The following is a 57,430-nucleotide window of genomic DNA, read 5'->3' as shown; positions in this document are numbered from 1 at the left end:
TGCGCTGTTCGCGCACTGCTTCACCTGCTCGAAAGACATTGCCGCCGCCCGCCATATTGCCAGTGCTCTTTCGCAAGAAGGCATCGCCGTGCTCCGGTTCGATTTCACGGGCCTTGGCGGCAGCGGCGGAGATTTCGCCTCGACCGGCTTTTCCTCCAATGTCGAAGACCTGAAACGGGCAGCGGACTACCTGCGCCGGAACTATCAGGCCCCCCAGTTGCTGATTGGCCATTCGCTCGGTGGAGCCGCCGTTCTGTCCGTTGCTGCCGACATTCCCGAAGTGCGGGCCGTCGTGACCATTGGAGCTCCCTCCGATGCGGATCATGTCATCCACAGCTTCAACGGCGCGGAAGAGACGATCCGCCGACAGGGCGAAGGCGAAGTCAGTCTCGAAGGGCGCAACTTCACCATCCGCAAGGAGTTTCTGGAAGATCTGGAAGCCCAGTCCGTTCAGGACAAGGTCGCCGGTCTCGGCAAGGCGCTTCTGGTGATGCATGCCCCGCTTGATGAAGTTGTCGGCATCGACAACGCCACCAGCATTTTCGTCGCCGCAAAGCATTCCAAAAGCTTCGTCTCCCTCGATACTGCAGACCATCTTCTGTCCAACAGCAAGGACGCCGCGTATGCTGCCCGGGTGATTGCCAGCTGGGCTGGACGCTATCTCGATCCCGTTGAGAACACCGCCGACGACGAGGTGAAAGATGGCGTTGAGGTGGTGGAGACCGGGCAGGGCAAGTTTCAGGTCATGGTGACCAGTGGCGAGCACCGGATGATTGCCGACGAACCCAAGGACGTCGGCGGCTTCGACAGCGGCCCTTCGCCCTATGGATATCTGTCCGCCGCGCTTGGCGCCTGCACGGTGATGACATTGCGCATGTACGCCGAGCGCAAGGGGCTCGACATCGACCGGATCGGCACGCGCGTTCTGCACGGCAAGGTGCATGCGGCCGATTGCGAAGAGTGTTCTGAAAGCGTGAAGTCGCGGGACGGCAAGATCGACCGTTTCGAGCGTTTGATCACGCTGGAAGGAAACCTGGACGAAGCAACGCGGGCGCGGATGCTGGAAATCGCCGACAAGTGCCCGGTCCATCGCACCCTGGAAGCAGGCGCTGCGGTGGTGACGCGGGAAGTACCGTCAGGCACATCGCAAGCGTGATCTGACGGGAACTTGCGGGAAGCGGGGAGGCGGCCTCAGGCCGCCTGGCCTTCCAGGGTCTGCAAGCGGATTTTCATGAAGGACAGAAGCCGGCGCGCGTCACGATCTGACAGCGACTGATAGTCGTTGGCCCAGTTTTCCGCGGTCGACTGCGTCTGCTTGTTGTGCATCGCCCGGGCCTTGCACAGCGCTGCGTAATCCGCGTTTTCCACGCCCATGGCACGGCACAGAACCGCGACCCCGGTGGAATCGTAGCGCACCATGACGTTGGTGACGTATTTCTGCTCCAGACCTGCCATTTCCGCCAGCAGGAAGCAGATGTCGAACAGGTTGTTCGACAGCGAAAGCTGGGTGATGGCCTTGCTGAGTGTGCGTTGCCCGGCCCGGATTTCCTTCAACGTAACCTTGGCGTTGATGCGGGTTGCCTTGCGTTCGAGCTTCGAACTGGCAACAACCTTGCTGGCCTTGTGGAAGAGATCCTGGATCAGGGTCTCGTTTTCCTCGCGCAGCTTGCGGATCTTTGCCTGCTGGGCTTCCGGCATCTGATTGATCAGTTTGTCGTAATCGGACTCGGTGATGTCCGTCCGTTCCATCATCGCGTTGCGGATTTTCTCATCCTGCTCCGCCAGCTTGATCAGCAAGCGGGAGCCCCATTCGGAAAATTCCGCGCCGGAGTTGGCTGCGACCGATTGCTTGACCGGGCTTTCGCCGCGTTCCAGCAGGACATCGGTAACATTGGCTTCAAGGTGCTCACGTTTGGAGATTGCCAAAAGGTGGCCCTGACCCATGGTCTTGGCCAGCCGGAGAATATCCTCGGCCTTGAGCGCATTGGAGGACGTCAGCATCGGCCGCGCAATGTCGATCTCTTCCCGGGCAAGCTCATAGGCCACCTTGTGGGAAGTGTCGTCTATCGGCGCCAGTTGTTCGGAAATGGCCTTCTTCTGTTCAGGCTCCATGGTGGGAAGCATGCTTTCCAGCACCGTGTTGAACAGGGCGATTTCTTCGGTTTGGTAACTGTTCGCACCGCGTACAAAAAGGTCCGTAACGTGTTCCACCAGTTGGTGGCGTTTTTCCGGAGTGCTTTCCTGAGCGAGATTGAGAAGGTCGTTGAGCATCTTTAAGCTGTCCGTTTTTCTGACAGTACACCTAACTCACAGACAGTTTACAACTGTCTAAAGCACAGGATAAAAAAACGATAAATCTCTGAGGTCGTCCGTATTACTGACAATGTATGCTGTGCGCTTCAACTGCAGATGTCTGGTTCCCGTCACATACTTTATTTGGCAAGCCATCTCATCTCTCAAGGTTAGGTTGCTTCAAGGAGCCAATGTTGGAGACAAAGCCGGGTGCTCCGCTCCCTACGTCTCCTCGCCGGTATCGAGGACAACCTTGTCCATCCGCACGTCCCAGGGCATCGGAAAGATCGACGGCAGCCGGCAGAAGGCAAATCCGACGCCGATCGTCAGCGGTTTGGCCGGCAGGGATGCCAGAGTGCGGTCGTAATAACCGCCACCATTGCCCAGCCGATAAAAACCAGCGTCGACGCCAACCAGCGGAGCAATCACGACCTCAGGCACCAGCGACGGGCCTTCTTCGGGAACGGGAATGTTCCAGACACCTCGCGTCATCGCGCACCCGGGCTGCCACGGACGGAAGGCCAGCGGCGCCTGTTTTTCCAGAACGACCGGCAGAAGAACGGTTTTTCCCACCTTGCTCAGGTCTGCCATCAAGGCGCGTAAATCGGGCTCGCCGCGGATCGGCCAATAAAAGGAGATGGTCTGAAAGTCCGTTGCTTCCAGAACCGTGCGAAGCTGGTCGATCAAGGCAGCGGTCTTTTCCGTCCGCTCCGTGCTGGTCAGTCCCTTTCGCTTCTCATAGAGGCGGACGCGTTCAGATTTGCGGAACCGGCTGACATCGCGAAATGTCTCCTGGTCAACGACATAACCACCCACCAGCATGTCGGCATAGCAGACAGGATCTCCCGGCAGGTCGTCGTCATGACTCATTCAGGTCAGTTCCTTTCACGTCCTTGTATTAGTGCCGCGTCAGGCCGCCTTCCTGTTGGTGGACGGCCAAACCAGAGCTTCAAGCAGAAGAGACCTGGTCAGAAATCCTTCGAACACGTCCCCCGGCAAACCGGAACATGATCGAGATTATCGCGCACCAGGAGATGCAGGGCATCGCGAAGCGGCAGGGCGCTGTCCAAAGACGTCAACGGAGCCCGCATGAGGTTCCGGGCGAAGGGGGGGAGGCCCTTCAACGGCGTTTCTGGACAACACGTGTAATACGCAGTGCTGGTTGAAGAAGCCTCAAGACGGCCATTCCTATTGGCGGCTGCCACGAGACGGGCGGGATCGACCGCACCGAGGTTGCACGATTGGAGAAATTTCGACAGCAGGGCCTACAGATTTTCCGCAGTCAGGCAGCTTGCTCGTGCTTGATGGCTTTGAGCTTGATTTTCATCAGTGACAGAAGACGGCGGGCATCGGTGTCGTCGAGCATGTGATAGTTTGTCAGCCACTTGCTGCCGGTGCTTTCAGGAAACTTCAGGTGCTTGCAGCGTTCCTTGCACACCGCCTGAAACTCCATCGCGCCGATGCCTGCGGCGCGGCAGACCGTGGCGATACCGGTGGAGTCGAACCGGACCATGAGATTGTGGACATATTTCATGTCGAGGCCGGAGAAGAAAGAGAGCAGGGCAACCGCGTCCAGAAGGTTGTGTTCCTGGGCCAGCTGGTAGACGGCCTTGTTCAGGGTCGTCTTGCCGAGCCGGATGCCCGTCAGCCAGGCTTTCGGGCTGATCTTGGATTGTTTCTTCACCAGTTCCACACCCGACGCTACGTCACCGTCGTCGCGGAACAGATCTTCCAGCAACTCTTCATTTGACTTGCGCAAGTGCCGGATGCGGTCGCCAAGCTGCTTGGGCATGTCCTTCACCAGGCTCTCGAACACCGGCATGGTGATCTCTGCACCGAGGTTGGCTGCCAGCGTTTGTTTGACTTCCTTGCTGCCACGCTTGATCAGAACATCGCTGACGTCCTTGCTGACGTGATCGCGTTTTGCAAGGCCGAGAAGGTAGCCCTGGTCCTTGGTTTCCGCGATTTTGCGCTGGTCTTCTTCCCGCAGAGACGTGGATCGTTCCAGAATGGCCTGGGCAACCGGCAACTCGTCGCTGGCCATGGCGGCGGCAAGATTGGAGGACATGGCACGAACGTCCGCAAGTCGTTCTGCCATCTTGCGCTTGGCGTCGAGTTCCAGGGCATCGTAGACGCCCTCCAGCATGTTGTTCAGAAGATGGGTCTCGTCAGAACCTGTATCGTCCGCGCGGGCAACAAGAAGGCCTGTCACGTGCTCGGCAAGCTCGTGTTTTTTCTCCGAAGAACTTTCCCTGGCAAGCTTAAGAAGCGAGTCACTCATGTCCGTACCCTATCGGCATAAGTTTCGCTGAATATTCTTTATAACGTGTGAAAAACACTGCTCGGCTCATTGCAACATGGTGCCATTAGCAGTGTTGACCTGACTACGCCAATGCGTCATTTCACGCCCATGAGCGCAACTTCGATGCCGATCCTCTATTCCTTCCGCCGCTGTCCCTATGCCATCAGGGCGAGGCTCTCGATTGCCGCGAGCGGCGAAAAGGTCGAACTGCGGGAAATCGTTTTACGGGACAAGGCACCCGAGTTTCTGGAAACCTCGCCTTCGGCAACCGTTCCGTGCCTGAAGGTCGATGAAACCGTGATCGACGAAAGTCTGGACATCATGCTCTGGGCCCTGCAACGCGCCGATCCGGAAAACTGGCTCAGACCCGAGAAGGGCGATCTTGATGAAATACTGGCGCTGATCGCTGACTGTGACGGCCCGTTCAAGCGCCATCTCGACCGCTACAAATACGATACGAGATATCCGGATGCGGACAGGGAAACGGAGCGAGCGGGAGCGGCAGACTATCTCTGGCGTCTGGACAGCCGTCTGACCGGGACACCCAGGCTTTTCGGCGGCAAGGCCTCGCTTGCCGATTATGCAATCCTGCCGTTCGTTCGTCAGTTCGCCAACTCGGACCGAAGCTGGTTCGACAGCCAGGACTGGACATCCTTGAAGGTCTGGCTGAAAGCCTTCGAAACGTCTCCCCGGTTTCAATCCGTGATGCCGAAATGGAGCCCGTGGCGGGCGGGAGACACCCCGGTCTTCTTTCCCGCTGAGGCAAATTCCGCCCCTTGATTCCCGTGTCCTGATTCTCTGGTCCGGGACCCGTCTTCTTGTGAGATTGCCCGACTGTTTCTTGCCTCCGACCCCTTTTTCCTGCCCGCCGATGGTGCGACGGACAAAAAAATTTCAGCTTCAGGCCATGAGCTGTTTGCGATTTTCCGATTTGGTTCCCAACGTTACAAAACTGTAATGCCGCCGACAGGCGCCTGTAAGACTGGTTCACATACCTTCACTTTCGAACCTTGAGGGCTTTCCCCGCCAGCGTTCCAGGAATTGGCCTTCAAACCGAATCTCGAAAGAGGAAGACAACATGCAAAACAGTCGCTCAGTTTCTCCCCTGCGCTCCCGCCGCGCCAAGCTGCTCGCAGGCGTCGTCGCGCTCGGCGCAGCCGGACTTCTGACGGCACAGACCATCGTTCCGGGCCAACTGGCTCTGGCTGATCCGGTTAGTGTCGATACCGCGGCTCCGCTGGACTTTTCCCACGTCGTCAGTGCTGTCAGCCCAGCGGTCGTCAGTGTTCAGGTCAAACAGGCCGCAGAGCCGCGCATGATGAACTTCGACGGTGGCAACGACGACCCCGAAGGTTTCTTCAAGGGTCTGCCAGACGGCCACCCGTTCAAGCGCTTTTTCCGCGAATTTGGCGGCAAGGGCGGTGAGCAGCAGCATAACCAGCGCCGCGCGCCGCGCCAGTATGGCATTTCCCAGGGCTCCGGCTTTTTCATCTCCGATGACGGTTACCTCGTGACCAATCATCACGTGATTGAAAACGGCACCGAGTTCACGGTCATCGACCGGGATGGCAAGGAATACAACGCCAAGCTCATCGGCGCCGACAAGCGGACCGACCTTGCGCTCCTGAAGGTCGATAGCGACGACAAGTTCACCTATGTCGACTTTGCCAAGGAAGCACCGCAGGTGGGTGAATGGACCGTCGCCATCGGCAACCCGTTCGGTCTCGGCGGATCCGTGACGGCCGGTATCGTCTCGGCGCGTGGCCGTGACATCGGCGCAGGCCCCTACGACGACTTCATCCAGATCGATGCCCCGGTCAACCGCGGCAACTCCGGCGGCCCGGCCTTCAACATGCATGGTGAAGTGATCGGTGTGAACGCGGCGATCTTCTCGCCGTCCGGTGGCAACGTCGGCATCGCCTTCGCCATTCCGGCCTCAACCGCGCAGGATGTCATCATGGAGCTGAAGGACGACGGTACAGTCATTCGTGGCTGGCTGGGCGTTCAGATCCAGAACGTAACCGATGACATTGCGGAAAGCCTTGGCCTCGATGAGGCCCGCGGCGCCATCGTCGCGGAAGCGCAGGAAAACAGCCCGGCTCAGAAGGCTGGACTGCGCTCGGGCGACACCATCCTTGCTGTTGATGGCACCGAGGTGAAAGGCCCGCGCGAACTGTCCAAGATCATTGCGGCTTACGAGCCGGACAGCAATGTGGACATCACGGTCTGGCGTGACGGTCAGAAAGAAGACATCACCGTGACGCTGGGTCGCCTGCAGGAACCGGATCAGGTTGCCGCCCTTCAGACGGAAGCCGAGGAAAGCAAGACCAGCCTCGACGACCTCGGCCTGATCGTGATGACGAAAGCCGAAGCAGGCATGGAAGGTGACGGCGTGGTTATCGCCGAAATCGATCCGGACAGCCCGGCTGCCGAAAAACGCCTCAACACCGGTGACGTGATCCTGGAAGTCGCCGGCATGAAGGTCAACAGCCCGTCCGATGTCCTGAAGGCACTGGACAAGGCGGAAAAGGATGGCCGCAAGGCGGTTCTCTTCCGGGTTGAAACCAACAATACGACCCGGTTCGTGGCCCTGCCCATGAACCTCGCCTGATCAGGGACCGGTTCTGCCCCGGACCGGACCTGAGAAGCAAGACCGGCCTGCCCTCTGCCCCCAAACCCCGACCGGCCGGTCTTTGCCCAGGGTTTATCTGCTAGACCCTGACTGACTGGCGGCGGCGATACTCACATCCATCGCCGCCGCCAGCCATTTTCTTTAGGGGCAACTCAAGCTAAAAGGATGGGATGTTGAGGATTCTTGTCATAGAAGACGACCCGGAAGCTGCAAGCTACCTCGTCAAGGGTTTGAGTGAACTGGGCCACACCGCTGACCAGGCTGCCGATGGGCCGGCCGGTCTGGATATGGCGCACGACAGAGACTACGACATCCTCATCGTTGACCGCATGCTGCCGAAGATGGATGGCCTTTCTGTCATTCAGGAACTGCGCAAGCAAGGCAATCACACTCCGGTGCTGATCCTGTCCGCCCTCGGCCAGGTCGATGACCGCGTCAAGGGCCTCAAGGCCGGCGGCGATGACTATCTGCCCAAACCTTACGCCTTTACCGAATTGCTGGCCCGCATCGAAGCTTTGGCCCGGCGTCCCAAGTCGGCCAGCCAGATTGAAACCACTTACAGCGTCGGTGACCTGACACTTGACCGCATGGCACATTCCTGCCGCCGCGGCGAAACGGAAATCCCCTTGCAGCCGCGCGAATTCCGCCTTCTGGAATATCTCATGCAGAACGCTGGTCAGGTGGTGACCCGTACGATGCTGCTCGAAAATGTCTGGGAGTACCATTTCGATCCGCAGACCAACGTGATCGATGTTCACATCTCCCGTTTGAGAGGCAAGATCGACAAGGGTTTCGACACACCTCTGCTGCACACCATCCGGGGTGCCGGATACACGATCCGTGACGCGGCTCACTAGGTTTACAAGAACCACAGCCTTCAAGCTGTCGCTGCTTTATATTGCCGTCTTCACGGTGATGTCCGGGGTGCTGCTGTTCTACATTGCGGACAACACGGACAACCTGATGTCCGAACAGGTGGTTCAGACCGTCGATTCGGAACTGAAAACGCTTGCCGATGTCTATGTGCGTGGCGGCGTGCGGGACCTGGTCGAAACCATCGACACGCGCTCCCGCCATCCCGATGCCAGCCTCTATCTCCTGGTCGATTTCGCGGGCAATGCCCTCGTTGGCAACATCGCCCGCCTGCCTACCACCGTTCTGGAAGAAGCCGATGGCGGTTTGCGCCGGGTTCGCTATACGCGGCTCGGTCAGGATTCGGAAGACGTCGAACGCCAGGCCATGGTGCGTACCTTCGAGCTGCGCGGCGGCTTCCGTCTTCTGGTTGGGCGAGACCTGGGCGAGCAGCTCCGGTTTGCAAACCTTCTGGCCAACGCCTTTCGGCTGTGGCTGGTCGTCGTCGTGGTTATGGCAGCGATCACCTGGCTGTTTGTCAGCCGAAGGGTGATGAAGCGTATCGACGAGATCTCAGCCACCAGCCGCACGATCATGCAGGGTGAGCTTTCCGGACGTTTGCCCGTGGCCGGAAACGACGACGAATTCGACCGTCTGGCAGTCAATCTCAATACCATGCTCGACCGGATCGAAGTTCTGATGCAGTCGATGAAGGATGTCACGGACAACATCGCCCATGATTTGAAAACACCGCTGACTCGCCTGCAAACCCGGACTGAAAACGCCTTGCGCGAAGCAAAAGGCGAGGAGGGATATCGCGGCGCCCTGGAAGCAACGCTTCAGGAATCCGATCAGCTCCTGAGGATCTTCAACGCGCTGCTGGGCATCGCGCGTGTTGAATCCATGGCTCCGGCCTCCGTCATGGAGCAGGCCGACGTCAACAAGCTGGTCGAGCAAGTTGCCGAACTTTATGAACCGCTGGTGGAAGACGAAGGCGGCAAGCTTGAAACAGATCTGCCCGAAGACCTGATGGCGGAGTGCAACCGCGATCTGATCAGCCAGGTGCTGGTGAACCTGATTGAAAATGCGCTGAAATACGGCCGGCCGGAAACCGGCGACTTGCGTATTCGCCTCGGGGCCCGCGAAGAGAATGGCCGTGTGGTTCTCAGCGTCACTGACAATGGCCCCGGCATTCCGGAAAAGGACCAGGACAGGGTGAAGGAGCGTTTCGTCCGGCTGGAAGAAAGCCGTTCGGAACCAGGAACCGGCCTTGGATTGAGTCTGGTCAAGGCAGTTGCCCGCTTGCATGGTGGAGACTTGCGCTTCATGAATGAGGACCCGGGTCTAAGTGCCCGGATCGATCTCAAGCCGGTGAAACCGGACAGCAGCAGGAGCGGGCATGAACAAGGCGGCACAGCCGGGCAATCGGGGGAAGGGGACTAACCAGGACGGTGGCGCAGGTATTCTGGCCGACCGGATCGCGGTGGTGCCCAAAGCGCTCGATCCCGCTCATGCAGCCCTCTTCCTGAAAGATCTCCTTTCTGATGCAGAGTCCGGCGAGGCGCTGAAGTCGCTTTTGCAGGAAAAGCCGGATCTGGAAGGGTTCCTGCTCGGGGTTATCGGCAATTCCCCCTATCTGCGCGATCTGATGCTCGCTGATCCCACGGGCCTTCTTCGCCTCCTGCAGGAAGCGCCGGAAACCCGTCTGGAAAACCTGCTGTCGGATGCCCGCGGAGCGCGGGCGGAAGACGAAGCCGGCATCATGCGCACCTTGCGCCTTTTCAAGCACGATCTTGCGTTGACACTCGGCCTTGCCGATATTGCCGGCGCAATCGGCCTGACCCGCGTGACCGGTGCCCTGGCCGGATTTGCGGACGCAGCGCTGACGGCTGCCATCAGGTTCTGTCTTGGCGATCTTGCGCGCCGGAACAAGTTCACACCTCATGATCCGGAAAAGCCGGAAGTCGACAGCGGTCTCATCGTTCTTGCCATGGGCAAGCACGGCGCAAATGAGCTGAACTATTCGTCCGACATCGATCTGATCGTTCTTTACGATCCGGCCAAGGCCCCCATGGCGGGATCGGCGGAAGCTCCGGTGGAATTCGTCCGGCTGACGCGCCGTCTGGTCAAGATCATGCAGGACCGGACCGCGGATGGTTATGTCTTCCGCACCGATTTGCGCCTGCGCCCCGACCCGGGAGCAACGCCGCTTGCCATGTCGGTTCCTGCCGCGCTGGTCTACTATGAGTCTCTCGGCCAGAACTGGGAGCGCGCGGCGCTGATCAAGGCGCGGCCCTGCGCGGGCGACATTCCGGCTGGTGAAGCTTTCCTCCATGAAATCGTGCCGTTCATCTGGCGCAAGTATCTGGACTTCGCGGCAATTGCCGACGTGCAGTCGATCAAGCGCCAGATCCACATGCACAAGGGCCATGGCGCCATTGCGGTTGCCGGGCACAACGTGAAGCTCGGCCGCGGCGGCATCCGTGAAGTGGAGTTCTTCGTCCAGACCCAGCAGTTGATCGCCGGAGGCCGCAACCCGGCGCTTCGCGGACGGCGCACGCTCGACATGCTGGATGCGCTGGTCGATGCCGACTGGATCAAAGACAAGACACGCGACGAGATGGCGTCTGCCTATCAGTTCCTGCGCAATGTCGAACATCGCATTCAGATGCTCAACGACGAGCAAACACAGCTTCTGCCCAAGGATGAGGAGGGAATGAAAAGGGTGTCCGCGCTGATGGGCTATGACACGCTCTCCGACTTCGAGGACGCACTTCTCCATCATTTGCGGACGGTGCAGCACCACTACGCCGAACTCTTCGAAGATGAGCCCGCGCTCTCGTCGGAACTGGGCAATCTGGTTTTCACCGGTGACGATCATGATCCAGGGACGTTGGAAACGCTCGCGAGCCTTGGTTTCAAGCAGCCGGCGGAAGCGGCGGCCATCGTCAAATCGTGGCATTTCGGCCGTTACCCCTGCACCCGCTCAACCAAGGCACGCGAGCGGTTGACCGAAATGCATCCGGCGCTCCTCAGCGCGCTGGCAGCAACGGACAACGCGGATGCCGCGCTGCGGGCGTTTGACAGCTTCCTGGCCAAGCTGCCGGCAGGCGTACAGCTGTTCTCTCTGCTCAGGTCCAATCCGCAACTTCTGACGCTTCTGGCAACCACCATGGGCGCTGCACCGCGCATGGCCGAGACGGTTTCCAAGCGCGTGCATGTCCTGGACGCGGTTCTCGATCCCGCCTTCTTCGGTGCCATGCCGAGCGTCGAGGAGTTTCGCACCGGGCTGGACAGGACACTGTCCCAGGCCCGCTTTTACGAGGAGGCACTGGACCGGGCACGGATCTTTACCCAGGAACAGCAGTTCCTGATCGGCCTGCGGATGATTTCCGACACGCTGTCCGCCGACCGGGTGGGGTTTGCACTAGCACGGCTGGCGGAAGTGGTGGTCGACCGGATACTGAAACAGGTGATCGTTCATGTCGGCGAAAGCCACGGCACGGTACCGGGCGGCAATGTCGCCGTCCTGGCCATGGGCAAGCTGGGTGGGCGCGAAATGACGGCGGCGTCCGATCTGGACCTCATCCTGCTTTATGAAGCTCCGGAGGACGTCAAGCAATCCGACGGCAAGAGGCCCCTGGCGATCACCCAATATTATACGCGCCTGACCCAGCGACTGGTAACGGCCATCAGCGCACCGACGGCAGAGGGCTCGCTTTATGAAGTCGATTTCCGGCTCCGTCCCTCAGGCAACGCAGGCCCGCTGGCGACCAATCTCGACGGTTTCATAGCCTACCAGCAGAAGGAAGCCTGGACCTGGGAGCATATGGCGCTGACGCGCGGGCGGGTGATTGCTTCCACGACGCCGGAGTTCAAGCAGAAGATCGTCAACAGCATCAGCGGCACGCTTGTTCAGTCGCGTGATCTGACGAAACTCGCTGACGATGTCCGCACCATGCGCGCCCGGATCGAGAAGGAAAAAGGTACCAAGGACGTCTGGGACCTGAAACAGGTGGCCGGTGGTCTGGTCGATATCGAGTTTCTAGCCCAGTTTCTGCAGCTCGCACACGCTCAGGAAAATCCGGAAATCCTGGCTCAAAGCACGGAGCAGGCGTTGGAGCTGGCTCGCGACGCAGGCTTTTTGAGCTTGGGGGATGCAGGCCTGTTGCTGGAAGCCCTCAGGCTCTACCACCGTCTGACCCAGGTGCTGCGTCTGGCCCTTTCCGGCAAGTTCGTGCCGGCGGAGGCGCCGCGTGGTGTTCTGGACCTTCTGGTGCAGGCCTCCGGCAGCCCGACCTTCAGTCGGCTGGAAGGGGAACTTGCAGAACTTCAGGGGAAGGTGCGCGATACGTTCGTGCGCCTGATCGGAGAGGTGGAAACGGTCAGCAGTTAGCGGCGGATTGCAAAGCCGTTATCATTGGGCTAGGGAAGGGCCGCGCCGGCGGACGATTTCAAATCATTTTGCGCTCCCTTGAGCGACCCCTTTCCCATTTCTTGAGAAACGTCATGACTCATTCATTTGATGAAGCGGTCCGTCGCCCGGACCGCGGCGGCAACCTCACGCTTGCCGATAGCCGTGTGCTTGCCTGGTCCGAATGGGGACCGCCAACCGGTGACCCGGTTCTGTTTCTGACAGGTGCCGGAATGGCCGGCACGCTTGGGTTCGGGCTGGACCATCTCGAAGCTCTCGATATCCGTTTGATCGCACCGGACAGGCCGGGGCTCGGCGCATCTTCTGCTGATCCCGGAAAGACACTTGTCAGCGTCGCAGGTGATATTGCCAACCTTGCTTCCAGCCTGGGAAGAACCACGCTCCCGGTGGTCGCCTTTTCGCAAGGGGCCCCTTTCGCCTTTGCTGTTGCGGCATCCGGCACGGCAAGTTCCCTGTCGATTGTCTCCGGTCAGGATGAACTTTACCTTGCGGAATTCGCAGACCGGTTGCCGGAACAGGTGACGCAGATGATCCTGCACGCACAGGAAGATCCGTCGGGGTTTTCTGCGATGCTGGAGGGCTTTGCCGAACCCGATGGCTTTTATGATCTTGTCCTGTCGATGAGTTCGCCGGAGGACCAGGCGGTCTATGGCATCGCCCCCTTTGCCTCGGCCTACAGGCAGGCGCTTCGTGAGGGCTTCAGGCAGGGGCCGAAGGGATATGTTCTTGATACCCTTGCAGCGCTCATGCCCTGGGGGATCGACCTTGGCCGGATCAACTGCCCGGTGACGCTCTGGTACGGCGGCAAGGATGGCAGCCCGGTCCATTCACCCGATTTCGGTCAATCACTCGCAGAGAGACTACCAAACGCAAGCCACCGGTTCTTTCCTGAAGAAGGGGGCGCATTGCTGTGGACCCGTGCGCGCGACATCCTGCACGAACTGACGGCGGCAGGCAGCAAGGAGTGATCTTTGCTGCCTTGCTGCGGCAAGGAAACCGGCGAATTTCGAGAAAGCCCGACTTTTTCAGGCAGCTTCGTTGTCGGCAAGCGGCAGCGTGAAGCTGACGGTCGTGCCTTTCTTGACTTCCGACTTGATCACCAGCGAACCGCCATGCAACTCGACCAGCGAACGGGCGATGGCAAGTCCAAGCCCCGACCCCTGGTGGGTCTTGGTGAACTGGTTTTCCACCTGAACGAACGGCTGGGCAAGCCGTTCGATATCGCGCTCGGAAATGCCGATGCCGGTGTCGATCACTTCAAAGTGCAGCTTGTCGCCACGTGGCCGGGCCTTGAGCGTGACAGTGCCATTGTCCGGCGTGAACTTCACCGCATTTGCCAGAAGGTTCAGCAGAATCTGTTTCAGCGCCCGCTTGTCCGCATGAACCGAGACGTTTTCAACGACGTCGGTGGTGACGGTAATGTTCTTTTCGGTTGCCGCTCCAGTGACTATGCGGCTGGCATCTTCGGCAGACTCCGACGCATTGACGGTTTCCGTCTCGATGGTCATGCGGCCAGCTTCAATCTTGGACATGTCGAGAATGTCGTTGATCACATTCAGAAGATAGGTGCCGGAGGAGTAGATGTCCTTGCAGTAGTCCGAATAGCGGTCCGTGCCGACCGGGCCGAACATTTCCTGTGTCATGATGTCGGAGAACCCGATGATGGCGTTGAGCGGCGTTCTCAGTTCATGGGAGATATTGGCCAGGAATTCGGACTTCGCCTTGTTGGCAGCTTCCGCACGGGTCTTTTCTTCCTGGTACTTCTCCGCCATTTCAACAAGCTGGCGGGCCTGCACTTCAAGCGTCTGGCGAGACTTTTGAAGGTCGGTCACGGTCGCCTTCAGACGCTTTTCGGAATCGACCAGCTTTTCTTCGTTTTTCTTCAGCGCGGTAATATCCGTGCCGACAGACACGAAGCCGCCGTCCTTCGTGCGCCTTTCGGAAATCTGCAGCCAGCGGCCGTCTTCCAGCTGCGCTTCGTAAGAGCCTTCCGGCTCGCCGCCGCGCTGGCGCAAGGTGACCGGCTGTGGCGCCACTTCCGCGTTGGAGGCGGCCGCCATCACGTCCTTGTAGGGCGTGCCCTGCTTGATCACGGCATTCGGCAGGCTGTGCAGCGACTGGTAGTTTGAATTGCAGATGACAAGCTCGTTGCGCGCATTCCACAGAACGAATGCCTCCGAGATTGTCTCGATTGCATCCCGCAGGCGCAGATCGGCCATGCGGCTTTGTTCGGCAAGCTCGTGCTGTTCGGTGATGTCGAGACAGATCCCGATGAGATGCGGTTCTGCCCGCCCGGGCTCGGACTGGATCTCGCCGCGGGCGCGCAGCCAGATCCAGCTGCCGTCCGCGTGGCGCATGCGGAAAGTTTCGTCGACCAGTGTCTCGCCGCTTTCCAGAAGATGTTCGGCAAGGCCCAGAAGGTCGATGTCATCAGGATGGGTGATGTCGGAGACATCGGCGAAGCTGAGAATGTCGTCCTTCGGTTCGCGGCCCAGCAACTCGTAGAGCGAGGATGACCAGAACATTCTGCCACGCGACAGATCCCAGTCGAACAGTCCGCAGCGGCCATGGGTGAGGGCGGTGTCGATGCGGGCGCGGGTTGCCGCGTACATGTCGTCAGCTGCTTCCGCACGGGTCGCCTGGCTGAAAAAGCCGTAGATGACGGCCAGCAGAACCAGAGACGTGCCGACGAACAGCGTCACATTTGCAGACAGGTCGTCCCGCCACTGGCGGAAGATTGCATTTTCGGGCTGCAGAACCGCCACCATGCCGAGACGCCCATCAAGATGATGGACGGTGGCCAAAACCTTTTCCTTGCCCTTGCTTCCGCCCAGGTCGGTGTCCACAGGCATCACGCCGGCGCGGTCGCCGAACACCATGAGAGGCTGCGACGGGCCGAGCAGGTCGCTGATCGGACGGCTTTCGAGAGCAGGCTGGAGAGGGGCGGACGCCACGATGGTGCCGGACTGGTCGGTGACGAGATAGATACGGCCCTTGCTGGTCGCCCCGGAAGGCATGCTGTCGGCAAGGATGCGTTTCAGGGTTGTCCGGTAGCCCGTTTCAGGCAGATCGCTTTCCGAAGACATGAGGCCGCTGGCGACGACGGTTGCCATCAGGCTCAACGTCATCTGTGCGGTTTCCTGGGTCCGGGTGTAGTCGGTTACGAGATCGCCTGTGCGGAACAGGGCCAGAATGACGATAAAGACAATGGCGAGGCCCGGAATAAGGCGTCGCATCAGGCTGTCGGAGCGCGCCAGGCTCTCCGCAAGGGAAATGAGCAGGGCGCGCAGAGGCAGCTTGCTTGTGCCTGCGTCTGTGTCCTGCTCAGACTCCTTCTCGCCGCGCCGCGAAGATGCGTCGCCAGCTACTGCTCTCGCCATAGGAAGTGTGCCTCAAAAACCGCCGCGCCGGGGTAACCCCCGAATCACTTCCATTTGAATCAAATCGTCGGTTCTTGTCCAGACCTGACCAAGAATAAAATGGTTAACGCGCGGCCCGTTTTTCGGTTCTTTCGTTAACCTTTCTCAGTATTGCAGACTACTGCAAGGTTCTATCGACAATGTCGCGGCTGTCTCTCGACAGATTTTCGCATGCGGAAACCCTGAGGAGGGCAGATTCGGCCAGGGCACTTCTTTGTGGGTCAAGTACGCGCCACGAGCGGAAGCTCGTCAGAAGTCTCGATGCCACTTGCGGGTTTCGCTTGTCTATTTCCAGAACTGATTCGGCCACCAGTTCGAAACCGGCACCGTCCGCACGGGCAAACTGTGTCGGGTTGCCAGTGGCGAAGGACTGCAGAAGCGACCTGACGCGGTTGGGATTGCCGGCATCGTAGGAAGGGTCGGACATCAGGGCCTTGACCCGGTCCAGGGTCTTGTCGCCCGGTGCCATGGCCTGGGTCATGAACCACTTGTCCATGGCGAGCGAGCTGTCTGCGTGCCGCTGCCTAAAGGCCGCAAGCGCTTCCTCTTCCCGTGGCATGTGATCGTGAACCAGTAGCGTGAGCGCCGCGAGCCGGTCGGTCATGTTGTCGGCAGAGGCGAACCGGGACCAGACAAGATCGGCTGCGTCGTCCGCACCGGAGGCTGCATAGTAATGCAGGCAGCGGTTTGCGAGCGCCCGTTTTCCGGCGGCCTCGGCATCCGGCGAATAGGTTCCGCTGGCGGAGGGACCGGAAATGAAGGGCAGCAGTGCGGAGCCGAGGCGGGCGGCGACAGCCCGCCGCAGCATCTCCCGCGCCGCATGGATGGCATCCGGGTTGACGTCCTTGCCCATTTCCTGGGCGATATCCGCCTCGCTCGGCAGGGTGAGTGCCTGTGCGCGCAAGGCTTCGTCGAGCTGGGTTTCCTCCAGGACGGATGCAAGGACACCGATGACGTCTTCGGACGGAGCGTCTTGCGCGCCATCGCCCACGAGGCCCGCAAGCCTGACGAGATCCTGCATCGCCAGCGTTTGAACTGCTTGCCACCGATTGAAGGGGTCCCGGTCCTGCGCTGCCAGAAACAGAAGATCCTTCGAATCGAGAGGCTGGTTCAGCCGGACGGGCGCGGAGAACCCGCGCAGAAGAGAGAGAACGGGAGCCGCGGCAACATTTTTGAAGATCACGTCCTGATGGGCCTTGTCGAGGACAAGCACATCGCCGCTGACTGTGGCGCCCTCCGCAGGGCCTGTCTCCATATCCTCGCCGTTGGGGCCGATCAGCCCGAAACGCAGCGGGATGACAGCAGGTTTGCTGGACTTCTGTCCGGCGAGAGGCGGAATTTCCTGTGACAGCGAAACGCAGAACGTCTTGCGGTCGGGATCATACTTCGTCTCCACCGACACCACGGGCGTTCCGGCCTGCTCGTACCAGAGCGAAAACTGTTCAAGGTCAGTGGAGGAGGCTTCCTCGAAGCAGGTCAGGAAGGCTTCGATCGTGGTTGCTTGCCCGTCGTGGCGCGCGAAATAGAGATCCAGCCCCGCCCGGAACGCCTGCTCCCCCAGAAACGTCTGGAGCATGCGGACGACTTCGGCGCCCTTTTCATAAACGGTGGCTGTGTAGAAGTTGTTGATTTCGTGATAGCTTCTCGGACGCACAGGGTGTGCGAGCGGGCCTGCGTCCTCGGGAAACTGATGCGATTTCAGAAGGCGTACATCCGCAATGCGCTTGGCTGGACGCGAGCGCATGTCGGAGGAAAACTCCTGATCGCGGAACACCGTCAGGCCTTCCTTCAGGCACAACTGGAACCAGTCCCGGCAGGTGATGCGATTGCCGGTCCAGTTGTGGAAATATTCGTGCGCGATAACGGCTTCGATATTGGCGTAGTCCTGATCGGTTGCCGTGTCCGGGTCGGCCAGAACGTACTTGTCGTTGAAGATGTTCAGGCCCTTGTTTTCCATCGCACCCATGTTGAAGTCCGACACGGCGACGATGTTGAACACCTCCAGATCGTATTCACGGCCGAACACTTCTTCGTCCCAGCGCATGGATCGCTTGAGGGAATCCATGGCCCAGTCGCACAGGCCTTCCTTGCCGTGCTCGACGTAGATATTGAGCGCGACGTCCTTCCCGGACATGGTCGTGAACCTGTCCGGAACTTCCGCGAGATCGCCGGCAACGAGCGCGAACAGATAGGCGGGCTTGGGATGCGGGTCGTGCCAGACAGCGTAGTGCCTGCCGGTGCCCTTGATGTCGCCTGTCTCCACAAGGTTGCCATTGGCCAGGAGAACCGGGCAATCCGTCTTCGAGGCTTCCAGACGTGTCGTGTAGACAGCAAGAACGTCCGGACGGTCGAGAAAATAGGTGATCCTTCGAAAGCCCTCGGCCTCGCATTGGGTGCAATAGGTCCCAGAGGAGCGGTAAAGGCCCATCAATTTGGTGTTCGCGTCCGGATCGAGTTCGGTCACGAGCGTCAACTCGAACGTGTCGGCAGGGGGAGAGAGAACTTCAAGGCGGTCGTCGGTCGCGGTGTAGGCGGTTTCGTCCAGCGTCTCGCCGTTCAAGCTGATGTCGGCAAGCGACAATTCGTCACCATCAAGCACCAGCGGAGCGCCGGCGTCTGTTCCCGGTTGTCTGTTGACCTCAAAAGTTGCGGTGACGCGCGTCGCCTTTGGCGCCAGCTCAACATTCAGGGCGACCTTGTCGATGCGATAAAGTGGCGGTTTGTAGTCTTCCAGCCGTATGGCCGGCGCCGTTTCGGAACGCATCTAAATCTCCTGCTGATGTTAGGCGCAAGGGCCTGCCCGAGCCTGCCTGGAACGTTCTGGCCGGGTCTGGACCGCACCCTCATGAGGTTGTGAGGTTGTTCTAGGCGTTAGCATGATCGCGGATTCCCGCAAAGTCCTCTTTGACCTTCCGCAACGGCCACCGGTTTGTAAGCTTATTGATAATATCTAAATACCGATTGGAGGTTTTGACGCCAGCCGGGGCATTGTCTATGTCATGGACTTCGCAAGTTGCAGGGATCTTTTTAATGAGCCGTTTGGACAGTTTTATTCGCCGAATGACATCGCAGAAAATATTGCTCGAATTTCTGGTCGACGAGGTCAACAAGGTAGAGGGGCCGGTCCTTGAATTGGGGTTGGGCAATGGCCGGACGTATGACCATTTGCGCGAGATTTATCCCAACAAGGAAATTTTTGTGTTCGATTTCGCCATGGACTGCCATCCGAGCTGCGCTCCAGATGCGGATCACATGATCCTTGGCAACATTCGCGACACGCTTGTTTTCTGCGGTCCGCGGATCGGGGCAAAGGCATCGTTCGCCCACATCGACATCGGCTCGGCTGATCCGACCAATGACCTCGCGACAGCCTTCTGGCTGGCGCCGGCAATTGATGCGCATATGGCTGTTGGCGGCACAATATTGTGCGCGCTCGAACTTGACCTGCTGAATTACGAAACCGTGAAGAAACCGGACGGCATTCACCAGGGCCGTTACCATATCTACCGCAAGACATCAGAAGCCTGACCGTCGGCATTCTTCAGGAAGAGACACATGACCGCGCCGCTTAAAGGTATCAAGGTTGTCGAACTGGCCCGCATTCTGGCTGGGCCCTGGACAGGGCAGACCCTCGCAGATCTCGGGGCGGACGTCATCAAGGTGGAAAGCCCGCAAGGTGACGACACCCGCGGCTGGGGACCACCTTTCGTCAAGGACGAGACCGGCACGGACAGGGATGCCGCCTATTTCCACGCCTGCAACCGCGGCAAACGCTCGATTGCAGTGGATTTCCGGACCGAGGACGGACAGGAGCTCGTCCGCCGACTGGTGGCGGATGCCGACATCCTGATCGAGAACTTCAAGGTTGGCGGGCTCGCCAAATACGGCCTCGACTACGACAGCCTGTCGAAGGTCAATCCGAAACTGATCTATTGCTCGATCACGGGGTTCGGTCAGGACGGGCCATACGCGCACCGCGCCGGATACGACTTCATGATCCAGGGCATGGGCGGCATCATGGATCTGACCGGGGAGCCTGAGGGCGACCCGCAGAAGATCGGCGTGGCCTTCGCGGATATCTTCACCGGTCTTTACGGCGTTGTCGGTGTTCTTGCTGCCCTGCGCAGGCGGGATGAAACCGGTGAAGGGGAATGGGTTGACATGGCGTTGCTCGATGCGCAGGTCGGCGTGCTGGCAAACCAGGCCCTCAACTATTTCGTCTCGGGCAAAACGCCAAAGCGTCTGGGCAATGCACATCCCAACATCGTTCCCTATCAGGTCTTTCCAGCCAGCGACGGTCATCTGATCATTGCAGTCGGCAATGACGGCCAGTTCAGGCGGCTTTGCGCGGTTCTCGGTCTGCCTGAACTTGCCGACAACCCGCGCTATGCAACCAATTCCGCGCGGGTTGCCGCTCGCTCGGATCTTGTGCCAATCCTGACGGCGGAAACGGCGACCAGAGCCCGCGACGACCTGTTGGCAGCTCTGGAAGGCGAGGGCGTTCCGGCCGGACCGATCAACTCCGTGGAAGACGTCTTCAACGACAAGCAGGTGCTGCACAGGGAAATGAAGGTCGAATTGCCGTCAACCGGCGTCGATGGCGGCTCGGTCGCCTCGGTTCGCACCCCCATCCGGTTCAGGAATGGCAAGCTGGTGCTGGATCGGGCCGCGCCTGCACTTGGCGAGCATACGGACGAAATCCTGAAAGAACTCGGTATCGCCACCGGCGCGAAATCCTGAACGAAGAAAGCACTCACATGAGCACTCCGGATTACCTCAAGGTGGTCGAAAGTGAAGTCCTGGCCGATGCCTGGGGCACCTTGACCCGTCACCGGATCGAGTACAGGCGCCGGGACGGCGCCAGGCAGGAGCAACTGCGCGAAGTCTATGACAAGGGCCATGGCGCAACCTGCCTGCTCTACGATCCGGAGCGGAACTGCGTTTTGCTGACGCGTCAGTTCCGGCTGCCTGTCTGGGTCGCAGGACGCGACCCGATGGTGATCGAAGCGCCTGCCGGTCTTCTGGAAGGCGCGCATCCAGAAGACCGGATGCGGGCGGAGCTGATCGAGGAAACGGGATTTGAAGTTTCGGAACTCGAGCACCTGTTCGATGCTTTCATGAGCCCGGGCTCGGTCACCGAATATGTGGCATTTTTCCGAGGCACATACCATCTGAAGGACAAGGTTGCCGCTGGTGGAGGCAAGGAAACCGAGGGGGAGGACATCGAGGTGCTTCACGTTCCGCTCGACAAGGCACTCGGCATGATCCGGTCTGGCGAGATCATGGATGCCAAGACCATCGTTCTGCTTCAGGACCTGGCCCTGAAACAGTTGGCCGGCTAAAGGCGAAAGACATCGCGGTCGCAGGCCATTGCGGTGGATAGCCGAAAGCTTGCCTTAATTTGACGGAAACCGTCCTGCAGGTAAGCTGCCTGTTCGCAACAAGGGTCACCGCCCGATGAAAAACTCGAAGCCCACCGGACGGCGCATCATGCTGCCCCTGACGACTGTCGTCGGGCTGGGGTTCGGTGCGTTTGTGGCAATTGCCATCGGCCTCGTTCTTGGCCTGTCTGTTTCCGCAAATTTCCGCAACACGTTTTCCCTGCTCAATGACAAGACGATCATGAGTACCCAGGCGCTCGAAACGCAGCTGCGGACGCATTTCATTTCTGTCGAAAATGCGATTGTGGGTCTGAAACCCTATTTCGACGACGGCACGCTCGGGTTTGACGATGCTGACAGAACCCTGCAGGACCTGTCGATCGCGCTGAAATCGAATAGCGACATCACCACTTTGGTGGCGACAACGCTGGATGGAAGCAAACTGGGGATCTACCGGGCACCGAACGGCAAATTGTGGCGGATCGAGACGGACTCGCCGCCGCCCGGCATGAACATTCAGCAGATGCCGCAACTGAGTGCGGACAGTCCGCCGACATGGGGCAAGCTCGTCAAGCACAAGGTCGGCCTCTTTGCGAATGTGTCCGTGCCTCTGGTACGCGACGGAAAGCTTGCCGGAATGCTGACGGCGGCAACGTCCATGGAAGAGCTCGCGCAAATCGTTTCCGCCCAGGACGAGGGCAGCGACAACACAGTCTTCATCATCGCCGACGGCGATCAGGTGATCCTGCATTCGGATGCGGCCTGGCTGCAGACCGGCGGCAGCATCCAGGACAAACTTCCAGGGACCTGGCAGACGATTGGTGATCCCGTGCTGGCGGCCATGGCGAACGAACAAAAGCTGGACGAATTCAAGAAGGCTGCTGAACTCGGCATCGACGTTTCCATGGTCGAAGCCAATCAAGAAGAATATATCCTCATGAAGGCGAAACTGGACGGCTTCAGTGACCGACCCTGGACAGTCGGCCAGTATTACCTCAGCGCGACTGTTTCGCGGGAGCTTCGCCGGCTGGCCGGGTCCATGTTTGTTGGCTTCGGCGCACTGGTGGTGTCTGTGCTGATTGCCTTCTGGATGGGGCGGCGTGTTGCCCGCCCGCTGCGGAACCTCGCGGTTCAGTCCCAACGGATCGGCAGCCTGTCGCTCAACGAGGTTGAACCGCTGCCGCGCAGCCGCGTTGCGGAGATCGACCAGGTGGCGCTGGCGTTCAATTCCATGGTCGAGGGCCTCAAGGCCATGAACACCTATGTGCCCCGGTCGCTGTTCATCAAACTTATGCGGCTGGGAGGTGGCAACGCCGCGCAGGCACGTGGCGCGGAACTCACCATTCTGTTCACGGATATCGTCGGCTTTACGGCGCTTTCCGAGCACTTGAGCGCCGAAGAAACCGCCAGCCTGCTCAACGAGCATTTTGCCATTCTGGTGGAGGCCGTCGAGGGGGAAGGCGGCACGGTGGACAAGTTCCTTGGCGATGGCATGCTGGCCTTCTGGGGCGCTCCCGACGCCCGCCCGGACCACGCTGAAGCTGCTGTCAGAACCGCGCGCCGGATCGCGGCCGCACTTCATGAGGCAAACCTGAAAGCTGTCGCGGAAGGTCGTCCGTCGATGGCGCTGCGCATCGGCATCCATACCGGACCGGCTGTTGTCGGCAATGTCGGCGGGCTTGATCGCTGGAACTACACCGTTGTCGGCGACACCGTGAATGCGGCCGAACGCTTGCAGACGCTTGGCAAGGAAGTGCCCGAGTGCCCGGAAGTGATTATCCTGGCAAGTGCGGATACTGTTGCTCATCTGCCAAGCGAAACACACCAGCGGCCTGTCGGCGCGCACCATCTGCGTGGCCGAAGCGGACAGATGGAAGTCTATTGGCTTGATCCTTTTCCGCAACCGACGTCGGCGCAAAGGCCAGAGGAACGGCCGGTGTCTGCTGCCGAGTGATTCCCGCCTGTCGCGTTCATGGCCGACAAAGCGTTCCTTTCGTCTGGCTGATGTTCAGATGAAAGCAGAAAAATAAGTTCAGCCGCGTCCGGCAACTGCGGTTTATTCTCCGATTAGCCCCGTTTATCGAAGGGCAGGACAGGTTTGCTCTTGCGATCTGTGACGAACATCGCAGTCATGTTTCCTGAATCCTGCATTGCTATCCACTGGCGAATTTGGTTGTCTTTGAAATGCAATGAGGGCTTAGTAAGCCTCTGTCAGACAATGCTTGCCTGGAAGGAAATGCGCGGTGAATGTTCTCTCGATTGAGGGACTGACGGTAGATTTTAATACGGCGGAAGGTAAGGTCCGGGCGGTCGACGATGTTTCATTTGTCGTGCCTGAGAACCGGACTGTCGCGCTGGTGGGCGAATCCGGGTCGGGCAAGACTGTCATATCGCAGACGATCATGGGTCTATTGCCCCAGGCTGCATCCATTACATCCGGAAAAGTGATCCTTGCGGACCCAACCGGTGCCGAGCCTCCCGTCGATATTGCCACGCTGGAGCGTAAGGGACCGCAAATGCGTCACCTGCGCGGCAACAGGGTGGCGATCATCTTTCAGGAACCGATGACGTCGCTGTCGCCTTTGCATACCATTGGCGACCAGATCGGCGAGGCGGCGCTTCTTCACCGCAATGTTTCCAGATCCGAAGCGCGCGAACTGACCAAGACCATGCTGAGCCTGGTGCAGTTCCCCGATCCCGAACGCGCACTCGACACCTATCCCTTTGAACTTTCCGGTGGTTTGCGTCAGCGCGCGATGATCGCCATGGCCATGATCTGCCGTCCCGCACTGCTGATAGCGGACGAGCCGACCACCGCGCTCGATGTGACCATTCAGGCCGAAATTCTGAAGCTTATTCGCGAAGTTCAGGCAGAGCTGAGCATGTCGGTCCTGATGATCACGCATGATTTCGGCGTGGTCGCCAACATGGCCGACGAAATTGCTGTGATCTATCATGGTCGCATCATGGAAAAGGGGACTGCGCAACAGCTCTTTTCCGATCCGAAACACGACTACCTGAAAGCGCTGCTCAACGCGGTGCCCAGTTTCCAGATGGACCGGGAAGAGCGGCTGGTGCCGATCCGGCCGATCGAGGTCCGCTCGGAGGACCTGACGGCCAATCGCCCGCATTGCGATGTCAAACCCGGTGAGCCCCTGGTCGAAATGCGGGACGTCACCAAACAGTTCACCCTGCGCAAGGGCTCTTTCCTTGGGGGCAAGGTCAAGACAATGACCGCGCTCGACAGCATCAACCTGACGATCCGCCGGGGGGAATGCCTGGGGCTGGTGGGGGAATCCGGGTCCGGCAAAACCACCGCCGCAAAAGCGATCCTGAGAGCAATCAGTATCGAAGGGGGAAGTGTCCTCTACAACCGCGGCAAGGGGCTGGAAGATATTTCCAAGCTCAAGGGTGCGGAGCTGATGGACTATCGCCGCCGCGTGCAGTTGATTTTTCAGGACCCGTTCTCGTCACTCAATCCGCGCATGACCATTAACGACACGCTGATGGAGCCGTTGGAAGTGCATGGCATCGGCACGCCGCAGGAGCGGGCCGAACGCGCACGCAATCTGATGAAACTGGTTGGCCTCGATCCGCGTTTCCTGCGCCGCTATCCGCATTCGTTTTCCGGCGGCCAGCGCCAGCGCATCGGCATTGCCCGGGCATTGGCGCTGAACCCGGAGTTCCTCCTGTGCGACGAGCCGACGTCGGCGCTGGACGTCTCGGTGCAGGCGCAGATCCTGAACCTGCTTCAGGATCTCAAGCGCGACCTGAACCTGACCTACCTCTTTGTCAGCCATAACCTGGCTGTCGTCGATTATGTCGCCGACCGGATCGCTGTCATGTGCCGGGGACGCCTTGTGGAAATGGGCGAGACCAGAAACGTGGTCGGCAATCCGCTTCATCCTTACACGAAGGCGCTGCTTTCGGCCGTACCCGAGCCGGACCTGTCGGCGCCACTGGATTTTGCCGCTCTAGATGCCAACAGAGCATCGGAGCCGCAATCATGGCCGGAACCTTTCCGATTGACCGATGGCCAGGAGCCATTGCTGGTGGAAATGGAACCGGATCATTTTGTCTGCGCACCTGGCCTGAAGAATGCCGGGGCGCTTGAGGGGACTGCAGCATGAACTTTTTGAATTCCTTGAGAGCCGGTCTTTTCCTGACCGCGGCTCTGATAGCAGGGCCATTGGCCGCGCTGGAGCTGAAGGAGACACCGGGCCTTGATCCGTCTCTTCCGCCCGTAGCGGAACGGGTGCCTTCCGAACCGCTGATCGTTGACCTTGAAGCCACGGGACGCACCGTTGGCAAACCGGGTGGCAAGATCGACACGTTGATTGGCCGGGCCAAGGATGTGCGCCTGATCAACGTCTGGGGCTATGCACGCCTTGTCGGTTATAACGAGCAACTGGATCTGCTGCCCGATATCCTCGCGGATGTGGAAGTTGAGGATGGCCGCATTTTCACGCTTCACACGCGTGAGGGCCATAAATGGTCTGACGGTCACCCCTTTGGCGCCGAGGACTTCCGCTATTATTTCGAGGACATTGTCAGCAACAAAAGTCTGACCCCGGCAGGCCTGCCGCCATTCCTGATGGCCGATGGCAAGGCGCCTGAATTCGAGGTTCTGGACGAAACAACTGTCCGCTTTACCTGGGACAGCCCGAACCCGTTGTTCCTGCCGGAACTGGCAAAGGCACGTCCTCCATTCATCTATCGTCCTGCCCACTATCTGAAGCAGTTCCACGAGAAATACGGCGACCCGGATTTCATCGCCAAGGAAGCTGAAAAGGTCAAGGCGCGAAGCTGGGCACCGCTGCACAACAAAAAAGACGACATGTACAACGCCCAGAACGTCGACATGCCGTCGCTGCAGCCATGGGTGCGCAACCGCGATGACAGCGATCTGCGCTTCGTTCTGGAACGCAACCCTTACTATCACCGGGTCGACAGCACCGGCCAGCAGCTGCCTTATGTCGACCAGGTCATCATGACCGTTGCCGATGGCAAGCTGATCCCGGCGAAGGCTCAGGCGGGCGAAAGCAATCTGCAGGCGCGCAATCTCAGCTTTTCCGACATCACCGTGCTGAAGCGGGGCGAGAAGGACAACGACTACGTCACTGCGCTCTGGTCCAACACCAAAGGTTCGGAAATCTCGATCCTGCCGAACCTGACCGTGAATGATCCGGTCTGGCGAGAGCTGATGCGCAACACGAAGTTCCGGCACGCCCTGTCGCTCGGGATCGACCGGAACCTGATCAACCGTGTCCTGTTTTTCGGCCTGGGAACACCGGGCAACGACACCGTTCTGGCCTCCAGCCCGCTTTACGAAGCTGAATTCACCACCAAATGGGCGGAATACGATCCGGAACAGGCAAGCGCGCTTCTGGACGAGATCGGCCTGACCGAACGCAACGGTGAAGGCATTCGCCTTTTGCCAGATGGCCGTCCGCTGGAAATCATCGTGGAAACCGCAGGCGAGGATCAGGCTCAGGATGATGCCCTGGAACTGGTCAAGGAAATGTGGAAGGAAATCGGCGTCGCTCTGTTTGCCAAGCCGAGCCAGCGCGACAACATGCGCGAGCGGGCGATCACCGGTGATCTGATGATGTCTGTCTGGTGGGGTTTCGAGAACGGAATTCCGACGTCCGAAATGCCGCCGGATGACTATGCTCCGGTACACGGCGATTCGTTCTCCTGGCACAAGTGGGGCGACTATTACGAAACGCAGGGTAAGGGCGGTGAGAAGCCTGACTGGGCCCCGGCCGAACGCCTGATGGAGCTCTATAATTCCTGGCTGAATTCCAGAACGGCGGAAGAGCGCACCGCCATCTGGGAGGAAATGCTCCAGATCCATGCCGACGAAACCATTCACATCGGTCTCGTATCCGGTGTCCGTCAGCCGGTGGTGATCAAGAAAGTGGAAAACGTGCCGCTGGAAGGTATCTATGGTTGGGATCCGGGCGCGCATTTCGGGATCCATCGCATGGATGAATTCTACGCGGCCGAATAAGTCGGAACTCTGCCTGTTTTCCGGTCCGGCTGAAGACACCAGCCGGACCGGTGATTTCAGGTTTGACGGATGGATACGCTCCTGCCGGACATGGCGTCCGGGTCAGGAAGACATACGAACCGGAAGCGGAGATGTTGATCCGGTATTCCGCCAGACGTTTTCCGAGGGACTGACTCTTGTTTGAAAAACGTCATATTATCGAATTCGAAGTTGACCTTGAGTGCAGAAGTCAGAGCCTGATCTGCGCAAAGTGCCGGGGCTGAGGGGAGTTTAGGTGCTCTATTATATTGTCCGACGTATTTTGATGATGGTGCCCACCTTGCTGGTGATCAGTTTACTGATTTTCTTCATCATCGAGCTGCCGTCCGGTGATTATATCTCCAATCAGATTGCTGCCCTCAAATCCTCCGGTGAAAGTTCGTCGGTCGCCAAGCTCGAGTTTCTGCGCCAGGAGTTCTCCCTCGACAGACCCTTTATGGAACGCTACCTGATCTGGGTCGGCCTCTGGCCGGGACCTCACGGGTTCGACGGTCTTATCCAGGGCAACTGGGGCTGGTCCTTTGAATTCGACAAACCCGTGGAGCAGGTTATCGGGCCGACGTTGCCCCTGACCGTGGTTCTGAATTTCGCGACGATCCTGTTCGTCTACGTGGTGTCGTTCCCCATCGGTATATTCTCTGCAACCCGCCAGTATTCCTGGGGAGACTACGGTTTCACCTTTCTGGGCTATTTCGGACTTGCAACACCCAACTTCCTGCTGGCGCTCGTCCTGCTCTACTTTTTCAATCGGTGGTTCGGCCTGTCCGTCGGCGGGCTGATGGATCCTCAATACATCGACCAGCCCTGGAGTTTCGACAAGGCGATGTCGGTGCTGGGCCATCTGATCGTGCCCACCATCGTGATTGGAACGTCGGGCACGGCGGCCATGATCCGCCGCCTGCGCGCCAACCTTCTTGACGAGTTGCACAAGCAATATGTCACCACGGGCCGGGCCAAGGGCCTCAAGGAAAACCAGCTTCTGGTGAAATATCCCCTGCGCATGGCCATCAACCCGTTCATTGCAGACATCGGCAACCTGATCCCCTCGCTTGTATCCGGATCGGTGATCGTTTCGGTGGTGATGAGTCTTCCGACTGTCGGCCCGGTTCTGGTGGCCGCGCTTCAATCCCAGGATCAGTTCCTGTCCGGTTTCATACTCCTGTTCGTTGCCGTTCTGACCCTGATCGGGATGCTGATTTCCGATCTGTTGTTGGCGGTGCTCGATCCCCGTATTCGCCTCGGCGGGAGGGCCTCGACATGACCATGGACGTGAAGAAAACGCCCGGGCGCGAGGTGGAACATTACGTCGATCCGACGCCCTTCAACCCGGCTGTCACCGAGGAAATGACCGCCGAACAGGAGCGCTACTACCAGGCTTCCCAGTGGAAGATCATGTGGTGGAAATTCAAGCGCCACAAGATTGCGGTCTGGTCGGGCGTGGTCCTGATCCTGTTCTATCTGTGTGTACCCTTTGCAGAGGTAATCGCGCCCTATGGTGCCAACAGCCGCGACAGCATGCATCTGTATGCGCCTCCGCAACCGATCCACCTGTTTCATGACGGCAGTCTCGTCGGCCCATTCGTCTATGGCATGACGTCGGAAATCGACATGGAAACCCTGCAATGGGTGTTCAAGGACGATCCGAACGATGTCCAGCCGCTCCGCTTCTTCTGCAGCGGCGCTAAGTACAAGTTCTGGGGGCTGTGGGACGCCTCCTTTCACCTTGTCTGTCCGGCGGAAGGCGGGACGATGTTCCTGCTCGGTACGGACCGCCTTGGCCGTGACCAGTTGTCAGGCCTTATCTATGGAGCTCGACTGTCGCTTACCGTCGGTCTGATCGGTGTTGCCATCTCGATTGTTCTCGGGCTCTTCTTCGGCGGCATCGCCGGCTATTTCGGCGGCTGGATCGACAGTCTGATCCAGCGTGCCATCGAGATCCTGCGATCGCTTCCCGAACTTCCGCTGTGGATGGCGCTGTCTGCAGCGCTGCCGGTGACCTGGAGCCCGGTCTGGATCTATTTCGGTCTGACGATCATCCTCGGTCTGCTCGACTGGCCCGGGTTGGCGCGTGCTGTCAGATCCAAGCTGCTGTCGCTTCGGGAAGAGGAATACGCCAAGGCGGCGGTTCTGATGGGCGCCAAGCCGAAGCGGGTGATCACGCGGCACCTGTTGCCCGGCTTCACCAGCCACATCATTGCGTCGGCGACATTGTCGATCCCGTCCATGATCCTGGGTGAAACGGCTCTGTCCTACCTGAACCTCGGCCTGCGCCGGCCTGCCGTTTCCTGGGGTGTTCTTCTGAACGAGGCGCAGAACATTTCGGTGGTCACCGTCTATCCATGGCTGATGGCTCCGGTGTTGCCGATCATCATCGTGGTATTGGCGTTCAATTTCCTGGGTGACGGTTTGCGCGACGCGGCAGATCCCTATAAGTGATGCATCTGAAATCTGAAGAACCGGCGGGCCGTTCTGGCCCGCCTTGCTGTTAGGAAGTCACAATGTCGAAGAATGCCACCACCGCCGCCGGCTGGGACGAGGAATATGAAGCCGGTCGCTGGGCCTTCCTGCGCTCGCTGCCCGAAAGCGGTCGCTATGGCATTATCGGCATGTGGTTGAACCTGACCGGTTCCATGGACGAGGTTCTCGATATCGGCTGTGGTGAAGGCCTGCTTTACGAGCGCCTTCAGCCCATGGGCGTGAAGCGCTACGTCGGCATGGATCTTTCCCCGGCTTCACTGCAGATCGCTAATGTCGACCCCGCGATTGCCAGCCTGCGGGCAGGCGACATGCACACATTCGAGGCGCAGGAGGGCGAGACCTTCTCGGCCATCGTCTTCAACGAGGTTCTTCACTTTGCGGAAGATCCGGCTGCCGTCGTTGCCCGCTATGTCCCGTTCCTGAAGGAAAACGGCGTCATCGCCCTGTCGATGTATTCACCGAAGAAGCCGGAGTCAGGTGCCAACAAGCTGATCAACAAGCTCTGGGAAGCGTCCGACGATACGAGCAAGTGGGAAGTCCTCGATGACTACCGTCTCGTCTCCGACAAGAAAGGCGTCACCTGGCGCATGCGGCTGGTGAAACCGGTTCGCTAATCAGCCGGCATTTACAAGGAACCGATCCTGAGGAGGAAAGGCAGACCCGTCTCCAAGGAGAACCGGCCTCGGCCATGACAACGGGCAGGCCGTCGCGCGCAAACGTGGCGGACGGCCCGGTCAGATCACTCGTTGGCTTCTTCAGGCAGGAAATCGACCGCGTGCTGGGCTGACAGTTCGACGATGCGGGCGACGTCGGTCTGATCGTGCAGCGCTTCGAACAGATCCTTGAGCTGCCCCATCGGAGACACCCAGAAAAGCGCACGGCAGGGTTTGTCCGACTTGTTGAAATAGCCGTGCGGGATGCCGCGCGGCATGCGCACGAGATCGCCTGCCTTCGCCTTTGTCCATACCCCGTCGAGTTTCAGATCCAGTTCGCCTTCCTGAACGAGAATGAACTCGTCCTGATCAGGGTGGATGTGAACGGGCACGAACTGGCCGGGTTCGGAATTCGTCTCGAAGGCGAAAGCCGCCTCGCAGACGGCCTTGGGATAATAGACTTGGCCGAGAATGTTCCAGACGACGTCTTCATAACCTGTGCCATTCTCGGTTATGCCCTTTTCCAGATCTTTCATCGCAATTCCCTCTGATTGATTTGTGGAATTGTCCTCTTTTCGAGACTCTTGTTTTTGGCCGTCATGCCGGAAGCCGGCGTTTCTGGAGACTGCCGTGTTGCTTCCCGCGGAACTGTCGTTTTTTAGGCGTCATGAGTATGCCATGACGGCTGAGGCTATTCCTGGTCTGGCGACGTTCCGCAATGATATGGAAAGCTCACGCTGCCCGGATCAATAGATATTTTCAGCATAAAATATGTAAATGCAATAACTTTGATCAGCCTGCGAGCAGCTCTAGAAGACGCGAATGAACGAGGCAGGCTTCCTCATTGGCTTTTTCCGGAAGCCTCGAGCGCAGGCAGTAGACCTCATGCTGAATAAGGACTGCCAAGCTCGTAGGCTTCACCGCAGTGCGTGCGCCACGCCTCATTCTGGTCCGCGCGGCATCAAATCCGTCACTCATTTGCCGTCGACTGATTTGGATAAAATATTTGTATTTGCATGTATTGGTGTCTAGGCTAACGCTTGCGAGCCAGTCGATCGGTCTCCTTACTTCAAGCAGTCAGAATGCTCTCGGTGGACATATTATCGAAGCTTTGCGAGTTGCTTGGAGGGGGCGAAAGCGAAGGGGGGATCGCAGGCCGGCTCTGGAAAGTCCGTCGTTGAATGTCGCCTTTGCTGGCGCTCAAACCTGGTGTTTGGCAGCTCTTCAGGAGGCGCGCCACACGCTTCTTTCTCCCGAAAACAGAGACCCGTCAATGTCCGCAGACAGGACAGTTGAAGGAGCGATGGCGGGAGGAGGATCGGAAGCCATTTTTCAAGAAGGGAAAAGTCATGACATGTAAGTTAGGTAGCCAGTCTCCCCGGATGGCCGCAGCCTTGGCGCTGTTCGCGGTCGTTGCATTCGGTACGGCCGCTCGCGCCGAGCCTGTGCCTGGCATGCGGGGTGTCAATCATATCGGCCTGACCGTGCCGGACATGGGCCAGGCGGTGACCTTCTTCAGCGACGTTCTGGGCTGCGAAAAAGCGATGTCCTTCGGTCCGTTTCGCGATGACAAGGGCACTTTCATGCAGGACATGCTGAATGTCGATCCGCGCGCCGTCATCGAAGAGATCACCTTGTTGAGATGCGGCTTTGGCTCGAACATCGAACTGTTTAGCTACACTTCTCCCGACCAGCAGACGATCTATCCGAAAAACAGCGACATTGGCGGCTATCACATCGCGATCTATGTCGAGGATATCGACAAGGCCGCCGAGTATCTGAGAGCCAATGGCGTCAGGACGCTAGGCGGGCCTCTTCCGGTTACCGAAGGTCCGGCAGCGGGCCAGACGATCCTCTATTTCTTTGCGCCCTGGGGGCTGCAGATGGAGGCGATATCCTTCCCGCAGGGGATGGCATACGAAAAGGAAGGTGGTCCAGTCCTCTGGTCCAACACGGACCCGGCAAAGTGATCTGCTGACAGGCAAAAACCGGCAAGATCGGAAAGAGTGATGGCATCCGCCCATGCTTGCAGGACGGTCGGGTAGTGCTCTGGAAAAAGGCGTCAGGCCCCACGCAAACCGTCCCGTTCGCACGTATTTGCCGCGCAGTTGCCGGGTAGCTTCAAACCGTCGCGAAGCGATGCGAATAAGGCAGCGCTTCGCCGCTTCTGGTCGGTCAGCCCGGAAGCACGACAATCGTTGATTTGCCACCTTTGTTGCGAAGGGCATGAACGGGGGCAAGGTCGGGGTCGCGGTGCCAGGCCTTGGCGGCTTCCGCGTTTGGGAAGGTCAGCAGGGCCACCATGTTCGGCGCATCGATGGCAGCTTCCAGAACCAGAGGGTCCGGATCGGTGGCGATAACGCTGCCGCCGTGACGGGCGAGGGCGCCTGCGGCTTTCTCCCGGTACGCGCCGAGGGCGTCGCGGTCGGTTACGGTGATCATGGCGAGGGCTTGTACAGACATCTCATTGTCTCCTTTGCTTGAGATGCTGAAATGCTATCGCAGAGCGGTCATGCGAAAAATTCTTCAAATTTGTAATCGAACTGTGCAAAAATGCACCGCCATGTATAGCTGGGATGATCTGAAATTCGTGCTCGCCATCGCCAATGCCGGCAGTCTGACAAAGGCCGCCCGCAGCCTTGGTGTAACGCACAGCACCGTGTCGCGGCGGCTGTCGTCGCTGGAAGAGGAGATCGGCGCACGTCTGTTCGACCGTCTTCCCGAAGGGTTCACGCCGACCACCGCCGGTGAAGAGGCGGTTGAGGCCGCCCGCCGGATGGAAATGGAAGTGCTTGCGCTGGACATGCGCATTGCCGACAAGGATGCCGAATTGGAAGGCCCGCTTCGGGTCACGGCGGCCCAGCTCATTTTCCAGGTGCAACTGGCCGAGATCGTCGCCCGTTTCAAGGAACGGCACCCGGCCATTGACGTGACCATGAACGCGGCCAACGAAATTCTGAGCCTGCACCGGCGCGAAGCCGATATTGCGGTGCGTGTCACCGACAAGCCCGACGAAAGCCTGTTCGGACGTCTCGCCACCGGCCAGAACCGCTGTTTCTACGTGTCGCGAGATTTTGCCCGCCGGTACCGGCACGCTGCGCTTGAAACGGTGACATCGCAGGCTGTGCCGTTCATCGCCTTCAAATGGTGGGGCAACAAGGTGCCGAGAGAATTGCGCGAGCGTTTCCCCAATGGAGAGGTGGCGACGGTGACCGACGACATGATCACCATGCATGCGGCGGTGCGAGCCGGTATGGGTATTGGCCGTTTGCCGTGCTTCGTGGGCGACCCGGACCCGGAGCTGATCCGCTTGCCGGGTGTGGAGCCAAGCCGATACTTCGACATCTGGATCCTGACGCATCCGGACCTGAAGAATGTGGCCCGTGTGCGCACGTTTCTGCGCTTCGCCGCTGACGCCTTCAAGGAAAACAGCGGTCTGTATCTCGGGAATTGAAAGAGGTTCGCAGGTTCATAGCCAGCGGCGGACGCGCGCACAATAGTCAAGGTATGTGTGGCCGAACAGGCGCTTAAGATGCTCTTCCTCGGGCTTGATCTGGAATTCCGTCAGATACCAGACGAAAGCCGGTACAACGACGAAGATCGTGGCTGTGCCGAGATAAGCGCCGAACGCCAGCAACAGCAGAACATCGGCGACATACATCGGGTTGCGCGACACCCTGTAAAAGCCGTCGCTCACCAGCGCCTTGGCCTTGCCCGGTGTTGTCGGATTGAAGGTTGTTCTGGCCAGGATGAAGCGAAAAAGGGCATGCCCGCCAATCGCCAGTCCGGCAATCAGAAACAAGAGGGCGAGCGCGTCCTGTCCTGCAAAGGTGACGTTGAGCGCCGGAAACAGTTTGGCACCTGCATAGAGCAGCAGAAGCCCAAACCCGAGGACGACAGGAGGGGGAAGCAACAGGCGCATGCTTTGCCTCAGGTGTTCTGAAGGACGATGGGCTTGCCATGCGGTGTCGCTTTGGCTGCCTCGTCCCAGGCCCTGCGCAGGTCTGCCAGCTGTCCGGCGGCCGCAATGTTCTTGGCCGTAAGCAGTGCCTCAAAAGCGGCCAGCCAGCGATCGTAATAGCCTTCAGTCTCGCCGCTGCCATCGCCGTCCTTGGCTAGTTCGGCGCCAAGTGCCTCGGCCCATTCGCCCCAGGTGAACACGCCGGCTTGATGCGCCTTCACCGTCATGGCGAAAATCCTCGCTTCCCAGGGGGCGCTGAACACGGGGCCACCGTCTTCATCAAGCGGAAGGCGCGGCGTAGTCAGAAACTCAGCGGGCAAGGTCAAGATAAGGCTCCCAGAGATCAATGCGCAGGGTCAGCTTGGGATCGCTATCCCGCCCCCAGATGTCCGTGCCCTTGAAGAGAACGCCGTAGAGCCAGGCAGGCTGTTCGCCTTCGCCGTGGGCGTTTGTGTCTGGAAACACGTGAACGCCGTGAACGACCTCAATCGTGCCGACGGCATCGCGGGCGTAACGGGGCAGGCGGGTGTGGTGTTCGGGGTTTATGCGTCGTGTGTGAACCTTGTCACCGACCTGGAACCTGGCAGGCTGGTGCACGTCCCGCTCAACCGGCGCACCCTTGGACAGGGTTCCGGCGACGTCATCTGCCAAGAGCACGCGCTTGACAGACTTGGGCTCTTCGAGCTTTCGGCCTTCTTTCAGCTCCTCTTCCGTTACAAGGCCGTTGGAAAGCAGGAGTTTTTCCAGTCCCCGGGTCCAGATCTCGTAATAGCTGGAAGAGAGATAGGTGACCGGCGGCAAGGATTCGCGGGCAAAGCGCGAGGCATCCAGCGTCCAGGATCCGGTCGCGCCCATGGCCAATGTCATGGCAAAGGCACGTTCTTCCCATTTGGCGTGAAAGTTCGGCTCGTTTTCTTCCAGTTCAATGGGGCCGAAGCCCATCTGCCCACCCAGATCCTGCGCACCGTTCATGCTGCATCCTCCAGGGTGGAAGGTTCAAGGGCGAGCCCGGTTCCGATCATGCTGTTGCGGGTGACAAGATCGGCCAGGCGGTCTTCGCTCCAGCCATCGGTTCCTGCAGGACGTTTCGGGATCACCAGATACCGGATTTCGGCCGTCGAATCCCAGACGCGGATCTCGGTGTCATCGGGCAGCGTCACTTCGAACTCGGCCAGAACGCCGCGCGGGTCGCGTACGGCTCTGGAGCGGTAGGGCGCAGATTTGTACCAGACCGGCGGCAGACCCAGGACGGTCCACGGATAACAGGAGCACAGCGTGCAGACGACCATGTTGTGAATGTCGTCGGTATTCTCGACGGCCACCATGTGTTCGCCCTGCCGGCCGGTGAAACCAAGCTCGGCTATGGCTGCCGTTGCGTCTTTCAATAGCCGCTCCCGATAGTCCGGGTCAGTCCACGCCTTTGCCACCACAAGGGCGCCGTTCCGCGGGCCGATTTTTCTCTCGTAGGTCTCGATCAATTCGTCCAGGGCAGGAGGATCGACATAGCCCTTTTCCGTCAGCAGCGTTTCCAGGGCGCGCACGCGCAGCTCGACTTCGCTGAGTTCGGAATGGTCGTGATCGTGGGAATGATCGTGGTCGTGAGCGGACATGAACGGCTCCTGATGTCGCGGGTGTCACATATGAGAACGCAGGTCGAGACCTGTCAAATCAAACACGTGGTGGTTATCTGGAATTACGCGGCACCTGTCCTCCCGGATCGGTATTCGGCCTCGTCTCACTTGTCCGGGATGACGATGTCGGACGGGTCGGTTCCGAAGATTAGTTACATATGTAACCAATTTGACTTAGATCAAGGCGTGGACGCGCGCTTCCAATATGGTTGCATATGTAACTAATTTGGAGGAGCGGTCCCATGAAGATCGAGCAGATGCATCACGTCGCCTATCGGTGCAAGGACGCCAAGGAAACCGTGGAATGGTACGGCAAGATGCTGAACATGGATTTTGTTCTGGCCATCGCCGAAGATCATGTGCCGTCCACCCACGATCCGGACCCCTACATGCACGTCTTCCTGGATGCGGGTAACGACAATGTTCTGGCATTCTTCGAATTGCCGACCAAGCCGGAAATGGGGTTTGACCCGAACACGCCGCGCTGGGTGCAGCATATCGCCTTCAAGGTGAAGGACCGGGACGAGCTGATTGCCTTCAAGGACCACCTGGAAAAGAACGGCGTCGACGTTCTGGGCGTCACGGATCACTCGATCTTCCACTCGATCTATTTCTTCGACCCGAACGGCCACCGTGTGGAACTGGCTTGCCCGGACCCGGAGGAAGACAAGCTTCTGGCGCGCCTGGACAAGGTCAAGTGGGAGATGCTGGAGGAGTGGTCGAAAACCAAACGGGCCCCGAAACACGCTGACTGGCTGCATGCCAAAGAGTTGGCCGATGTGTGAGGAGGACACATGCCGCCAATGCGGCAAATGCCGTTCGATTGAAGCCGCCTTGGCGGATCTGGGAGGAGAGCCCAATGTTTCAGACCTATCAATATCCGCAGTACGACTACCGGCAATCAGAGGAACAAAAGGCCGATACGGTCAAACGCCACAAGGTGGTGGTGATCGGCGCTGGGCCGGTCGGGCTGACGGCCGCGCTTGATTTCGCCCAAAGAGGCATACCCACGGTCGTTCTGGACGACAACAACACCGTTTCCATCGGCTCGCGCGCGGTCTGTTATGCCAAGCGGCCGCTTGAGATCTGGGACAGGCTCGGCTGCGCCACGCGCATGATCGACAAGGGCATTGAATGGAAGATCGGCAAGGTCTTCTTCCGCGACGATCTTGCCTATACCTTCGACCTTCTGCCGGAAGACGGCCACAAGATCCCGGCCTTCATCAACCTCCAGCAATATTATCTGGAGGAATACATGGTGGAAGAGGCGCAGAAATCGAACCTCATCGACCTGCGCTGGAAGCACAAGCTTTTGAACCTGCAACAGAACGAAGACCACGCGGTTCTGACCGTTGAAACGCCGGACGGCGTCTTCAAGATGGAAGCCGAGTGGGTGGTCGCCTGCGATGGTGCCAATTCCGATACACGCAAGATGGTCGGGGCAGGCTTTTCCGGCCAGTTCTTCCAGGACCGGTTCCTGATTGCCGACATCATCATGAAGGCCGATTTTCCGACAGAACGCTGGTTCTGGTTTGATCCGCCGTTCCATCGTGGCCAATCGGCTTTGCTGCACAAGCAGTGCGACGACGTCTGGCGGCTGGACTTCCAGCTCGGCTGGGAGGCCGACCCGGAAGAAGAGAAAAAACCGGAAAACATCATTCCGCGCGTCCGGGCCATGCTGGGCGAGGACAAGGAGTTCGAGCTGGAATGGGCTTCCGTCTACCAGTTCGCCTGCCGGCGGATCGATAACTTCCGCTATGGCCGGGTGCTGTTTGCGGGCGATGCTGCCCATCAGGTCTCGCCCTTCGGTGCACGTGGCGCCAACACGGGTGTTCAGGACATCGACAATCTGGGCTGGAAGCTGAAACTGGTGCTGGATGGCGATGCTCCGGAAAGCCTCATCGACAGCTACCATACGGAAAGAGCCTTTGCGGCAGAAGACAACCTGCTGAACTCGACCCGATCCACCGACTTCATCACGCCCAAGAACGAGGCCTCGCGAAGGTTCCGCGATGCGGTACTGGATTTATCGGAAGTCACCGACTTTGCAAAACCGTTGGTGAATTCCGGACGTCTGTCTGCACCGACACCCTATGTGGAAAGCCAACTCAACACAGCCGATGAATCCAGCTTCGCCGGAAACATGACCCCGGGCACCTGTTGCGCCGACGCACCGGTGAACGTGAATGGCGAGGCGGCCTGGTTCCTCAATCAGATCGGCGACGGCTTCACGCTGCTGATCTTTGGCGATGAAGCGGCAGAAGATGTAACAACTGGCAACGTCAAGGCCCGTGTCCTGCGCGTGGGCAAGGACCTTCAGGACAACGACGGGACACTCGCCGCCCGCTACGACGCTGCCCCCGGCACGGTCTATCTGATCCGTCCGGACCAGCACGTCGCCGCTCGCTGGCGCTATTTCAACGACAACAAGGTAGAAGCTGCCTTGAAGACCGCGATGGGAGGCGCATGAACCATGCCCCTGAATCCGAAGCTGAACCTGACACGCAATCTGCCCGATCCGGACGGCTTTTATGAGTATCTGGTCTCCAGCCAGCGCCATATGAGTGATGAGGACGCCAATTGCATGAATGCCCGGCTGATCCTCATCCTCGCCAACCAGATCGGTGATACGGATGTCATGAAGGCAGCCATCGACTTCGCGGCCAATCCCAAGGCGGCGGAGAAAAGGGAAGCGGCTTGAGCCAGCAGGGCGAACCACCAGTTTCGCTGCATGTTCAAGCAGACGTCACTTGTCCTCCCAGAAAAGGCCGGGATCCAGTAACCTTCTGAGATTGCCCAGTTTTCGGCCGAGATGTGCGAATACTGGGTCCCGGTCCTGCCGCTTAAGCGGCAAACCGGGACGACAAGGAAAGAGATTAGCGCGTGCCTTTCACTCACTCCCTCAGGCGCGCCATCGCGTAAGCATCGACAAATGCCCCGGAGCGGAAGGCGAAGTCTCTCAAGGTGCCTTCAATTTCGAAGCCGAGCTTCTGATAGAGCCGGACAGCAGGATCGTTGTCCGCAAAGACGGTTAGTTCCAGCCGGTGGATGTTCATCCAGTTTTCGGCAATCTCGATCAGTTCGCCCAGCATCGCCTGGCCGATCCCGCGTCCGGAATAATCGTCGTGCACCCCCATCCCCAGACTGGCAGCATGTCCGCGCCTGCCGGCAAATCGGGTAAAGCCGGCGGCGGCGACCAGTTTTTCGCCCAGGTAACCGACCAGGGACACCTTGTCCGGTGAGGACTGGCTCACACGGGCCTCGACGTCCTTGCGCCTTGGGTAGGGCAGGCGCAATGTGCCCTCCCGGAACTTCGGCAGACCTTGCAGAACGGTCAGGCCGTCCACGTCTTCCGGTCTTTCAGCGCGAATGACCAGGCCTTCAGGCCAGCTTCTGGCCATGGAAACCGGAGCAAACTCCGCAGGAATGTCTGATATGTTCATGTTGCTCTCTTGGATGTGATCGAGAGAGCAGGCATCTGGCAAACCCTGCTCCTCGAAGCAGGGTTGCGATGTGATCCGGCTAGGCTTTTTCAGCCAACGGCGATCCCTTCGCGTCCCCTGCGGGAACGACGATGTGCACCATGGTTAGATGTAGGGCCGCGCGATTGATCATGCCTCACAATCTTCTGTTGTGCGTCTTCTGTCAATTGACGGCATACGATCTCCTCTGGGGGAATCTTCGCCAAGCCGTTTTGCAAATGAAACGCCTGACGTCACACTGGGAGCATCGATCATGACATTGGAGGCCGGGGTGAAAATCGGGCTGGGCGGTGGATGCCATTGGTGCACCGAGGCCGTCTTTCAGGCAATTGCGGGCATTTCGAACGTGGACCAGGGCTTTATCCGCTCCGATCCGCCTGAAGACGCCTGGTCAGAAGCGGTGGTTGTCACCTTCGATCCGGTCGCGCTGCCGCTGGAGGTCCTGATCGAGATCCATCTGCGCACCCACTCCAGCATGTCGCGCCACAAGATGCGCGGCAAGTACCGCAGCGCGGTCTATGTCTATGACGCAGGGACAGGCGTAAAGGTCGGGCGCATTCTGCGCGGCCTGCAGCACGAATTCGACGAACCGCTTGTCACCAGTGTGATGACGCTTGCCCAGTTCAAACCGTCGGATGAGCAGTTCCGGAACTATTACGCCAAGGGTCCGGAGCGTCCATTCTGCAAGACCTATATCGACCCGAAACTCGCGCTGTTGCGCAAGCAATATTCTGCCGTGTTGAAGCCGGAGCGGCTGGAAGCGGCGGAATAGACGAGGACGAACGCCAGGTCTTGTCTCTGCCTGTCAGGGGTGAGGATGCGGAAAGCCATGCCGCTCGGTGAGGGCGTCGAGGATCGCATCCTTGTCATCGATGAAACCGCCTTCGGCGAGCACCAGCACCGGCAAAGACTGATTGTCTTCCCCCAGCAAATCTGCAACTTCCTTGCGCGGTTTCGGCCAGGCAATGCGGCGAACATCGAGACGTTCTGCAAGCTCCGGAAAGGAGGCAAGCACGCCTTCCATCAGCGCGCAATGCCAGCAGTAGAAGGTCTTGCCGGGATAGGCGGGATCTTCGAAGCCGGGAGTGAGAATATAAAGCGTGTCTTTCATGACTTGATAGCCTCTCTTTCAGGAGCGCGCTTTAGGCGACACGCTCCAAGCCTCATCCGAACGGCCAGGAGCCATTCTCGCCGAAAAGGCTCTTCACCTCCGGCCATTCCGCACCTTCATGATGGGCGGCAATCTCCAGGAAAACGTCCAGAAACTCGAAGCAGCCATCGTCATGCACCAGATGGTGCGTGAGGAGGCCAACCGGCTCGGTGCCGGTGTTGCGCCGGCGGGTCAGCTGTAGATCGAAACGAAGGCGCGCGCTTTCCCAGCCGATGAAGCGCACCTGCTTTTTCCATTTCAGGATGTCGATGTGCGACTGGAGCTGATGCGCCCGCGGAAAGTTGTGCCAGGTAAAGGTTGAAAGACCCGGCAGGCCGAGGCCAGGCAGACGGCGCGAGATTTCCGGGTCGATCCGGTTCCAGGGCGGCACCATGGCCTTGACGAACTTCTCGCCGAAGAGCTCCTGAAGGCGGTCATGGCCTGACTTGAGCTCGGCCATCAGTTCGTCCGGGTCCCGCCGGGAGCCAAGCTCCGCGGCCTTTTCGCCGAGATCCTTCCGTTGGAAATTCTTGTGCTGCCAGCCATGCTGCAAGACCAGCGCATGAGGCTCCCCGGCAAGCCGCTCTGCAAGGGCTCTGGTGGCCATCTTCGGAATGACGGCGAATGCCAGATCGACGTTGTGGCTGTCGGCGAGCGACAGCATACGCTCAAGGGCAGGCGTCGGCTCGACGGCATCGTCATCCCGCCACCAGAAGCGCACCTTGCGGCCGCGTTCGGCGAACCAGTCGAGATGATCGGTCAGCTCTTGCCGGAAGCGCTTCGCATCAGTGGTCATGTCATCCGGTCCTTCAGGTCTTGAAGCAGGACGCGGGCGCTTTCCTCGGCGCCGCCGAGGCGGACTGTGTGCTTGCTGCGGGAAAGGGCAAGGGCATCGTCAATGGCGCCAGCAAGCCGCTCCGGCGTAAGGTCTGCCTCCGGCGTGACAATGGCCCGGCCATGGCCGGCCAGCGCTTCCGCGCGTTGCGTCTGTTCGGTTTCGTTGATCTGGGCAAAGGGCACGAAAACGGCTGGAACCCCGGCCTGTAGAATGTCGAGCACCGTGTTGTAACCCGCCTGGCTGACGGAAAGCCGCGCGCGTTTCAGAAGGTCCGGGAAGTCTCGCCGGGCCCGCTCCACGATCACGCCGTCGACGGCGCTTTGCCGGTAGATGGCAAAGGCATCGTCGGAAATATCGTGACCGATCAGCACCCGCCACTGTGTGTCTTCGGCTCGCCGGGACAGTGGCCTTGCTTCCAACGCTGCCGACAGCAGGCTTTCGGCAACGGCGCCGCCGCCACAAGAAATGACCACCTCGTCCTCGCCATCGGTGCCTTCAGCGGCAGGCCGGGGCTCGCCGCCCACATACCCGGTGTAGCGAACCAGATGGTCGACCTCCTCGGCAAAGGGGAAACTGTCGGCAAGGCGGATGAAGTCGGGATCGGAATGGATCAGGATCCGGTCGTAGTATTTCAGCGCCTGGTCCGCCATCCAGCGCTCCTTCCAGAGCTGCTTCTTGCGCACCAGAATATCCCGGATGGACGTGGCAATCAGCGGCGCCCTTGTGCGGGACGTTGCCGCTTCCAGCAGCGGGGTCAGCTCAAAGTCGAGCTGGCGGCGGCCGAAAGGGTAGGTCTCGGTCAAAAGCAGGTCGTAGTCGTCGGCATCGAGAACTTGAATCGATGCTTTAACGCGCGCGATTTTCCAAGCCTCGTCAATATCTTCATTATCCAAAGTCACAAGGCGCTTGAAGCTGGCATCCGGGCTTTTGCAGGCTGGGAGCTCGACGACCTTCAGCGGCCCGGTGTCGAGTGTCGGCGGTATGGCGTTGCCGCTGGCAAGGGTAACCTCCACGCCTTCGGCGGACAGCGCCTTGCCGATGGCGGCCGCCCGCACGACGTGGCCTGTCCCAAGCAGATGCTGAACATGAATGAGGGCCTTGAAGCTCATGCGTCTTTCGTCTCCCGGCGGCTCAGGTGGTTCCGCACGGCCTTTTCCGCAAGGGCTTCCAGCCGGGCAGCGCCTGCCGGAAGGGTGTGAAAATGCTGGATGTGATGGCGCGCGGCCAGGCCCAGCCTGTCCACAAGCGCCGGCTCCTGCATCGCACGGCGCAGGTTGGCGGCGAGGGCATGTGCGTCCCCCTCAGGCGACAGCAATCCTGTTTCCCCGTCGCGGACAATATCGGGAACCCCGAAGGTGTCACCGGCAATGACACCGACGCCTGCTGCTTGCGCTTCCAGCAGAACGAGGCCGAAGGCTTCTCGGATCGCCGGCCAGACGAGGAGGTCGTGCCGCGCGTATTGGGCAGGAAGGTCCTCGCCGGACAGAGCGCCGAGCCAGGTGATCCGCTCGGCTGGAAAAAGCCCCAGCACCTGATCGCGCACCGGGCCGTCGCCAATCAGTGTCAGTTGCCAGGGCAGATCCCGAAGCTCGGCCAGCGCCGCGGCAAGCACTTCGTAGGAGCGCTGCTTGTCGCCCTCGCGCATCATGCCGACAGCCAGCAGGTTGAGCGGAGGTGCTGCCAGAGGCTTGGCGTAGGCCGCGGCGGCCAGAAAGGGGTCGGCATCCAGAAACGGCAGCATCACCGAAAGACAGCGATGAGGGACGACCTCTGCAAGGCATTCGGCATCCGCATGGTGGAGCGCAGCGACGGCGTCGGCGCGCTGCAAGGCCGCGTCGGCGGCGGCAAAGCCGGACGCCCAGTCGCCCTGTTGCCGTTTCGGCGCGCGGCTGGCTTCCACGATGGCGTAGGGAAGGTCGAACCGGTCAGCAAGAGCAGGGCCGATCCAGTCTGGCGCCTTGTGGTAAAGATGATAGGTCAGGAAAAGATCGGGCCGGTAGCCCGACTGCTCCCAGTCGGCGCCTATCCGCTCTGCCTCGGCGAGCGCCTGCTCGCGCACTTCAGACTGGATACTGTCGCTGCCGTCCTTGCGCCACGACCGGAACCGGCTGGCAATCGTCACCTCATGCCCGAGACTTTCCAGTGCCTTCACGATCAATCGTCCCATGGTCCGGTCGCCGGACGGGACTGGATGATCCAGCGGTTTCATCGGGGCAGTGAAAGCGATTTTCATGATTTTCCTAAGCGTAGGGCCTAAAGGACCTTGCGGAATTTGTCTGCGAGCCGATCAAGACCCGGGTCTGTCGAGAAGGTCGTTCTGACCCGCTTGGCCGCGGCAAGCCCAAGACGGTGACGTGTTTCAGGCGCGGTCATCAGGTTCTGCATTGCTGCAGCCAGAGCCTCTGGCGCGCCCGGATCAACCAGCACACCGGTTTCGCCATCCAGGATCAATTCAGGTATCGCGGAAACCCTGGTGGAGAGGCAGCAAATCCCCATGGATTGTGCTTCCATCAAGACGTTGGGCAGGCCATCCCTGTCACCGGATCTGGCAAGCTTGGACGGTAGCACGAAGAGGTCCGCCTCGCGGCAGGTCGCAATCACCTCTTCGCGTGGCTGGGCTCCCCGCCAGATGATCCTGTCCGACAGGTTCAACTCATCAGCCTTTGCCTTCAGGATGTCGGAAAGCTCACCGCCGCCAATATGCGTGAACTGCCAGTTGAGAGACGCGGGAAGCTGTACAAGCGCGTCCAGAAGGTCGTCATAGCCCTTCTTCTCGACGGCGCGACCGACGGAAACCAGGCGCACGGGCTCCGCACCGCCGTCACGCGCCGCTCCTTTTGCCTTTGGCTCGGGAAAACCGGAGAAGTCGAGCCCGTGATAGAGCAGTTCGATCTTGTCCGGCTCGTCGGCGAGGCCTTTCAGATGTTCGGCGTTGACCGCCGTACAGGTGACGCCCCAGGCCGCGTCGTTGATCTTGGTCCTCAGGTCCCAGTCCGGGCTGGTCCAGATGTCCTTGGCGTGCGCCGAGAAGGACCATTTCCGCCCGGAAAGATGCGCCGCATAGCGCGAGGCGGAGCAGGGCGTATGCAGATAGTGGGTGTAGATCCAGGTCACGTCTTCCGGCAATTCATGCGCGAAGACGCACCCCTGCGCCCAACGGCGCTGCCGGTCTGCGTTCGGCTGATGCGCGAAGTCGGCATCGAACAGAGCCTTGGCTTCCTTGAAAGTCGGCTGATTTTCTGCCCAGCGTTTGGCACGGGCAACACGTGCCGGGTCGTCTTTCACATATTCCGGCAGATACATGACTTCCGCGCTGATCTGCCGGTGCAGGTCGTGGATATAGGGATCGTAAGGCCTGCGCAGGGCGACAATCAGAATTTCGATTCCCCGCCGCTCCAGACCAAGCATTTCCTGGGCAATAAAGGTTTCGGACAGGCGGGGATAGCCTTTGACCACAACGGCGATACGGGACATCGGTCGGCCCTTGAAAGAATTCGGTTTGCTGGTGACGGGGTGGTCAGAAGTTGACCAGCTTCCTGCTGGTGGCCTGCTGTTCTTCAAAGATTTCGCCGACCCGGCTGGATATGACATCCAGACCGCCAAGCAGATTGTCGACGCCCGCAGCCGAAGGAGATGCCATGCCAGGCAGTTCGGACAAGGCCGCAGCCATCAAGTCCGGATCTGGGTACTGGTCGATCGGCAGCACCTTCAAAAGCCCGCTCTGTTCCGCACGCTCCGCCCGGATTGCCTGCTCCCGGCGTGGAATGACGCGGGGCACCATGAGCGTCGGTTTGTCGAAGGACAGGATCTCGCAGAAGGTGTTGTAGCCGCCCATGCCGACAATCGCCGTGGCCTTGGCAAGATAGGGTTCGATCTGCGGCGTGAAGCGAATGATCTCGACATCGCGCAGATGCTCCGCCCTTTCGCTGAACTGGGTCGCGGCCGCAGCGGGCATGAAGGGACCAAGCACGATGAGGGCCGGGAACAGCGGGCGCTGCCGGGCTTCATAGGCGCGCATCACCCAATCGACCATTTCAACGCCATCGCCACCGCCACCTGGCGTCACGAGGATATACGGTTCTTCATCGAACGGGGCAGGGGCCGGATTGTCGAGCGCCGATTTGGGCAGCTCCCGGCGCAGGTAACCGGTGTAGCGCAGCTTGTCGCGGACGGATTGCGGCAGGTCGATGCCTTCCAGCGGATCGCAGATGTCTTCCGGTCCGTAGATCCAGATCTCGTCGTAAAGATCGCGCAGGGCCGGATAGACGTTCTTGCGATCCCATTCTTCCTTCAGCACCTGCGGGTCGTCCATGACATCGCGCAGTCCAAGAACCAGTCGCGTGTCGGTATCCTTCAGGGCCTCTAGCGTGCGCAGCACTTCGCCGCGCAGCCCGAGGGGCTCCTTGTCGACGATGAAGATGTCCGGATCGAACACCTTGGCAGTATGTTCGATAATCGAGGATCTGATCGCCAGAGTCTGGTCGATGTTGATGTGCAGCGACAGCGGGGTGTACTCGCCGTTGCGCAGCTTGATCACGCCCGGAATCCGCACGAAATCGACACGGGATCGAAACTCGAAACTGCCTATGATCGGGGAACCCGACAGGATCAGTACGGACAAGGTATCGAAGTCGCCGACAAGGGATTGCGCAATTGCCCGGCAGCGTCTCAGATGGCCCAACCCGAAGGAATCGTGGCTGTAAATCAGGATCTTCGGCGTCTTGGAACTCATACTGCCCCTAAATTTGTAATGCTGGCCTAAACCGCTTATGTCTCAATCGATTGGCCCTTGTCACGTCGGTTATCTCTTGACAGGGGACTTTTGACAAGGAACGGTCTGCGGACCCTTCTTATGCAGTTGTGTCAAATGTTAATCCCGGCTGGCGCAACTAACTCGGATCGCTAATATACCAAATATGATCTGCTTGCACATATTTGATCCTTGTCTGTTTGGATGAGCTTATGGAAAAGAGCCTTTTCGGTTTTATTTGGAAATATAGCTCCAGACAGCAAATCTTCATTCTCATGGTCACCGTACTCACGTATCCGGTGGTCTATATCCTTCTCGAACTGCCGAAACTGATCGTCAACGATGCGGTCCAGGGCGACAATTTTCCCAGGACGATTCTGGGAATCGATTTCGATCAGGTCCCCTATCTTATTCTCCTGTGTTTTTCGTTCCTGTCTTTGGTCGTCGTTTCGAACGGGCTGAAGTTCTACCTCAACGTCTACAAGGGCCGCCTTGGAGAACGCATGCTGCGGCGCCTGCGCTTCGAGCTGTTCCAGCGGGTGCTGCGCTTCCGCCTGCCGCATTTCAGGAAAGTCAGTTCAGGCGAAATCATTCCGATGATCACATCGGAAGTGGAGGATGTTGGCGGCTACATCGGTGAAGCCTTCGCGCTGCCTGCCTATCAGGGTGGTATGCTGGTCGTGCAGATCGGGTTTATCTTCATGCAGGACCCGCTTCTGGGCCTTGCAGCCATCAGCTCCTATCCCATCCAGGGGTATGTGATCCCGCTTCTACAGCGCAAGGTGGTGCTGCTGTCCAGGCAGCGGGTGCGCAACATCCGTGTCATCGCAGACAAGGTGGGCGAAAGCATCACAGGCGTTGCCGAAATCCACGCCAACGACGCGGCCGCCTGGCATTCGGCGGATATTTCCGACCGGCTCTATGAGAACTTCAAGATCCGGTATGACATCTTCAACCGGAAATTCCTGATCAAGTTTCTGAACAACTTCATGAACCAGCTCACGCCGTTCTTCTTCTACCTGATCGGCGGCTATCTGGTTATTGAAGGCAATCTCAGCATCGGTGCGCTGCTGGCGGTGATCGCTGCCTACAAGGATCTTGCAGGGCCCTGGAAAGAACTGCTCTCCTTCTATCAGATGACGGCGGATGTCAGCGTCAAATACCAGACGGTCGTCGAGAACTTCGACCCGTTGGATATCTACGACCAGGAGCGGCTGACCTCGGACGACACGGTGGACCTGAGCGGCGACGTCAAGCTGGAGAGCGTCAATTTCGCCGGTGGTGCTGCCGGCCAGGAGGTCGTCGACATATCGATGACGGTTCCTGCGGGAAGTGCCTGTGCGATTGTCGGGCCGGACGGGTCCGGCAGATCGGAAGTGCTGCAACTCGCCGCAGGGCTTGTTGCTCCTGTCTCCGGCAAGGTCTGCATCGGAAACCACGATCTCGACAAGCTGACCGATTCCACGCTGGGGCGCCAGATCGCCTATGTCGGCGGGGCGGTGCATGTCTGGACGGGCACCATTCGTGACAATCTATACTACGGTTTGCGCCACCGTCCGCTCGTCCCGCCCCAGCGGGAAGGGGAGAGCTTGAAGAACTACAATCGGCGGCTCTCCGAAGCCAAGGAAACGCGCAATCCCACCTACGATCTTGCCGCCGAATGGGATGATTTTGAAGCCGCTGGTGTCGGCAATGAAGACGAACTCGACACCAAGGCGCTTGAACTGCTTGAAACGGTCAAGATCGACAAGGACATCTATCGGCTCGGTCTGCAGTCCCGGTTTGACCCGTCCATGGACGACGATTTCGCCGACAAGATCCTGAACGTGCGTAAGGCGCTTGCCGAGCGCATTGCCGATGAACCGGACCTCGGCGGTCTGGTCGAGTTGTGGCACCGGGACCGTTTCAATGCCAGCGCCAGCCTTGCGGACAACCTGTTCTTTGCGGTGCCGGCCGATCCGGAAATCACGATGGATCAGGTGCCGGATCTCGAACAGGTCAAGACCTTCCTGGCCGACACCGGTTTCGACAAGAAGCTCCAGCAGATCGGTCTCAAGATTGCCGAAACCATGCTGGAACTGTTTTCCAACGTTTCCGGCGACAGCGGCCTGTTGGGGGCCTATTCCTTCATCACGCTGGACGAGATCCCCGATTTCGAGCGCATCGTGCGGATTGCCAAGTCCGATCAGCCGCGCCCAGGCCTGACCGACGCCGACCGTTCCCGTCTGACAGGACTGGCTTTCAAGCTTGTCCCGGCCCGGCATCGTCTGGGTGTCATGTCGGATGAGTTGAAACGCGACATCATCAGCGCCCGTCAAACGTTCCTGGACGAGGTGGTCAAGAACAGCGACAACTTCGTCGCGTTTGAACCGGACGTTTATCTGCCGCCGCTGACCATTGAGGATAACCTTCTGTTCGGCCGCGCGCGTGTCGACCGCAGGGATGCCCGGCGGCGGATCGACGATGTCATACGAACCATTGTCGAGGAGACCGGTTTGCGGCGCGCGATCATCTATGCGGGATTCGGTTACCACGTCGGCGTGTCCGGTTCCCGTCTGTCCGCAGGCCAGCGGCGCAAGATCGCTCTGGTGCGCGGTCTTCTGAAAAACGCGAAAATCACCATATTGGACGATATCGCCACCGGTGTGACGGAAGAGGACAGGACGCTTCGTAAAGGCTTGAGGCAAATCCTGTCCGGAAAAACCTTCCTGTTCGGTACGTCCGACGCTGACATAGCCGCAGAATTCGATCAGCGCTTCATTCTGGATCAAGGACGGCTCTCTGAATAAGGATAAGACGGTGGGTGTGACAATAGGTGGGCAACCTTTCTGCAGGAACCGGCCGGACGAACCAGTCAGGACGGAACGGAACAAAATTGGGCGCGGGAGAAGAAGATGACACTTGAAACCGAAGTCGAGGCGCTCCGCAAAGTGCCGTTGTTCCGCGGGATCGACGAGACCAAGTTGCGGCTTCTGGCTTTTATTAGCGACCGGACGGAGTATCCCTCCGGCGAGCGTCTGTGCTCTCAGGGGGAAGAAGGCGATTGTGCCTTCATCATCCTGTCCGGCGCTGCCGATGTTCTGGTTGAAACGCCTGAAGGCGAAAAAAAAGTGGCTCAGGTTTCGGAGAATTCAATTGTTGGCGAAATCGCTATTCTGTGCGACGTACCAAGAACCGCGACACTGGTTGCCGCCAACGACATGGATGTTCTGACTGTTTCGAAAGATGATTTTTTGAAACTATTGAAAGAATTTCCGGATATTTCGCTGGAGGTGATGCGGACACTGGCGCTGCGGCTTGAACGGACGACCCGGGATCTTGCCGACGCCCGTCGAGGCGCTGCCGGCGGTTAGGGAGTAACACGTGGCTGAGGAATTTTCGCTTCGTTGCTGGGGCGTCAGAGGGTCCACCCCGACCCCGGGGGCGAGCACACTCCGCTATGGCGGCGAAACGTCTTGTTTTGAGATCCGGGCAGGCGATGCGCTGGTTCTTGTCGACTGCGGTTCCGGCGCCCGAAACCTGGGTATGGAAATCTGCAGCTGCAAGACACGCACCTTCGACCTTCTGTTCACTCATACTCATCTCGACCACATCTGCGGTCTTCCCTTTTTCAAGCCGGCCTACGATCCCAGTTTCAACGTCACCGCCTGGGCCGGGCATTTTCAGGACGACACCAACCTCGTTGAAATTGTCAGCCGCATCATGTCACCGCCGATCTTTCCGGTTGCGGCCAAGACCCTGAAGGCGGTCGAGTTCAAATCCTTTACCGCAGGGGACCAGCTTCCGCGTACGGACGAGCTCGTCATCCGCACCACCCGCCTCAACCACCCCGGTGGTGCCTGCGGTTATCGCTTTGATTTTCACGGCAAATCGATTTGCATCATCACGGATCATGAACATGGCGATCCGGAAATTGATGCTGCTCTCCCGGATTTTGTCCGAAACTCGGACGTGATGATCTACGACGCCATGTTCACCGACGACGAATACACCACCTTCAAGGGGTGGGGGCACTCCACCTGGCAGAAAGCCGTTGAACTGGCGAAGGCCGGCAACGTCAAGACACCAGTCCTTTTCCATCATGATCCACGCAGATCTGATGATGAGCTCGATGAAATCGGCCTTGCCGCGCAAAATGCCTATCCCGGAACGCTTGTCGCCAGCGAAGGCATGATCCTGAAGCCTTGAGCGGTAGCCGTCGGGCCGAGGCTTGCCGGATAATAAAAAATGGGCGGCTCAAATAGCCGCCCAAAAAACACTAAGGCTAAAAAATAGATCGATCGCCGGTCGCAGGGATGTGGGAATCCCTTTGTTGCAGCCGGAAAACATACCTTTGTAACTTGAAATATCGTTACACGTGTCTGCCGGATACGATCACTAGTTGTTTACAGGTTGTAGGCATTACTTGCATGGTCCATTTGGACTATAAATGTGAGTTTTCTGCATCTGGGGAAAGCTGTGGTGTTTTGTTGCGATAAAAATGCGGCAAGCTTCAGTATCGGAAATCGTTGCTAGAAAATTCGGGTTTTGATCGAGGTTAAAGTGTTGCCTGCGGATTCTGAATATGCCCGGAACCGCAGCGGTCGGGACTGGGACGCGTATCAGCAGCTTGGGGTGGCCCTAAGCGCGCTGTGAGAGTGACAGGACCGGGCCGACTTCATTTGCTGGCGTGATACAGCAGGAGCTCCGGGGGTTGAGTTGGCTGTTAGTGCGGAAGAATTGCGACGGCTGTCGAACCTTGCGGTATCGGCGGCACTGGATCCGGAGCGATGGCAGGTGCTTCTCGACGCGCTGAGCCAAAGCATTGGCACGCGCGTGTGCACGCAATTGATAGGGTATGACGACCTGACCAAAGCCACGCCGCTTACTTTTACATCCGGATATGACCCTCACATTCTAACGCTTTACGAAGAGCACTACGCGGACAAGAACCCGTTTGCCGCCAGGTTTGCCGAGTGCAGGGTGGGAGACGTGATCACGACACAGCAGTTGTGTCCGCCGGAAACCCTCAGGAAGACCCAGTTCTACGCCGATCTTCTGTTGCCGCTTGAAGATATCGTTGCTGGAGGGGGCGCGATGCTGGCTTTGGACGGTGACCGCATGTTTCTGATCGGCGGCAACATGCGTTCGAAGGATCGCGACAAATACGAAGAAGATTGGCTGCAGTTATGTGGCCATCTTGCCCCGGTTATCCGCCAGTCGCTCGAAATCAACCGGACAATCTCTGGCCTGACCTTTGAAAAATGGGCGGCAGAACAGCATCGTCTGGGATCGGGGACAGCAATTTTCGTTGTCGATACCGCCATGCAGATCCATTACGCATGCGCCGAAGCCCAGAAACTTCTGGCATCGGGATCCTTTTTGGGGAGCGGCTGGGACCGGCGGCTTCAATTCCGCACGCCGGAGGATCAGGGACAGTTTGCCGCTTTCGTCAAGCTTCAGTCCATGGGCGAGTTCAACGTGTTCCGGAATTGGCAGTCAAAGGACGGCAACGGTGGAAGCTGGTTGTGCCGGTCGGTTGGTTTGCAGCTGGCCGACCTGGACAGCTCCCCCTTCGGTGCATTCATGAACAAATCCGTTTCTGCGGTTCTGCTGGCGGTCAGGCCGGAAATTGGCATCGAAACGTTCCAGGCTCATATTGAGAAGAAACTCGGCCTGAGCCCCGCCGAGGCGGCAACCGTTCTGAAGCTGGCCGATGGACGGACACCTGCCGAAATCGCCGCGGAGCGACGGATCAGCGTTTTCACAGTCCGCAACCAGATCAAGTCGGCCCTGTCCAAGACCGGTGTCCGCCGCCAGGTCGACCTAGTGCGAAGCATCGAGCAATTACGACTGCAGGGCAGGTAACAGGGCGCGCTCACGTCCACTCACTTTCCCGCGGGGTCGCTTGCGCATTTCTTGCCGCCGGGGGAAACTCCGCGCACGAATAACGTCTTATCAGCGGCAATATGACCTCCATTTCAAAGACACTGCGTTATGTCCTGCGCGGGGGACCGCCCGACACCGGTATCCCTGATCGGGTACGGTCCGAGATCCAGGCGCGTGAAGCGTCTTCCGAGCGTCTGATCGGTTGGGTTCAACTGGGCCTGGTGCTGTTCTTTTCAGTTTTGTATGCCATCGCCCCGAGGGCCGAGGGGTCCGCTGGCTTCAACTTCGTGCCGATTGCGCTTGCAGCCTATTTCCTGTTCACCGTCCTGCGGCTCATGCTGTCCTACAGGTTTGAATTGCCGCGCTGGTATCTGCTGGTATCGATCATCGTCGATATGGCGCTTCTGGTGGGACTGATCTTTTCCTTCCATATTCAATATGGCCAGCACCCGACGTTCTACCTCAAGACGCCCACCTTGATGTATGTCTTCATCTTTATCGGATTGAGAGCCTTGCGGTTCGATCCTCGCTTCGTGTTGACCACGGGCCTTGTAGCGGTGACCGGTTGGCTGGGGCTGGTCTTCTATGCGGTGTTCTCCGACATGGACCACATGCGTGTGACCCGCAATTACGTCGAATACCTGACTGGCAACACTATCCTGATCGGCGCCGAACTCGACAAGACCATGGTCATCTTGGCTGTGACCATCATTCTGTCCGTTGCCCTCTACCGGGGGCGTTCCATGTTGTTCGAGGCCTCGAAAGACCATGCGGCTGCCATGGACCTGAGCCGTTTCTTTTCGCCTGAAGTCGCCGCCTCGATCACAGGCTCGAACACCGAGTTGCAGGCCGGCGAGGGGACTTTGCGCGACGTCGCCATTCTGTATGCCGATATCCGCTCCTTCACCTCGACCTCTGCGTCATTGGCACCGGAGACCGTTCTGAGGGTCCTGGCCGAGTACCAGAACCTTGCGGTGGATGTGATCGTGGAGGAAGGCGGCAGGGTCGACAAATTTCTGGGCGACGGCATTCTGGCGACCTTCGGGGCCGTTTGTCCTTCAACGACTTATGCAGCCGACGCGCTGCGGGCTGCAAGGCGGCTTGTGGAAGCTGTGGAACGGGATCAGCAGCGTTTTCTCGATGCAGGCTGGCCGCAGCCTATGCGTATCGGTACGGCCGCCGCCGCCGGGCCGGTCACGGTCGGCGTGATCGGGTCGAAGCAGCGCCTGGAATTTACGGTCATCGGCGACGCCGTCAACCGCGCTGCGAAACTGGAAGACGCCAACAAGATCCAACGCACAACAGGACTGACGGACAGGGCGACGTTCGAACTTGCACTCAGTCAGGGCCTCGAACTGCCTCTGCTCGAAGCCCGGGTCAAAGCCAATGTGACCGGTATCAAGCAGCCGGTCGATCTGGTTGTTCTGGCAAGTTAGGAACCTGACCACTCTCGGTCTTGTCTTTTTGGTGGATACGGAAGCGCTTGACCCGCACGTCAATCTGGGCCACTTTGCCTCCAAAGTTGACCTTATCGTCAATTAGATAGATTAAATTCATTGATATCAATGAATTGTACCCATTTGGAGGTTGCCTTGAAACTGGACTCAACACTTGCTGCCGTTGTTACGGGCGGCGCATCCGGGCTGGGTGCTGCAACTGCACGCATGCTGGCAGCCGAAGGCGTCAAGGTGACGCTGTTTGATCGTAACGCCGGGCAGGGAGCAGAGGTTGCCACCGAAATCGGCGGTGTCTTTGCCGACGTCGATGTGACGGACCAGGCCAGCGTGGAAGCCGGTTTCGAAAAAGCGCGGGCGGCGCATGGTCAGGAAAGGATTCTGGTCAATTGCGCCGGGATTGCTCCGGTGGCCAAGACCGTTTCCCGCGGCGAACCTCACCCGATGGACATGTTCGAGAAGGTGATTTCGGTCAACCTGATCGGTTCCTTCCGGTGTCTTTCGATTGCGGCAACCGGCATGGCCGGGATGGACCCCGTCACACAGGACGGTGGCCGCGGCGTGATCGTTTCCACGGCGTCGGTTGCCGCCTTCGATGGCCAGATCGGTCAGGTCGCCTATGCCGCGTCCAAGGCAGGGATCGCAGGCATGACGTTGCCTGTCGCCCGTGACCTGTCCAAGTCCGGCATTCGGGTCATGACGATTGCACCGGGTATCTTTGAAACGCCGATGCTGCTGGGCCTGTCGCAAGAGGTGCAGGATTCTCTCGGTCAGCAGGTTCCGTTCCCCTCGCGTCTCGGCAAGGCCACGGAATATGCCCAGCTGGTCAAATCCATTTGCGAGAACGACATGCTGAACGGCGAGACTATCCGCTTGGACGGCGCCATCCGCATGGCTCCCCGGTGAGATAGCTGCACCAGACGCCGCATCACGGATACGCAAACAGCACAATCTGCCCGGCCGATGCTGAAAGGCCGCCGGGCGGATAGGTTGTGTCAAACTCCTCCACGGTCACACTTTTTCGTACGCATGGGCAAAAATCCCTTCTAAGGTTACGTTACGGATTTCGCCATTGTAGGTGGAGTGACCAAAAGGGGAGTATTCTATGGCGGAAAGTGCTCATGAGCTTGCGCCGCATCATCTGCCGCCGTTCATACCGGCAGCGGACGGTAGTGATTGGCTTTTTACCGTGATGCTGGTCGTGCTGATTATCGGTGCGATCCTTGTCGGTGTTTTCTATCTGCATCTGCATTCGATTCCCGAACGGCTCGCCCACAAACACGGGCGCATGCAGTTCGAACTTGTTGCCGTTCTCGGCCTTCTGGCGTTGTTCACACACAACAACATCTTCTGGGTCGCAGCGCTTCTGCTTGCCTTCATTCAGCTTCCCGATTTCTGGACACCGCTGGAATCGATGGCTCACTCCCTGAGTCGGCTGGCTGGAACGGGCGGTATTCCCTCCGATACGCTGGTCGAACGTGATCTCGAGCAGGAGGAGCATGCGGCGCAAGACGGCATGAACGTCACGGACGCAACACTCCACGAACCTTCTGCAGAGCAGGGTACTCCGGTCGTCTCGTCGGCAGAAACGCAGGAGAACAAACATGTTTGAACTCCTGTTCTGTTCCCTTCTCACGATATTGCCAGACTATCTGATCCGCAGATATGTCCAGGGAAAACGCATCGGCCGGGAAATAACGCTCTATTCGGTCTGGTTCGAGCTGCGATATGGCATCGTGCTCTGCCTGATGCTGACCGTTTCCCTGATCACGCTGATCTTCTATTACCATCCCACGGCAACCACGGCCGTTTCGACCTTCCGGACGATCTCCGTTCTGCCGGAAGCTTCCGGCAGGGTCATCGAAACCTTCGTTCCGCGTGAGCTTGAGGTCGAGATCAAGGCGGGCGATCCGATCTTCAAGCTCGACAGCACACGCCAGGAAGCCGATGTCGTGACCGCGCAGCAGCAGGTGGTCGAAATCGAGGGCGAGCTTGCGCTGGCCCAAAGCGAACTGTCCGTTGCCAATGCCCAGGTCGATCAGGCACAGGCTTCACTGAAGCAGGCGCAGGACGAACTCGACACGAGACAGGAGCTTTTCAACCGCAATGCCAATGTTGTCAGCGAGCGGGACATCGAAAAGCTTCAGAACACCGTGGATGCACGGGCAGGGGCGCTGCGTGCGGCACAGTCCAATCAGGAGCTGGTGCAGACCAAGATCACGGTTTTTCTGCCGGCTCGCCTGAAAAGCGCGGAAGCCAGGTTGAGCGAGGCTCAGGTGGAGCTGGAGAAGATGACCGTCTACGCCGGCGTGGATGGAACGATGAGCCAGTTTATTCTGCGCCCGGGCGACATGGTCAACCCGATGATGCGGCCCGCAGGTGTGCTCATTCCCAAGGACGCGCAACGGGAGCGGATCGTTGCGGGCTTCGGCCAGATCGAGGCGCAGGTTCTGAAGGAAGGAATGGTGGCGGAAGCTTTTTGCGGGGCCGTTCCCTTCACCATCATTCCGCTGGTGGTCACAGAGGTTCAGTCACAGATCGCCTCCGGACAGATCACCACGTCCGGACAGCTTATCGACACCGCTCAAAGCGTAAAACCGGCGACGATCACCACGATGCTGGAACCGCTTTACAAGGACGGTCTGGAAAAGCTTCCCCCGGGAGCAATCTGCACGGTCAACGCCTATACCAGCAATCATGACCGCCTGACCTCCGGCGAACCCCTTGGAACGGGACAGTTCATCTTCCTGCATGTGGTCGACACGGTCGGTCTGGTCCATGCCATGATCATCCGTCTGCAGGCATTGCTGTACCCGATCCAGGCCCTTGTCCTTACGGGCCATTAAACCAATCATATTCCGGCGGAACAGCACGAAACCGTTCCGTTCCGCCGGATTGTTGGTCTGTCACTTGGTGTAGCTTACCACTTCGAACTCGATTCCATCGTCATCGTAGAAATAGAACCTGCGGCCCGGCTCGTAGTCGCCGTGATTGTGCGTGCTGTAACCATCGGCCTTGATGAGTGTTTCGGTGGCGTCAATATCGTCAACCACGACGGCGATATGATTGAGGCCGCCGTGCTGGCTGTAGCTGTCTCCGGCAACTTTGCTTGTCGTGCCCGGTGGAGAGTAGGCCGCAACATAGCTGGTTTCATTGCCGATATGGTACGTCGTGCCACCGCCAAGGCTTGCGCCCTTCCAGCGAACTTTCCAGCCAAACCAAGTTTCCAGACGTTTGGAGGTCGCTTCGGGGTCGCTGACCGTGACGTTCACGTGTTCCAGGAATGCGCTGCTCATTTCGGTGTCCTTTCAAGGTTTGACCTTTGGTGGACACCAGAGATAATTCCTCAACCTTAGTTGAGGTCAAGAGAGGCGAGGCGATATTTTGAACAAAGCCATGAAGGGCTCGGATCTGCTGACCATCGGAGACCTGTCCGAGCGAACGGGCCTGTCCGTGTCGGCCATTCGGTTTTACGAAGAAAAGGGGCTGGTGCACCCAAGCCGCAATGCGGGAGGGCAGCGGCGTTTTCTCAGGGCCGACATTCGGCGCCTGTCCTTCGTGCTGGTTGCGCAGGAATTCGGGTTTTCCATTGCGGAAATCGCGGCGCAGCTTCAACGCTTGCCTGAGGGGCGAGCGCCGACGAAAGCAGACTGGACCAGGATCAGCGGCGAGTTCCGGATGCACCTCGACCGAAAAATCGAGCGCATGACGGCCTTGCGAGACAAGCTGGACAGCTGCATTGGCTGCGGTTGTCTGTCGATGAAGTCCTGCCAGCTTTACAATGCGGGAGACGCTGCCGC

General features: G+C 59.1%; 50 protein-coding genes (2 of these 50 only partly in view). 31 read left to right on the top strand and 19 right to left on the bottom strand.

What is annotated here, in order from left to right:
• On the top strand, positions 1–1,156 hold the 3' portion of the coding sequence (locus tag FMN63_RS13870) for a bifunctional alpha/beta hydrolase/OsmC family protein (RefSeq protein WP_148584550.1). The gene continues 95 nt to the left of window position 1, outside the view; only the last 1,156 of its 1,251 coding nucleotides appear in the window; its start codon lies beyond the left edge, outside the window; the stop codon is at positions 1,154–1,156.
• A gap of 35 nt (positions 1,157–1,191) precedes the next feature.
• Here FMN63_RS13870 and FMN63_RS13865 read toward each other — a convergent pair whose 3' ends face one another.
• From FMN63_RS13865 to FMN63_RS13855, 3 genes are all read right to left on the bottom strand, one after another.
• Positions 1,192–2,271, bottom strand: a complete 1,080-nt coding sequence (locus FMN63_RS13865) for a DUF2336 domain-containing protein (protein ID WP_148584549.1) — start codon at positions 2,269–2,271, stop codon at positions 1,192–1,194.
• 243 nt (positions 2,272–2,514) lie between these two features.
• Positions 2,515–3,162 (bottom strand): 5-formyltetrahydrofolate cyclo-ligase, encoded by a 648-nt coding sequence (locus FMN63_RS13860; RefSeq protein ID WP_148584548.1) that lies wholly within the window; start codon positions 3,160–3,162, stop codon positions 2,515–2,517.
• Between the two features lie 412 nt (positions 3,163–3,574).
• Positions 3,575–4,573 carry a DUF2336 domain-containing protein gene (locus tag FMN63_RS13855; protein WP_148584547.1) on the bottom strand — a complete coding sequence of 333 codons (999 nt, stop codon included), beginning with the start codon at positions 4,571–4,573 and terminating at the stop codon, positions 3,575–3,577.
• A gap of 129 nt (positions 4,574–4,702) precedes the next feature.
• On the opposite strand from FMN63_RS13855, the gene FMN63_RS13850 reads away from it, so the two are divergent.
• The 6 genes from FMN63_RS13850 (at position 4,703) to FMN63_RS13825 (ending at position 13,481) form a co-directional block, all read left to right on the top strand.
• Positions 4,703–5,374, top strand: coding sequence for a glutathione S-transferase (locus FMN63_RS13850; protein ID WP_209001111.1), 672 nt, complete (start codon positions 4,703–4,705; stop codon positions 5,372–5,374).
• Positions 5,375–5,672: 298 nt separating this feature from the next.
• On the top strand, positions 5,673–7,205 hold the full coding sequence (locus FMN63_RS13845; RefSeq protein WP_162855030.1) for a Do family serine endopeptidase: 1,533 nt from the start codon (positions 5,673–5,675) through the stop codon (positions 7,203–7,205).
• A gap of 191 nt (positions 7,206–7,396) precedes the next feature.
• Positions 7,397–8,083, top strand: coding sequence for a response regulator transcription factor (locus FMN63_RS13840; RefSeq protein ID WP_148584546.1), 687 nt, complete (start codon positions 7,397–7,399; stop codon positions 8,081–8,083).
• The gene (locus FMN63_RS13835) at positions 8,067–9,521 is read left to right on the top strand and encodes a sensor histidine kinase (protein ID WP_148584545.1); all 1,455 of its coding nucleotides are present in this window, start codon (positions 8,067–8,069) and stop codon (positions 9,519–9,521) included. Before FMN63_RS13840 ends, FMN63_RS13835 begins: the two co-directional genes overlap by 17 nt.
• Positions 9,478–12,474: a bifunctional [glutamine synthetase] adenylyltransferase/[glutamine synthetase]-adenylyl-L-tyrosine phosphorylase gene (locus FMN63_RS13830; RefSeq protein ID WP_148584544.1), complete on the top strand. Its 2,997-nt coding sequence runs from the start codon at positions 9,478–9,480 to the stop codon at positions 12,472–12,474. Before FMN63_RS13835 ends, FMN63_RS13830 begins: the two co-directional genes overlap by 44 nt.
• A 113-nt stretch (positions 12,475–12,587) precedes the next feature.
• Entirely contained in the window at positions 12,588–13,481 is an 894-nt protein-coding gene (locus FMN63_RS13825; protein ID WP_148584543.1) for an alpha/beta fold hydrolase, read from the top strand.
• A gap of 57 nt (positions 13,482–13,538) precedes the next feature.
• On the opposite strand, the gene FMN63_RS13820 is transcribed toward FMN63_RS13825, so the two are convergent.
• Together FMN63_RS13820 and pepN are read right to left on the bottom strand one after the other, a co-directional pair.
• Entirely contained in the window at positions 13,539–15,893 is a 2,355-nt protein-coding gene (locus tag FMN63_RS13820) for a PAS domain-containing sensor histidine kinase (protein ID WP_148584542.1), read from the bottom strand.
• Between the two features lie 157 nt (positions 15,894–16,050).
• Entirely contained in the window at positions 16,051–18,696 is a 2,646-nt protein-coding gene (gene pepN, locus FMN63_RS13815) for an aminopeptidase N (RefSeq protein WP_148584541.1), read from the bottom strand.
• A 266-nt stretch (positions 18,697–18,962) separates the two neighbouring features.
• On the opposite strand from pepN, the gene FMN63_RS13810 reads away from it, so the two are divergent.
• The 9 genes from FMN63_RS13810 to FMN63_RS13770 all read left to right on the top strand — a co-directional run bounded on the left by FMN63_RS13810 (position 18,963) and on the right by FMN63_RS13770 (position 30,457).
• The gene (locus FMN63_RS13810) at positions 18,963–19,460 is read left to right on the top strand and encodes a class I SAM-dependent methyltransferase (protein ID WP_148584540.1); all 498 of its coding nucleotides are present in this window, start codon (positions 18,963–18,965) and stop codon (positions 19,458–19,460) included.
• 27 nt (positions 19,461–19,487) lie between these two features.
• Positions 19,488–20,672 (top strand): CaiB/BaiF CoA transferase family protein, encoded by a 1,185-nt coding sequence (locus FMN63_RS13805; protein WP_148584539.1) that lies wholly within the window; start codon positions 19,488–19,490, stop codon positions 20,670–20,672.
• A 17-nt stretch (positions 20,673–20,689) separates the two neighbouring features.
• Positions 20,690–21,274 carry an NUDIX domain-containing protein gene (locus FMN63_RS13800; RefSeq protein WP_148584538.1) on the top strand — a complete coding sequence of 195 codons (585 nt, stop codon included), beginning with the start codon at positions 20,690–20,692 and terminating at the stop codon, positions 21,272–21,274.
• Between the two features lie 115 nt (positions 21,275–21,389).
• Positions 21,390–23,267 carry an adenylate/guanylate cyclase domain-containing protein gene (locus FMN63_RS13795; RefSeq protein WP_209001110.1) on the top strand — a complete coding sequence of 626 codons (1,878 nt, stop codon included), beginning with the start codon at positions 21,390–21,392 and terminating at the stop codon, positions 23,265–23,267.
• A gap of 289 nt (positions 23,268–23,556) precedes the next feature.
• Complete coding sequence (locus tag FMN63_RS13790; protein ID WP_148584537.1) at positions 23,557–25,443, top strand: ABC transporter ATP-binding protein; 1,887 nt, start codon at positions 23,557–23,559, stop codon at positions 25,441–25,443.
• Positions 25,440–27,326, top strand: a complete 1,887-nt coding sequence (locus FMN63_RS13785; protein ID WP_205514019.1) for an ABC transporter substrate-binding protein — start codon at positions 25,440–25,442, stop codon at positions 27,324–27,326. Before FMN63_RS13790 ends, FMN63_RS13785 begins: the two co-directional genes overlap by 4 nt.
• A 274-nt stretch (positions 27,327–27,600) precedes the next feature.
• On the top strand, positions 27,601–28,626 hold the full coding sequence (locus FMN63_RS13780) for an ABC transporter permease (protein ID WP_148584536.1): 1,026 nt from the start codon (positions 27,601–27,603) through the stop codon (positions 28,624–28,626).
• Entirely contained in the window at positions 28,623–29,801 is a 1,179-nt protein-coding gene (locus FMN63_RS13775; protein WP_148584535.1) for an ABC transporter permease, read from the top strand. The genes FMN63_RS13780 and FMN63_RS13775 overlap by 4 nt, the downstream gene beginning before the upstream one ends.
• A gap of 62 nt (positions 29,802–29,863) precedes the next feature.
• Positions 29,864–30,457: a class I SAM-dependent methyltransferase gene (locus FMN63_RS13770; protein WP_148584534.1), complete on the top strand. Its 594-nt coding sequence runs from the start codon at positions 29,864–29,866 to the stop codon at positions 30,455–30,457.
• Between the two features lie 125 nt (positions 30,458–30,582).
• On the opposite strand, the gene FMN63_RS13765 is transcribed toward FMN63_RS13770, so the two are convergent.
• The gene (locus FMN63_RS13765; protein WP_148584533.1) at positions 30,583–31,032 is read right to left on the bottom strand and encodes a cupin domain-containing protein; all 450 of its coding nucleotides are present in this window, start codon (positions 31,030–31,032) and stop codon (positions 30,583–30,585) included.
• A gap of 846 nt (positions 31,033–31,878) precedes the next feature.
• On the opposite strand from FMN63_RS13765, the gene FMN63_RS13760 reads away from it, so the two are divergent.
• The gene (locus FMN63_RS13760; RefSeq protein WP_148585572.1) at positions 31,879–32,466 is read left to right on the top strand and encodes a VOC family protein; all 588 of its coding nucleotides are present in this window, start codon (positions 31,879–31,881) and stop codon (positions 32,464–32,466) included.
• A 205-nt stretch (positions 32,467–32,671) separates the two neighbouring features.
• On the opposite strand, the gene FMN63_RS13755 is transcribed toward FMN63_RS13760, so the two are convergent.
• Entirely contained in the window at positions 32,672–32,959 is a 288-nt protein-coding gene (locus tag FMN63_RS13755) for a DUF1330 domain-containing protein (RefSeq protein WP_148584532.1), read from the bottom strand.
• Between the two features lie 100 nt (positions 32,960–33,059).
• Between FMN63_RS13755 and FMN63_RS13750 the strand changes: the two genes are divergently transcribed.
• The gene (locus FMN63_RS13750; RefSeq protein ID WP_148584531.1) at positions 33,060–33,950 is read left to right on the top strand and encodes a LysR family transcriptional regulator; all 891 of its coding nucleotides are present in this window, start codon (positions 33,060–33,062) and stop codon (positions 33,948–33,950) included.
• Between the two features lie 15 nt (positions 33,951–33,965).
• On the opposite strand, the gene FMN63_RS13745 is transcribed toward FMN63_RS13750, so the two are convergent.
• The 4 genes from FMN63_RS13745 to nthA are packed head-to-tail and all read right to left on the bottom strand — an operon-like array spanning position 33,966 to position 36,067.
• Entirely contained in the window at positions 33,966–34,418 is a 453-nt protein-coding gene (locus FMN63_RS13745; protein ID WP_148584530.1) for a methyltransferase family protein, read from the bottom strand.
• A gap of 8 nt (positions 34,419–34,426) precedes the next feature.
• The gene (locus FMN63_RS13740; protein WP_498925824.1) at positions 34,427–34,783 is read right to left on the bottom strand and encodes a nitrile hydratase accessory protein; all 357 of its coding nucleotides are present in this window, start codon (positions 34,781–34,783) and stop codon (positions 34,427–34,429) included.
• Entirely contained in the window at positions 34,767–35,429 is a 663-nt protein-coding gene (gene nthB / locus FMN63_RS13735) for a nitrile hydratase subunit beta (protein WP_148584529.1), read from the bottom strand. Before nthB ends, FMN63_RS13740 begins: the two co-directional genes overlap by 17 nt.
• The gene (gene nthA / locus FMN63_RS13730; RefSeq protein WP_148584528.1) at positions 35,426–36,067 is read right to left on the bottom strand and encodes a nitrile hydratase subunit alpha; all 642 of its coding nucleotides are present in this window, start codon (positions 36,065–36,067) and stop codon (positions 35,426–35,428) included. The genes nthB and nthA overlap by 4 nt, the downstream gene beginning before the upstream one ends.
• A gap of 263 nt (positions 36,068–36,330) precedes the next feature.
• Here nthA and FMN63_RS13725 point away from each other — a divergent pair, with 263 nt between their 5' ends.
• The 3 genes from FMN63_RS13725 to FMN63_RS13715 all read left to right on the top strand — a co-directional run bounded on the left by FMN63_RS13725 (position 36,331) and on the right by FMN63_RS13715 (position 38,789).
• A complete protein-coding gene (locus tag FMN63_RS13725) occupies positions 36,331–36,873 on the top strand; it encodes a VOC family protein (RefSeq protein WP_148584527.1) in 543 nt (180 codons plus the stop codon).
• A gap of 74 nt (positions 36,874–36,947) precedes the next feature.
• Complete coding sequence (locus FMN63_RS13720) at positions 36,948–38,558, top strand: FAD-dependent oxidoreductase (protein WP_148584526.1); 1,611 nt, start codon at positions 36,948–36,950, stop codon at positions 38,556–38,558.
• Between the two features lie 3 nt (positions 38,559–38,561).
• Complete coding sequence (locus tag FMN63_RS13715; protein ID WP_148584525.1) at positions 38,562–38,789, top strand: DUF2783 domain-containing protein; 228 nt, start codon at positions 38,562–38,564, stop codon at positions 38,787–38,789.
• A 193-nt stretch (positions 38,790–38,982) separates the two neighbouring features.
• Here FMN63_RS13715 and FMN63_RS13710 read toward each other — a convergent pair whose 3' ends face one another.
• Positions 38,983–39,531, bottom strand: a complete 549-nt coding sequence (locus FMN63_RS13710) for a GNAT family N-acetyltransferase (RefSeq protein WP_148584524.1) — start codon at positions 39,529–39,531, stop codon at positions 38,983–38,985.
• 292 nt (positions 39,532–39,823) lie between these two features.
• On the opposite strand from FMN63_RS13710, the gene FMN63_RS13705 reads away from it, so the two are divergent.
• Positions 39,824–40,342: a peptide-methionine (S)-S-oxide reductase gene (locus FMN63_RS13705; protein WP_148584523.1), complete on the top strand. Its 519-nt coding sequence runs from the start codon at positions 39,824–39,826 to the stop codon at positions 40,340–40,342.
• Positions 40,343–40,375: 33 nt separating this feature from the next.
• Here FMN63_RS13705 and FMN63_RS13700 read toward each other — a convergent pair whose 3' ends face one another.
• Genes FMN63_RS13700 through FMN63_RS13675 form a run of 6 tightly spaced genes read right to left on the bottom strand, consistent with a single transcriptional unit; the run spans position 40,376 to position 46,290 of the window.
• Positions 40,376–40,681, bottom strand: a complete 306-nt coding sequence (locus tag FMN63_RS13700) for a DUF3088 domain-containing protein (RefSeq protein ID WP_148584522.1) — start codon at positions 40,679–40,681, stop codon at positions 40,376–40,378.
• Between the two features lie 52 nt (positions 40,682–40,733).
• Positions 40,734–41,516 (bottom strand): polysaccharide deacetylase family protein, encoded by a 783-nt coding sequence (locus FMN63_RS13695; RefSeq protein WP_148584521.1) that lies wholly within the window; start codon positions 41,514–41,516, stop codon positions 40,734–40,736.
• A complete protein-coding gene (locus FMN63_RS13690; protein ID WP_148584520.1) occupies positions 41,513–42,667 on the bottom strand; it encodes a glycosyltransferase family protein in 1,155 nt (384 codons plus the stop codon). The genes FMN63_RS13695 and FMN63_RS13690 overlap by 4 nt, the downstream gene beginning before the upstream one ends.
• Complete coding sequence (locus FMN63_RS13685; protein WP_148584519.1) at positions 42,664–43,791, bottom strand: glycosyltransferase family 4 protein; 1,128 nt, start codon at positions 43,789–43,791, stop codon at positions 42,664–42,666. The genes FMN63_RS13690 and FMN63_RS13685 overlap by 4 nt, the downstream gene beginning before the upstream one ends.
• A 20-nt stretch (positions 43,792–43,811) precedes the next feature.
• Complete coding sequence (locus FMN63_RS13680) at positions 43,812–45,032, bottom strand: glycosyltransferase family 4 protein (RefSeq protein WP_148584518.1); 1,221 nt, start codon at positions 45,030–45,032, stop codon at positions 43,812–43,814.
• Positions 45,033–45,075: 43 nt separating this feature from the next.
• Positions 45,076–46,290: a glycosyltransferase family protein gene (locus tag FMN63_RS13675; protein ID WP_148584517.1), complete on the bottom strand. Its 1,215-nt coding sequence runs from the start codon at positions 46,288–46,290 to the stop codon at positions 45,076–45,078.
• A 293-nt stretch (positions 46,291–46,583) separates the two neighbouring features.
• On the opposite strand from FMN63_RS13675, the gene FMN63_RS13670 reads away from it, so the two are divergent.
• From FMN63_RS13670 to FMN63_RS13635, 8 genes are all read left to right on the top strand, one after another.
• Positions 46,584–49,097: an ATP-binding cassette domain-containing protein gene (locus FMN63_RS13670; protein WP_209001109.1), complete on the top strand. Its 2,514-nt coding sequence runs from the start codon at positions 46,584–46,586 to the stop codon at positions 49,095–49,097.
• A 105-nt stretch (positions 49,098–49,202) separates the two neighbouring features.
• Entirely contained in the window at positions 49,203–49,661 is a 459-nt protein-coding gene (locus FMN63_RS13665) for a cyclic nucleotide-binding domain-containing protein (protein WP_148584515.1), read from the top strand.
• A 10-nt stretch (positions 49,662–49,671) separates the two neighbouring features.
• Complete coding sequence (locus FMN63_RS13660; RefSeq protein ID WP_148584514.1) at positions 49,672–50,496, top strand: MBL fold metallo-hydrolase; 825 nt, start codon at positions 49,672–49,674, stop codon at positions 50,494–50,496.
• Positions 50,497–51,006: 510 nt separating this feature from the next.
• Positions 51,007–52,155 (top strand): helix-turn-helix transcriptional regulator, encoded by a 1,149-nt coding sequence (locus FMN63_RS13655; protein ID WP_148584513.1) that lies wholly within the window; start codon positions 51,007–51,009, stop codon positions 52,153–52,155.
• A gap of 101 nt (positions 52,156–52,256) precedes the next feature.
• On the top strand, positions 52,257–53,612 hold the full coding sequence (locus FMN63_RS13650; RefSeq protein WP_148584512.1) for an adenylate/guanylate cyclase domain-containing protein: 1,356 nt from the start codon (positions 52,257–52,259) through the stop codon (positions 53,610–53,612).
• A gap of 129 nt (positions 53,613–53,741) precedes the next feature.
• Positions 53,742–54,536, top strand: coding sequence for an SDR family NAD(P)-dependent oxidoreductase (locus FMN63_RS13645; protein WP_502706271.1), 795 nt, complete (start codon positions 53,742–53,744; stop codon positions 54,534–54,536).
• 199 nt (positions 54,537–54,735) lie between these two features.
• A complete protein-coding gene (locus tag FMN63_RS13640; protein ID WP_148584510.1) occupies positions 54,736–55,242 on the top strand; it encodes a hypothetical protein in 507 nt (168 codons plus the stop codon).
• A complete protein-coding gene (locus FMN63_RS13635) occupies positions 55,235–56,476 on the top strand; it encodes an HlyD family secretion protein (RefSeq protein ID WP_148584509.1) in 1,242 nt (413 codons plus the stop codon). Before FMN63_RS13640 ends, FMN63_RS13635 begins: the two co-directional genes overlap by 8 nt.
• Positions 56,477–56,536: 60 nt before the next feature.
• On the opposite strand, the gene FMN63_RS13630 is transcribed toward FMN63_RS13635, so the two are convergent.
• The gene (locus FMN63_RS13630) at positions 56,537–56,926 is read right to left on the bottom strand and encodes a VOC family protein (protein WP_148584508.1); all 390 of its coding nucleotides are present in this window, start codon (positions 56,924–56,926) and stop codon (positions 56,537–56,539) included.
• Between the two features lie 100 nt (positions 56,927–57,026).
• Here FMN63_RS13630 and soxR point away from each other — a divergent pair, with 100 nt between their 5' ends.
• Positions 57,027–57,430 carry the 5' portion of a redox-sensitive transcriptional activator SoxR gene (gene soxR, locus FMN63_RS13625; protein WP_148584507.1) on the top strand. Its footprint extends 61 nt past the window's final position, so the window shows 404 of its 465 coding nt (coding positions 1–404); the start codon lies at positions 57,027–57,029; its stop codon lies beyond the right edge, outside the window.

This window comes from Stappia sp. BW2, assembly GCF_008107695.1.
Taxonomy (GTDB): domain Bacteria; phylum Pseudomonadota; class Alphaproteobacteria; order Rhizobiales; family Stappiaceae; genus Roseibium.
Note: the sequence above shows the minus strand (reverse complement) of the source record. Positions and strands in the feature narration are given on the sequence as shown.

What these genes read in the sequence shown, in the direction of transcription:
- FMN63_RS13865 (WP_148584549.1), bottom strand. Translation starts at nt 2,271, where the DNA reads ATGCTCAACGACCTTCTCAATCTCGCTCAGGAAAGCACTCCGGAAAAA.
- FMN63_RS13860 (WP_148584548.1), bottom strand. Translation starts at nt 3,162, where the DNA reads ATGAGTCATGACGACGACCTGCCGGGAGATCCTGTCTGCTATGCCGAC.
- FMN63_RS13855 (WP_148584547.1), bottom strand. Translation starts at nt 4,573, where the DNA reads ATGAGTGACTCGCTTCTTAAGCTTGCCAGGGAAAGTTCTTCGGAGAAA.
- FMN63_RS13850 (WP_209001111.1), top strand. Translation starts at nt 4,703, where the DNA reads ATGAGCGCAACTTCGATGCCGATCCTCTATTCCTTCCGCCGCTGTCCC.
- FMN63_RS13845 (WP_162855030.1), top strand. Translation starts at nt 5,673, where the DNA reads ATGCAAAACAGTCGCTCAGTTTCTCCCCTGCGCTCCCGCCGCGCCAAG.
- FMN63_RS13840 (WP_148584546.1), top strand. Translation starts at nt 7,397, where the DNA reads ATGTTGAGGATTCTTGTCATAGAAGACGACCCGGAAGCTGCAAGCTAC.
- FMN63_RS13830 (WP_148584544.1), top strand. Translation starts at nt 9,478, where the DNA reads ATGAACAAGGCGGCACAGCCGGGCAATCGGGGGAAGGGGACTAACCAG.
- FMN63_RS13825 (WP_148584543.1), top strand. Translation starts at nt 12,588, where the DNA reads ATGACTCATTCATTTGATGAAGCGGTCCGTCGCCCGGACCGCGGCGGC.
- FMN63_RS13820 (WP_148584542.1), bottom strand. Translation starts at nt 15,893, where the DNA reads ATGGCGAGAGCAGTAGCTGGCGACGCATCTTCGCGGCGCGGCGAGAAG.
- pepN (WP_148584541.1), bottom strand. Translation starts at nt 18,696, where the DNA reads ATGCGTTCCGAAACGGCGCCGGCCATACGGCTGGAAGACTACAAACCG.
- FMN63_RS13810 (WP_148584540.1), top strand. Translation starts at nt 18,963, where the DNA reads ATGAGCCGTTTGGACAGTTTTATTCGCCGAATGACATCGCAGAAAATA.
- FMN63_RS13805 (WP_148584539.1), top strand. Translation starts at nt 19,488, where the DNA reads ATGACCGCGCCGCTTAAAGGTATCAAGGTTGTCGAACTGGCCCGCATT.
- FMN63_RS13800 (WP_148584538.1), top strand. Translation starts at nt 20,690, where the DNA reads ATGAGCACTCCGGATTACCTCAAGGTGGTCGAAAGTGAAGTCCTGGCC.
- FMN63_RS13795 (WP_209001110.1), top strand. Translation starts at nt 21,390, where the DNA reads ATGAAAAACTCGAAGCCCACCGGACGGCGCATCATGCTGCCCCTGACG.
- FMN63_RS13785 (WP_205514019.1), top strand. Translation starts at nt 25,440, where the DNA reads ATGAACTTTTTGAATTCCTTGAGAGCCGGTCTTTTCCTGACCGCGGCT.
- FMN63_RS13775 (WP_148584535.1), top strand. Translation starts at nt 28,623, where the DNA reads ATGACCATGGACGTGAAGAAAACGCCCGGGCGCGAGGTGGAACATTAC.
- FMN63_RS13770 (WP_148584534.1), top strand. Translation starts at nt 29,864, where the DNA reads ATGTCGAAGAATGCCACCACCGCCGCCGGCTGGGACGAGGAATATGAA.
- FMN63_RS13765 (WP_148584533.1), bottom strand. Translation starts at nt 31,032, where the DNA reads ATGAAAGATCTGGAAAAGGGCATAACCGAGAATGGCACAGGTTATGAA.
- FMN63_RS13760 (WP_148585572.1), top strand. Translation starts at nt 31,879, where the DNA reads ATGGCCGCAGCCTTGGCGCTGTTCGCGGTCGTTGCATTCGGTACGGCC.
- FMN63_RS13755 (WP_148584532.1), bottom strand. Translation starts at nt 32,959, where the DNA reads ATGTCTGTACAAGCCCTCGCCATGATCACCGTAACCGACCGCGACGCC.
- FMN63_RS13750 (WP_148584531.1), top strand. Translation starts at nt 33,060, where the DNA reads ATGTATAGCTGGGATGATCTGAAATTCGTGCTCGCCATCGCCAATGCC.
- FMN63_RS13745 (WP_148584530.1), bottom strand. Translation starts at nt 34,418, where the DNA reads ATGCGCCTGTTGCTTCCCCCTCCTGTCGTCCTCGGGTTTGGGCTTCTG.
- nthB (WP_148584529.1), bottom strand. Translation starts at nt 35,429, where the DNA reads ATGAACGGTGCGCAGGATCTGGGTGGGCAGATGGGCTTCGGCCCCATT.
- nthA (WP_148584528.1), bottom strand. Translation starts at nt 36,067, where the DNA reads ATGTCCGCTCACGACCACGATCATTCCCACGATCACGACCATTCCGAA.
- FMN63_RS13725 (WP_148584527.1), top strand. Translation starts at nt 36,331, where the DNA reads ATGAAGATCGAGCAGATGCATCACGTCGCCTATCGGTGCAAGGACGCC.
- FMN63_RS13720 (WP_148584526.1), top strand. Translation starts at nt 36,948, where the DNA reads ATGTTTCAGACCTATCAATATCCGCAGTACGACTACCGGCAATCAGAG.
- FMN63_RS13715 (WP_148584525.1), top strand. Translation starts at nt 38,562, where the DNA reads ATGCCCCTGAATCCGAAGCTGAACCTGACACGCAATCTGCCCGATCCG.
- FMN63_RS13710 (WP_148584524.1), bottom strand. Translation starts at nt 39,531, where the DNA reads ATGAACATATCAGACATTCCTGCGGAGTTTGCTCCGGTTTCCATGGCC.
- FMN63_RS13705 (WP_148584523.1), top strand. Translation starts at nt 39,824, where the DNA reads ATGACATTGGAGGCCGGGGTGAAAATCGGGCTGGGCGGTGGATGCCAT.
- FMN63_RS13700 (WP_148584522.1), bottom strand. Translation starts at nt 40,681, where the DNA reads ATGAAAGACACGCTTTATATTCTCACTCCCGGCTTCGAAGATCCCGCC.
- FMN63_RS13695 (WP_148584521.1), bottom strand. Translation starts at nt 41,516, where the DNA reads ATGACCACTGATGCGAAGCGCTTCCGGCAAGAGCTGACCGATCATCTC.
- FMN63_RS13690 (WP_148584520.1), bottom strand. Translation starts at nt 42,667, where the DNA reads ATGAGCTTCAAGGCCCTCATTCATGTTCAGCATCTGCTTGGGACAGGC.
- FMN63_RS13685 (WP_148584519.1), bottom strand. Translation starts at nt 43,791, where the DNA reads ATGAAAATCGCTTTCACTGCCCCGATGAAACCGCTGGATCATCCAGTC.
- FMN63_RS13680 (WP_148584518.1), bottom strand. Translation starts at nt 45,032, where the DNA reads ATGTCCCGTATCGCCGTTGTGGTCAAAGGCTATCCCCGCCTGTCCGAA.
- FMN63_RS13675 (WP_148584517.1), bottom strand. Translation starts at nt 46,290, where the DNA reads ATGAGTTCCAAGACGCCGAAGATCCTGATTTACAGCCACGATTCCTTC.
- FMN63_RS13670 (WP_209001109.1), top strand. Translation starts at nt 46,584, where the DNA reads ATGGTCACCGTACTCACGTATCCGGTGGTCTATATCCTTCTCGAACTG.
- FMN63_RS13665 (WP_148584515.1), top strand. Translation starts at nt 49,203, where the DNA reads ATGACACTTGAAACCGAAGTCGAGGCGCTCCGCAAAGTGCCGTTGTTC.
- FMN63_RS13650 (WP_148584512.1), top strand. Translation starts at nt 52,257, where the DNA reads ATGACCTCCATTTCAAAGACACTGCGTTATGTCCTGCGCGGGGGACCG.
- FMN63_RS13645 (WP_502706271.1), top strand. Translation starts at nt 53,742, where the DNA reads ATGAATTGTACCCATTTGGAGGTTGCCTTGAAACTGGACTCAACACTT.
- FMN63_RS13640 (WP_148584510.1), top strand. Translation starts at nt 54,736, where the DNA reads ATGGCGGAAAGTGCTCATGAGCTTGCGCCGCATCATCTGCCGCCGTTC.
- FMN63_RS13635 (WP_148584509.1), top strand. Translation starts at nt 55,235, where the DNA reads ATGTTTGAACTCCTGTTCTGTTCCCTTCTCACGATATTGCCAGACTAT.
- FMN63_RS13630 (WP_148584508.1), bottom strand. Translation starts at nt 56,926, where the DNA reads ATGAGCAGCGCATTCCTGGAACACGTGAACGTCACGGTCAGCGACCCC.